General features: G+C 57.5%; 50 protein-coding genes and 1 pseudogene (1 of these 51 running past the window's edge). 20 read left to right on the top strand and 31 right to left on the bottom strand.

Going from position 1 to position 57,671, the window contains the following annotated elements:
• From QMK55_RS01475 to QMK55_RS01465, 3 genes are all read left to right on the top strand, one after another.
• Positions 1–285: the end of a LysR substrate-binding domain-containing protein gene (locus tag QMK55_RS01475; protein ID WP_320328506.1), read on the top strand. 600 nt of this gene lie to the left of the window's left edge; only the last 285 of its 885 coding nucleotides appear in the window; its start codon lies off the left edge, out of view; the stop codon is at positions 283–285.
• A gap of 99 nt (positions 286–384) precedes the next feature.
• Complete coding sequence (gene aguA, locus QMK55_RS01470; protein ID WP_320328505.1) at positions 385–1,506, top strand: agmatine deiminase; 1,122 nt, start codon at positions 385–387, stop codon at positions 1,504–1,506.
• 2 nt (positions 1,507–1,508) lie between these two features.
• Positions 1,509–2,606 (top strand): extracellular solute-binding protein, encoded by a 1,098-nt coding sequence (locus QMK55_RS01465; protein WP_320328504.1) that lies wholly within the window; start codon positions 1,509–1,511, stop codon positions 2,604–2,606.
• Between the two features lie 358 nt (positions 2,607–2,964).
• On the opposite strand, the gene QMK55_RS01460 is transcribed toward QMK55_RS01465, so the two are convergent.
• The 3 genes from QMK55_RS01460 to QMK55_RS01450 are packed head-to-tail and all read right to left on the bottom strand — an operon-like array spanning position 2,965 to position 5,507.
• Entirely contained in the window at positions 2,965–3,594 is a 630-nt protein-coding gene (locus tag QMK55_RS01460) for a DNA-3-methyladenine glycosylase (protein ID WP_320328503.1), read from the bottom strand.
• Positions 3,595–3,596: 2 nt separating this feature from the next.
• Positions 3,597–4,394, bottom strand: coding sequence for an isocitrate lyase/phosphoenolpyruvate mutase family protein (locus tag QMK55_RS01455; protein ID WP_320328502.1), 798 nt, complete (start codon positions 4,392–4,394; stop codon positions 3,597–3,599).
• 30 nt (positions 4,395–4,424) lie between these two features.
• A complete protein-coding gene (locus tag QMK55_RS01450; RefSeq protein ID WP_102359050.1) occupies positions 4,425–5,507 on the bottom strand; it encodes a bifunctional transcriptional activator/DNA repair enzyme AdaA in 1,083 nt (360 codons plus the stop codon).
• A gap of 108 nt (positions 5,508–5,615) precedes the next feature.
• On the opposite strand from QMK55_RS01450, the gene QMK55_RS01445 reads away from it, so the two are divergent.
• On the top strand, positions 5,616–6,029 hold the full coding sequence (locus QMK55_RS01445; protein ID WP_102359051.1) for a VOC family protein: 414 nt from the start codon (positions 5,616–5,618) through the stop codon (positions 6,027–6,029).
• On the opposite strand, the gene QMK55_RS01440 is transcribed toward QMK55_RS01445, so the two are convergent.
• Positions 6,026–6,646 (bottom strand): LysE family translocator, encoded by a 621-nt coding sequence (locus QMK55_RS01440; RefSeq protein WP_320328501.1) that lies wholly within the window; start codon positions 6,644–6,646, stop codon positions 6,026–6,028. The genes QMK55_RS01445 and QMK55_RS01440 overlap by 4 nt on opposite strands.
• 276 nt (positions 6,647–6,922) lie before the next feature.
• Between QMK55_RS01440 and QMK55_RS01435 the strand changes: the two genes are divergently transcribed.
• From QMK55_RS01435 to QMK55_RS01425, 3 genes are all read left to right on the top strand, one after another.
• Positions 6,923–7,537, top strand: a complete 615-nt coding sequence (locus tag QMK55_RS01435) for a biliverdin-producing heme oxygenase (RefSeq protein WP_102359053.1) — start codon at positions 6,923–6,925, stop codon at positions 7,535–7,537.
• Positions 7,534–9,780 carry an ATP-binding protein gene (locus QMK55_RS01430; protein ID WP_320328500.1) on the top strand — a complete coding sequence of 749 codons (2,247 nt, stop codon included), beginning with the start codon at positions 7,534–7,536 and terminating at the stop codon, positions 9,778–9,780. Before QMK55_RS01435 ends, QMK55_RS01430 begins: the two co-directional genes overlap by 4 nt.
• 130 nt (positions 9,781–9,910) lie before the next feature.
• Positions 9,911–10,498, top strand: a complete 588-nt coding sequence (locus QMK55_RS01425) for a LysE family translocator (RefSeq protein ID WP_102359055.1) — start codon at positions 9,911–9,913, stop codon at positions 10,496–10,498.
• Here the strand turns inward: QMK55_RS01425 and QMK55_RS01420 are convergent.
• The 5 genes from QMK55_RS01420 to QMK55_RS01400 all read right to left on the bottom strand — a co-directional run bounded on the left by QMK55_RS01420 (position 10,449) and on the right by QMK55_RS01400 (position 14,026).
• Positions 10,449–11,255: a DJ-1/PfpI family protein gene (locus QMK55_RS01420; RefSeq protein WP_102359056.1), complete on the bottom strand. Its 807-nt coding sequence runs from the start codon at positions 11,253–11,255 to the stop codon at positions 10,449–10,451. The genes QMK55_RS01425 and QMK55_RS01420 overlap by 50 nt on opposite strands.
• Positions 11,256–11,316: 61 nt before the next feature.
• Positions 11,317–12,150: a helix-turn-helix transcriptional regulator gene (locus QMK55_RS01415; RefSeq protein ID WP_102359057.1), complete on the bottom strand. Its 834-nt coding sequence runs from the start codon at positions 12,148–12,150 to the stop codon at positions 11,317–11,319.
• A gap of 35 nt (positions 12,151–12,185) precedes the next feature.
• Positions 12,186–12,689 (bottom strand): VOC family protein, encoded by a 504-nt coding sequence (locus tag QMK55_RS01410; RefSeq protein WP_102359058.1) that lies wholly within the window; start codon positions 12,687–12,689, stop codon positions 12,186–12,188.
• A gap of 216 nt (positions 12,690–12,905) precedes the next feature.
• Positions 12,906–13,574, bottom strand: coding sequence for a class I SAM-dependent methyltransferase (locus QMK55_RS01405; protein ID WP_320328499.1), 669 nt, complete (start codon positions 13,572–13,574; stop codon positions 12,906–12,908).
• Positions 13,575–13,660: 86 nt separating this feature from the next.
• Positions 13,661–14,026, bottom strand: coding sequence for a DUF6124 family protein (locus QMK55_RS01400; protein WP_102359060.1), 366 nt, complete (start codon positions 14,024–14,026; stop codon positions 13,661–13,663).
• Between the two features lie 404 nt (positions 14,027–14,430).
• Between QMK55_RS01400 and QMK55_RS01395 the strand changes: the two genes are divergently transcribed.
• Positions 14,431–14,823 (top strand): GFA family protein, encoded by a 393-nt coding sequence (locus QMK55_RS01395; RefSeq protein ID WP_320328498.1) that lies wholly within the window; start codon positions 14,431–14,433, stop codon positions 14,821–14,823.
• Positions 14,824–15,839: 1,016 nt separating this feature from the next.
• Here the strand turns inward: QMK55_RS01395 and QMK55_RS01390 are convergent.
• Positions 15,840–16,670: an alpha/beta hydrolase gene (locus tag QMK55_RS01390; protein WP_320328497.1), complete on the bottom strand. Its 831-nt coding sequence runs from the start codon at positions 16,668–16,670 to the stop codon at positions 15,840–15,842.
• A 249-nt stretch (positions 16,671–16,919) separates the two neighbouring features.
• Between QMK55_RS01390 and QMK55_RS01385 the strand changes: the two genes are divergently transcribed.
• The 4 genes from QMK55_RS01385 (at position 16,920) to QMK55_RS01370 (ending at position 21,180) form a co-directional block, all read left to right on the top strand.
• Positions 16,920–17,375: a (2Fe-2S)-binding protein gene (locus QMK55_RS01385; protein WP_025111491.1), complete on the top strand. Its 456-nt coding sequence runs from the start codon at positions 16,920–16,922 to the stop codon at positions 17,373–17,375.
• 20 nt (positions 17,376–17,395) lie between these two features.
• Complete coding sequence (locus QMK55_RS01380; RefSeq protein ID WP_320328496.1) at positions 17,396–19,558, top strand: xanthine dehydrogenase family protein molybdopterin-binding subunit; 2,163 nt, start codon at positions 17,396–17,398, stop codon at positions 19,556–19,558.
• Position 19,559: 1 nt separating this feature from the next.
• Positions 19,560–20,138, top strand: coding sequence for a hypothetical protein (locus tag QMK55_RS01375; protein ID WP_102357099.1), 579 nt, complete (start codon positions 19,560–19,562; stop codon positions 20,136–20,138).
• 76 nt (positions 20,139–20,214) lie between these two features.
• The gene (locus tag QMK55_RS01370) at positions 20,215–21,180 is read left to right on the top strand and encodes a sensor domain-containing diguanylate cyclase (RefSeq protein WP_102357100.1); all 966 of its coding nucleotides are present in this window, start codon (positions 20,215–20,217) and stop codon (positions 21,178–21,180) included.
• 1,269 nt (positions 21,181–22,449) lie between these two features.
• Here the strand turns inward: QMK55_RS01370 and QMK55_RS01365 are convergent.
• On the bottom strand, positions 22,450–22,875 hold the full coding sequence (locus QMK55_RS01365) for a VOC family protein (RefSeq protein ID WP_320328495.1): 426 nt from the start codon (positions 22,873–22,875) through the stop codon (positions 22,450–22,452).
• 110 nt (positions 22,876–22,985) lie between these two features.
• On the opposite strand from QMK55_RS01365, the gene QMK55_RS01360 reads away from it, so the two are divergent.
• Positions 22,986–23,840 (top strand): LysR family transcriptional regulator, encoded by an 855-nt coding sequence (locus QMK55_RS01360; protein ID WP_320328494.1) that lies wholly within the window; start codon positions 22,986–22,988, stop codon positions 23,838–23,840.
• Between the two features lie 179 nt (positions 23,841–24,019).
• Here the strand turns inward: QMK55_RS01360 and fabI are convergent, their stop codons facing one another.
• The 8 genes from fabI to gloB all read right to left on the bottom strand — a co-directional run bounded on the left by fabI (position 24,020) and on the right by gloB (position 34,970).
• A complete protein-coding gene (gene fabI / locus QMK55_RS01355; RefSeq protein ID WP_007906751.1) occupies positions 24,020–24,814 on the bottom strand; it encodes an enoyl-ACP reductase FabI in 795 nt (264 codons plus the stop codon).
• Positions 24,815–24,833: 19 nt separating this feature from the next.
• Positions 24,834–26,444, bottom strand: a complete 1,611-nt coding sequence (locus QMK55_RS01350; protein ID WP_320328493.1) for an ABC transporter ATP-binding protein — start codon at positions 26,442–26,444, stop codon at positions 24,834–24,836.
• A 1-nt stretch (position 26,445) separates the two neighbouring features.
• On the bottom strand, positions 26,446–27,465 hold the full coding sequence (locus QMK55_RS01345; protein WP_064587187.1) for an ABC transporter permease: 1,020 nt from the start codon (positions 27,463–27,465) through the stop codon (positions 26,446–26,448).
• Between the two features lies 1 nt (position 27,466).
• Positions 27,467–28,540, bottom strand: coding sequence for a microcin C ABC transporter permease YejB (locus QMK55_RS01340; protein ID WP_047599820.1), 1,074 nt, complete (start codon positions 28,538–28,540; stop codon positions 27,467–27,469).
• A gap of 4 nt (positions 28,541–28,544) precedes the next feature.
• Positions 28,545–30,386: an extracellular solute-binding protein gene (locus QMK55_RS01335; protein ID WP_320328492.1), complete on the bottom strand. Its 1,842-nt coding sequence runs from the start codon at positions 30,384–30,386 to the stop codon at positions 28,545–28,547.
• Complete coding sequence (locus QMK55_RS01330) at positions 30,383–32,215, bottom strand: extracellular solute-binding protein (RefSeq protein WP_102357108.1); 1,833 nt, start codon at positions 32,213–32,215, stop codon at positions 30,383–30,385. Before QMK55_RS01330 ends, QMK55_RS01335 begins: the two co-directional genes overlap by 4 nt.
• A 424-nt stretch (positions 32,216–32,639) precedes the next feature.
• Positions 32,640–34,103 carry a LysM peptidoglycan-binding domain-containing protein gene (locus QMK55_RS01325; RefSeq protein ID WP_320328491.1) on the bottom strand — a complete coding sequence of 488 codons (1,464 nt, stop codon included), beginning with the start codon at positions 34,101–34,103 and terminating at the stop codon, positions 32,640–32,642.
• A 99-nt stretch (positions 34,104–34,202) separates the two neighbouring features.
• Complete coding sequence (gene gloB / locus QMK55_RS01320; protein WP_320328490.1) at positions 34,203–34,970, bottom strand: hydroxyacylglutathione hydrolase; 768 nt, start codon at positions 34,968–34,970, stop codon at positions 34,203–34,205.
• Between the two features lie 66 nt (positions 34,971–35,036).
• Between gloB and QMK55_RS01315 the strand changes: the two genes are divergently transcribed.
• The gene (locus QMK55_RS01315) at positions 35,037–35,795 is read left to right on the top strand and encodes a methyltransferase domain-containing protein (protein ID WP_003224159.1); all 759 of its coding nucleotides are present in this window, start codon (positions 35,037–35,039) and stop codon (positions 35,793–35,795) included.
• 91 nt (positions 35,796–35,886) lie between these two features.
• A complete protein-coding gene (gene rnhA, locus QMK55_RS01310) occupies positions 35,887–36,357 on the top strand; it encodes a ribonuclease HI (protein WP_007910572.1) in 471 nt (156 codons plus the stop codon).
• A 548-nt stretch (positions 36,358–36,905) separates the two neighbouring features.
• On the opposite strand, the gene QMK55_RS01305 is transcribed toward rnhA, so the two are convergent.
• The 3 genes from QMK55_RS01305 to QMK55_RS01295 all read right to left on the bottom strand — a co-directional run bounded on the left by QMK55_RS01305 (position 36,906) and on the right by QMK55_RS01295 (position 41,404).
• Positions 36,906–37,553: a hypothetical protein gene (locus QMK55_RS01305; RefSeq protein WP_320328489.1), complete on the bottom strand. Its 648-nt coding sequence runs from the start codon at positions 37,551–37,553 to the stop codon at positions 36,906–36,908.
• Positions 37,554–37,816: 263 nt separating this feature from the next.
• Complete coding sequence (locus QMK55_RS01300; RefSeq protein WP_320328488.1) at positions 37,817–38,596, bottom strand: hypothetical protein; 780 nt, start codon at positions 38,594–38,596, stop codon at positions 37,817–37,819.
• Between the two features lie 153 nt (positions 38,597–38,749).
• Positions 38,750–41,404 carry an AAA family ATPase gene (locus QMK55_RS01295; RefSeq protein ID WP_320328487.1) on the bottom strand — a complete coding sequence of 885 codons (2,655 nt, stop codon included), beginning with the start codon at positions 41,402–41,404 and terminating at the stop codon, positions 38,750–38,752.
• A 447-nt stretch (positions 41,405–41,851) separates the two neighbouring features.
• On the opposite strand from QMK55_RS01295, the gene QMK55_RS01290 reads away from it, so the two are divergent.
• The gene (locus QMK55_RS01290; protein ID WP_320328486.1) at positions 41,852–42,499 is read left to right on the top strand and encodes a hypothetical protein; all 648 of its coding nucleotides are present in this window, start codon (positions 41,852–41,854) and stop codon (positions 42,497–42,499) included.
• Between the two features lie 192 nt (positions 42,500–42,691).
• Here QMK55_RS01290 and QMK55_RS01285 read toward each other — a convergent pair whose 3' ends face one another.
• On the bottom strand, positions 42,692–42,913 hold the full coding sequence (locus tag QMK55_RS01285; protein ID WP_320328485.1) for a hypothetical protein: 222 nt from the start codon (positions 42,911–42,913) through the stop codon (positions 42,692–42,694).
• A gap of 101 nt (positions 42,914–43,014) precedes the next feature.
• A complete protein-coding gene (locus QMK55_RS01280; protein ID WP_065614921.1) occupies positions 43,015–43,470 on the bottom strand; it encodes a helix-turn-helix domain-containing protein in 456 nt (151 codons plus the stop codon).
• Positions 43,471–43,884: 414 nt separating this feature from the next.
• Between QMK55_RS01280 and QMK55_RS01275 the strand changes: the two genes are divergently transcribed.
• Together QMK55_RS01275 and QMK55_RS01270 are read left to right on the top strand one after the other, a co-directional pair.
• A complete protein-coding gene (locus QMK55_RS01275) occupies positions 43,885–44,196 on the top strand; it encodes a hypothetical protein (RefSeq protein ID WP_413787264.1) in 312 nt (103 codons plus the stop codon).
• Between the two features lie 111 nt (positions 44,197–44,307).
• Positions 44,308–44,754 (top strand): DUF6957 family protein, encoded by a 447-nt coding sequence (locus tag QMK55_RS01270; protein WP_320328484.1) that lies wholly within the window; start codon positions 44,308–44,310, stop codon positions 44,752–44,754.
• Positions 44,755–45,840: 1,086 nt separating this feature from the next.
• Here the strand turns inward: QMK55_RS01270 and QMK55_RS01265 are convergent.
• A complete protein-coding gene (locus QMK55_RS01265) occupies positions 45,841–46,257 on the bottom strand; it encodes a hypothetical protein (RefSeq protein WP_320328483.1) in 417 nt (138 codons plus the stop codon).
• Between the two features lie 267 nt (positions 46,258–46,524).
• Positions 46,525–47,436: pseudogene (locus tag QMK55_RS01260) on the bottom strand (transposase).
• 280 nt (positions 47,437–47,716) lie between these two features.
• Between QMK55_RS01260 and QMK55_RS01255 the strand changes: the two are divergent.
• Positions 47,717–49,186, top strand: a complete 1,470-nt coding sequence (locus tag QMK55_RS01255) for a hypothetical protein (protein WP_320328482.1) — start codon at positions 47,717–47,719, stop codon at positions 49,184–49,186.
• A gap of 194 nt (positions 49,187–49,380) precedes the next feature.
• On the opposite strand, the gene QMK55_RS01250 is transcribed toward QMK55_RS01255, so the two are convergent.
• The 4 genes from QMK55_RS01250 to QMK55_RS01235 all read right to left on the bottom strand — a co-directional run bounded on the left by QMK55_RS01250 (position 49,381) and on the right by QMK55_RS01235 (position 54,381).
• The gene (locus tag QMK55_RS01250; RefSeq protein WP_320328481.1) at positions 49,381–49,623 is read right to left on the bottom strand and encodes a hypothetical protein; all 243 of its coding nucleotides are present in this window, start codon (positions 49,621–49,623) and stop codon (positions 49,381–49,383) included.
• Positions 49,624–49,900: 277 nt separating this feature from the next.
• A complete protein-coding gene (locus tag QMK55_RS01245) occupies positions 49,901–52,717 on the bottom strand; it encodes a metallophosphoesterase family protein (protein ID WP_320328480.1) in 2,817 nt (938 codons plus the stop codon).
• 543 nt (positions 52,718–53,260) lie between these two features.
• Complete coding sequence (locus QMK55_RS01240; protein ID WP_320328479.1) at positions 53,261–53,482, bottom strand: MbcA/ParS/Xre antitoxin family protein; 222 nt, start codon at positions 53,480–53,482, stop codon at positions 53,261–53,263.
• A 380-nt stretch (positions 53,483–53,862) separates the two neighbouring features.
• Complete coding sequence (locus QMK55_RS01235; RefSeq protein WP_320328478.1) at positions 53,863–54,381, bottom strand: hypothetical protein; 519 nt, start codon at positions 54,379–54,381, stop codon at positions 53,863–53,865.
• Between the two features lie 120 nt (positions 54,382–54,501).
• On the opposite strand from QMK55_RS01235, the gene QMK55_RS01230 reads away from it, so the two are divergent.
• Positions 54,502–54,810 carry a helix-turn-helix domain-containing protein gene (locus QMK55_RS01230; RefSeq protein ID WP_083366156.1) on the top strand — a complete coding sequence of 103 codons (309 nt, stop codon included), beginning with the start codon at positions 54,502–54,504 and terminating at the stop codon, positions 54,808–54,810.
• Between the two features lie 294 nt (positions 54,811–55,104).
• On the opposite strand, the gene gspD is transcribed toward QMK55_RS01230, so the two are convergent.
• On the bottom strand, positions 55,105–57,267 hold the full coding sequence (gene gspD / locus QMK55_RS01225) for a type II secretion system secretin GspD (RefSeq protein ID WP_320330234.1): 2,163 nt from the start codon (positions 57,265–57,267) through the stop codon (positions 55,105–55,107).
• Between the last annotated feature and the right edge of the window lie 404 nt (positions 57,268–57,671).

Raw genomic sequence — 57,671 nt, 5'->3', positions numbered from 1 at the left:
TGGACCGCATGGCTCACCAGCCACGCCGGCGATCTGCGCCCGCAGCGCCAGTTGTATTTCGCCCACGCCGGGCTGGCGCTGGAGGCGGCGGCGCAAGGGCAGGGTGTGGCGATGGGCGACAACCTGACCGCGCAGGAGGACTTGCAGAGCGGGCGACTGGTGCGACCGTTCACCTCCAGCATGACCGCGCTCGGCCAGTACGCGCTGGTTTGCGAACGGCTGCGCCTGGAGCGTCCGGCGGTGGCGCAGATGCTCGAATGGTTCAACGATCAGCTGACCGATTGATGAATTGAATTCAACGGTTCCGCAATAATCATCGTTGGCGGGCTAGCCGTCCGCGACCGTAGCCTGTGGTCATTCCCAACCCCAAGACGAGGTTTGACCATGGCACGTTTGCTCGACTCCACCCCCAAACACGACGGTTTCCGTCTGCCCGGCGAATTCGAACGCAAGTCCGGCTGCTGGCTCGGCTGGCCGGAGCGCACCGACGTGTGGCGCAACGGCGCGAAACCGGCACAGAAAGTCTGGGTGCAGATCGTCACCGCCATTTCCCACAGCGAACCGGTCACCGTCTGCGCCTCCGCCGCGCAATTCGCCACCGCCCGCCGCCAGTTGCCGCCGCAAGTGCGCGTGGTCGAGATGACCTGCAACGACACCTGGTTCCGCGACAGCGGCCCGTGCTTCGTGGTCAACGATGAACGCGGCGAAGTGCGCGGCGTCGATTTCGAGTTCAACGCTTACGGTGGTCTCGACGGTGGCTTGTATTACCCGTGGGACAAGGACGATCAGATCGCCAGCAAGATCCTCGAAATCGAACGTTTCGACCGTTACCGCGCACCGCTGATTGCCGAACTGGGCGGCATCCAGAGCGACGGCCAGGGCAGCATTCTCACCACCGAACAATGCCTGCTCAACCGCAATCGCAATCAGCATCTGGGCAAGGACGAAGTCACCCGACGCCTGACCGATTACCTCGGCGCCGAGCAGGTGATCTGGCTGCCACGGGGCTGCAAGTTCGATGAAACCGACGGCCACGTCGATGACCTCGCGTGCTTCGTGCGCCCCGGCGAAGTGGTGCTGCAATGGACCGACAACCGCGACGACCCGCAGTGGGAAATCTATCAGGAGGCCTACGACATTCTGCGCAGCACCCGTGACAGTCGCGGCCGCGAGTTGATCGTGCACAAGCTGCCGCAACCGGACGTGCTGGAGTGGACCGCCGAAGAAGCCGAAGGCCTCGATCAGCAGGACAGCACCCACACCCGTCAGGCCGGCACCAAAATCTGCGCGTCGTACATCAACTACTACGCCGGCAACAGCTCGATCGTGGTGCCGCTGTTCGGTGATCGCAACGATCAGGTGGCACTGGCGACCCTCGCCGAGCTGTTCCCGCAGCACAAGATCGTCGGCATTGATAACTCCCGGGAAATCCTCCTTGGTGGCGGCAACGTCGCGTGTATCACCATGCCGCAGTACGCCGGCACGCCATACAAGAAGGGGGTGTGATGATGGGCCTGCACAAACTGACTCAAGCGTTATTGCTGGTGCTTGCACCCCTGTGTGTGCAGGCCGCCGACACTGCCAAACCGGTGGTCAACCTGTACATCTGGGGCGAGTACCTGGCCCCGGATACGCTGAAGAATTTCGAAGCGAAAACCGGCATTCACGTGGTTTCCGATCACTTCGATTCGCTGGAAACCGTGGAGACCAAACTGCTCACCGGGCGCAGTGGTTATGACCTGGTGCTGACCGCCGGCCAGCATCTGTCGCGGGCCATTGAAAGCGGTGCGATCCAGCCACTGGACAAGGCACGGGTGCCGCACTTTGCCGGGGTTGGCGAGGAGTTTCGTCAGCACATGGCGGTGTTCGATCCGGGCAACCGTTACGCCGGGATCTATGCCTGGGGCACCACCGGTGTCGGCTATCAGGAGGAGGCGATCAAGCAGCGTCTGCCGAATGCGCCGACCGACAGCTGGGCGATGCTGTTCGATCCGGCGGTGGTGTCGAAATTCGCTGATTGCGGGGTGAGTCTGCTCAACGATCCGAACGAAGTATTCGCGGCGGTCATGAAATACATGGGCCTGGACATCAACCGGCAGAACCTCGACGACCTGAAACTCGCCGAGCAGCAACTGGCGAAGATCCGCCCGTACATTCGCTACTTCGACAATGACCTGAACATCAGCGACCTGGCCAATGGCAACACCTGTGTGGCGATGTCGTGGAACGGCAACGTGGCGATTGCGGCAGGGCAGGCGCAGGCGGCGAACAAGCCGTTCAAGCTCAGTTATCGCATCCCGAAAGAGGGCACGCTGATCTGGTTTGATGCCATGGTCATTCCCAAGGATGCACCGCATCCGCAGGCCGGGCTGGCGTTGATGGATTACCTGATGACCCCGGAGGTGATCGCGCCGATCACCGACACCATCCACTACGCCAACGCGATCACGGCGGCTGACGGCTTGGTGGATGCGTCGATCCGCAATGATCCGGGGACGTACCCGTCAGAGGCGGTGCGGGCTTCGCTGTACAGCAAGAATGACAATGGCAAGGCGTTCAATCGGGCTTTGATTCGGGCGTTCAGCAAGTTGAAGTCAGGTCTGTGAAAAGCCAACCCTCACCCCAGCCCTCTCCCGGAGGGAGAGGGGGCCGACCGAGTTGTCTTGGGTTATGCGTCGACCTGCAAAACCGGGTCGGCCATGGATTGACCAAAGTCTTGGCGACTATGGATTCACCGGCGCTATTTCAAGTCGGCGGCAATCTCCAATCTTCCCCAATCAGTTCCCTCTCCCTCCGGAGGGAGAGGGGGCCGACCGAGTTGTCTTGGGTTATGCGTCGACCTGCAAAACCGGGTCGGCCATGGATTGACCAAAGTCTTGGCGACTATGGATTCACTGGCGCTATTTCAAGTCGGCGGCAATCTCCAATCTTCCCCAATCAGTTCCCTCTCCCTCCGGGAGAGGGCTAGGGTGAGGGCAACGGTTTTGCCACACGCCACAAATACCACGCCGCCACCGTCCGATAAGGACTCCACGCCAAGCCGATGTCGATCATCTGCTTGCGCGTTGGCTGCACGTCCAGCTCCTTCAATCGCCGATAACCCTCGCGCACGCCGAAGTCGTCCGCCGGCAGGATATCCATGCGCTCCAGGCTGTAAATCAGCAGCATTTCCACAGTCCAGCGGCCAACTCCGCGCAGGCTGACCAGACGTTCGATCAACGCCTCGTCGTCCATCGCCAGCGCCGTGGGGTAATCCGGCACCACGCCGTCCAGGGTCGCCTGGGCGATGCCCTGAATCGTCGCAATCTTGCCCGCAGAAAACCCGCAGCCGCGCAATTGTTCGAAGCTCGTCGCGAGAATCTGTTCAGGCCGGGGAAAGGTCTGCCCCGGAAACAACGCGATCAGGCGCCCGACAATCGCGTCCCCGGCCTTGGCGTGCAATTGCTGATAGGCAATCGCCCGCACCAGTGATTCGTAAGGATCACGCGCCGGGTGCGGTTGATGCAGGCAGGGGCCGATGGCGCTGATGTGTCGCTGCCAGTCTTCGTCGAGTGCGGCCAGATGTTCGCTGGCCGCTTGATAAGACTCGGCCATGCTTATTTCAGCAGACCGTTGATTTCGCTGTAGCTGAGCGCTTTGAGGTCAGGGGTGTCGAGCTTGCCGCTGGCGAGGAAGCTTTTCACCAGCGCGCCCATCGCACCATAGAGGAATTCGGCGATGCCGGACCCGGCGCTCAGGCGGCGCACGCCCAGGGCTTGCAGCTCGGTCGGCGAGGGCAGGCAGGCGAACCCGAGGACGTTGACCGGCAGCGATGTGCCTTTGCAGATCGCCTCGATTTCATAGGCCGCCGTGACGCCGGCCGCGAACAAACCATCGGCCCCGGCGGCCTGGTACAGCGCTGAGCGGCGCAGGGTTTCGGCGACGCGGTCCTCCGCCGGCACCAGGCTCTTGAGGTAAACGTCGGTGCGGGCGTTGATGAACAGCTTCACATCACGCTTGTGGGCGACCTGCCGTGCCACTTCGATCTTGCGCGCCAACAGCTCCGGGGCGCCGCTGCCGTCCTCGATATTGATCCCGACCGCACCGGCGGCCAGCACCGCGTCGATGACCTCGGCCACACGCCCGAGGTCATCGGAGTAACCGGCTTCGATGTCCACGCTCAGCGGCACCTTGATCACTCGCGCGATGGATTCCACGGTGGCAATCAGGCGTTCGAGGGGCAGGGTGTTGCCATCCGGATAACCGTGCGCCCAGGCCACCGCCGCGCTGCTGGTGGCAACGGCTTTGCCGCCGGCCTGTTCGACCAGTCGCGCACCCGTGGCATCGGCGACGTTGGTCAGGATCAGCAGGCCATCCTGGTGTAACTGGTGAAACTGTGTGTCGAGCGTGCTCATCGAAATCCCTTCTCGTAGGTTGTGCCGTCGTCAGAAAGCCAGTGGTTGCGTGAGTTGCACGGCGGCGTTTTCCAGCCTCAGCAGAAACGCCTTGCGCGGCTGCCCACCACCATAGCCGGTCAGCGAACCATCCGCACCGATCACCCGATGGCATGGCACCACGATCGCCAGCCGATTGTGCCCGTTGGCCAGGCCCACCGCACGACTGGCGCCGGGTTTGCCCAAACGTGCGGCGATGGTGCCGTAGGTGCTGGTGTGGCCATAGGGAATGTTCAGCAGTTCGCGCCAGACTTGTCGGGCGAACTCGCTGCCGGGCAGGTGCAGCGGCACACTGAACACGTTGCGCGCGCCGGCAAAATATTCGTTCAGTTGCTGCTCGATCTGCTGTAGATGCGTGTTGTGCCCCGGCGCGACCACGTAGCCGTGGCGGGTTTGCAACTCTTCGACCTCGCGGGTCAGCGCCGGGCGATCGAGAAACTCCAGCAACACCAGCCCACGGCGTTCGGCCATGGCGATCATCGGCCCCAACGGCGTGGTCAGGCGGGTGAACAGCAGCGGTTCACTGTTGGCCGCGCGGCCCGGGGTGATGTGGAACGACTTCTGGAACGCATCGCGAAAGCCACTGAGCGACTCGTAGCCGGAATCAAACGCCGCATGGTCAATCGAAGTGCCTTGGCGGATCCCGCCCAGTGCCATGCCGAGCCGACGGGTGCGCAGCCAGGCGTGGAAAGTCATGCCGAAATGCTGTTTGAACCAGCGTCGCAGCTTCAGCGGCTCAATGCCTTCGGCCAGCAACTGGGCGTCGCTCCAGCGCAGCTCCGGGTCGGCGTCGACGGCGCTGAGCAGGCGCTGAACCCAATCGGGGGCGATGGCCGCAGCGTCCAGCGGCTTGCAGCGCAGGCAAGCGCGATAACCGGCTGACAGGCACTCATCGGCATGGGCGAAGAATTCGACGTTTTCCGGTTTCGGTTTGCGCGCCGTGCAACTGGGGCGGCAGAAGATTCCGGTGGTTTTCACGGCCGTGAAGAACACCCCCTCGTAGGCGGTGTCGCGTTCGAGCATGGCGCGAACCATCTCGGCGTGGGGCGGCAGCAGTGTGGTTTGTATGTTCATGGTCAGAGCTTAAATCCAGGATTTCGATGGCTCCACCGAAAAATCGACAGTGAATTTTTTCGATTCTGCACCACAATCAGCGGGTCGCTGATTTGAGGAAGCAAACCCATGCAACCGTTCATCATCCAACGCATCGACCATATCGTGCTGCGCGTTGCGGATCTGCAACGCAGTATCGATTTTTACGGCCAGGTCTTCGGTGCCGAAGTGGTCCGGCACAACGAGAAAATGGGACTGGTGCACCTGCGCGCCGGCAGTTCGATGATCGACCTTGTCGACTTGCAGGGGGAACTCGGGCGCAAGGGCGGCGGGGCGGCCGGTGCCGAGCGGCGCAACGTCGATCACTTCTGCCTGCGCATCGAGCCGTTCGATGAGCCAGCGCTGACCGAACACTTGCAGGCGCACGGCCTGACCGTCGAAAAAGCCGCCAGACGCTTCGGCGCCGAGGGCTACGGCCTGTCGCTGTACTGCTTCGACCCGGACGGCAATCAGGTCGAACTCAAAGGCCCGTCCGAGGCTTAAGCCCGTTTCGCTATCAACAGCACCGAAGCCGCCGCCGACAGCAGCCCCGCGCAGCAACGGTTGAAGATGCGTTTACCGCGCGGCTCGGCGAACCAGCGGCGCATGTGCAGGCCCATCCAGGCGTAGGCGCCGATGGCGATCCATTCCAGCAGCAGGAACAGCGCGCCGAGCACGGCGAATTGCGCCGGCACCGGGCGGCTCGGGTCGACGAACTGCGGCAGGAATGCGGTGAACAGCAGGATAGCTTTCGGGTTGCCCGCCGCCACCAGAAACTCCTGGCGCGCCAGGCGGAAAAAGCCAACCGAGGCGCCCGTTACCTGCTGCTCGGCGTCGGGATTGGCCCGCCACAGTTGCCACGCCAGGTACAGCAGGTACGCCGCGCCGATGATCTTGATCGCGTGGAACAGCCATTCCGAGGTTTGCAGTACCACCGACAGCCCCGCGCCGGCGAGGGCGATCATCCCGGCGAACGCCAGAATTCGCCCGATACCGGCCGCACAGGCACGGCGATAGCCATAACGGGTGGCGTTGCTCACCGACAGCAGGTTGTTCGGCCCGGGGGCCATGTTCAGGGCGAAACAGGCCGGGAGAAACAACGTGAGCGTAGCGAGGTCCATGGCGGCACTCCAGAAACGTGGATGCGCATTTTTATCACAGCCCCCGGGCGGCGCGACCCGTACAGTCACGCGGTGCTCTCGCGGTACAGCATCGACAGCCCTCTTTTGATTGCGTCGAACTTTTCCGATTTGCCGGAACTCTGAAAAGTCACAAGGCGATGGTTTATTCAGAAAAAAACCTGTGCGCCCAGTCAGAAAATGCGTTCGCCGTGTACTATTCGTCGACGTTGCAAACACCCCGCCGGCCCCGAAGCGGCCCCACCTAGAGCGATCTACATGCAAGCAAAGGCCCGTGAAATCTATGTGCCAACGGTGCTGCAAGATCTGCGAGCCGGCACTGCCGAACTGCACATCGCACTGGAAAAACGCCTTCCCTTTTTCTCCGAACAACTCGATACCAACGCCTTCCGGCGGCTGATGCAAGCCTATTACGGGTTTTACCGGCCACTGGAGTCCGCACTGCTCGCCAGCGCCTGCGTTCCCGCCGATTTCGATATTGCCCCGCGCCTCAAGACGCCAATCCTGCAGCGTGATCTGCACGCGCTGGGCGAATCGCCCGAGGGGCTGGAGCACTTGCCGATCTGTCGCCAATTGCCGGTCATCGATACAAGCGCTGCATGCCTGGGCGTGTTGTACGTGCTCGAAGGCGCGACGCTGGGCGGGCAGATCCTGCGCCGCGAAATCGCCACGCGCTTGAGCCTGTACGCGGAAAACGGCGCGGCATTCCTCGATGTCTACGGCGCCACGACTGGCCGTCGCTGGCGCGACTTCATCGAATACCTGGGCGCGCGCCCAATGGACGTCGACGAGCGCGCAGCCGTTGTTGCGGCGGCCCAAACCACATTCAGCTGTTTCGAGCGTTGGCTCGAACGCCGGGAGGTACTGGCATGACCCCGCAAGACCAGGACGCGTTTGAAGAACTGCTGGCCAACTGCGCCGACGAACCGATCCGCTTTCCCGGGGCGATCCAGCCCCATGGCCTGTTGCTGACGCTCAGCGAGCCTGCGCTGGAGATCATGCAGATCAGCGCCAACGTCGAGACCCTGCTGGCCCGTCCGGCGCAAGAGCTGATCGGCCAGCCGCTGCACAGTCTGCTTGGCGAACCGCACGCCGATGCGGTGCGCGAGGCCTTGCTGCAGCCGTCGTTTTCCGACGCGGGGCCGCTGCATTTTCACCTCAACGACACCGCGTTCGAAGGCCTGTTGCATCGCCATCAGGGCGTATTGATTCTGGAGCTGGAAATCCACGTCGAGCACTTCCAGCCGCGCAACGTCGCCGGCAATCAGACCCATCTGGGGCGCATGCTCCAGCGTCTGCAAGCGGCCACCACGCTGCAGGCGCTGTACGACATCAGCGTCAAGGAAATCCAGGCGATGACCGGTTACGACCGGGTGTTGATCTACCGATTCGAAGAGGAGGGCCACGGCCAGGTGATTGCCGAGGCGTCCGATCCGTCGATGGAAGTGTTCAACGGTTTGTTTTTCCCGGCCTCGGACATCCCCGAACAGGCGCGTGAGCTGTACCGCACCAACTGGTTACGGATCATCCCCAACGCCGATTATCAGCCGGTGCCGCTGGTGCCCAAGCTGCGCCCCGATACCCAGACCGCGCTGGACCTGAGCTTCGCGACGCTGCGCAGCGTCTCGCCGATTCACTGCCAGTACATGAAGAACATGGGCGTGCTGTCGTCGATGAGCATTTCCTTGCTCAAGGGCGACAAGCTGTGGGGCCTGATCAGTTGCGGCAACCGCCAGCCGCTGCACGTGCCGCATGAACTGCGTAGCGCTTGCCAGACCATCGGCCAGGTGCTGTCGCTGCAGATCAGCGCCATGGAATCGCTGGAAATCAGCCGTCAGCGCGAAGAAAAAGTCGAAGCGCTGGCGCTGCTCAATCAGGCAATGATCGATTCGCCGCAAAACGTCTTCGATGGCTTGGCGCAGCAGCCGCAAGTGCTGATGGCGCTGACCGGGGCCGGGGGCATCGCGATCATCGAAGACAAACAATTGCACCGTTACGGCAATTGCCCAGAGCCGGACGAAATCCGCGCCCTGCACAAGTGGTTGCAGGACGGCGGCGAGCCGGTGTTCGCCAGCCATCATCTGGCGAGCGTCTACCCGCCAGCCGCGCAGTTTCAGCCAGTGGCCAGCGGCTTGCTCGCCATGAGTCTGCCCAAACCGGTGGACAACGGCGTGCTGTGGTTCCGCCCCGAGGTGAAAGAAAACATCAACTGGAGCGGCGATCCGAAGAAGCCCCTGGCCCTGGAAAACTGCGAGGCAGGCCTGCGTCTGCGCCCGCGCACCTCGTTCGAAATCTGGAAAGTCGAGATGGCCGGGATCTCCACCAAGTGGACTCACGGCGATCTGTTCGCCGCCAACGATCTGCGCCGCTCGGCACTGGAAAATGACCTGGCCCGTCAGGTGCGTCGCGAGCAAGAAGCGGTGCGCGCGCGTGATGAGCTGGTGGCGGTGGTCTCGCATGACCTGCGCAACCCGATGACCGTGATCTCGATGCTTTGCGGCATGCTGCACAAGGCCTTCAGCTCCGATGGGCCGCACACCTCGCGGCGCATCTCCACGGCGATCGACACCATGCAGCAGGCGGCCGGACGGATGAACACGCTGCTGGAAGACTTGCTCGACACCTCTAAAATCGACGCCGGGCGCTACAGCATCGCGCCGCAGACTCTGGATGTCGGGCAGATGTTCGAGGAGACCCAGGCGCTGCTCGGGCCACTGGCGCTGGACAAGGACATCAGTATCTCGTTCGAAGCTGATCCCGAGCTGAAAATCCATGCCGACCCGGAGCGTCTGTTTCAGGTGCTGTCGAACCTGATCGGCAACGCCATCAAGTTCACCCCGCGCATGGGCTCGGTGGGCGTGCGGGCGAAGTCTGATGGCAAAGATATCGTGTTTACCGTGCGCGATACCGGCGAAGGCATTCCCCAGGAAAACCTGGCGCGTGTGTTCGATCGTTACTGGACGGTGAAGGAGGGCAATCCCACCGGGACCGGACTGGGCTTGTACATCACACAGGGGATTGTTGAAGCCCATGGCGGGCGGATCGAGGCCAGCAGCGAGCCGGGGCAGGGCACCGAGTTTCGGTTTACCGTGCCGGTGAGGGTCGGGAGCGACTGACAGGCGCGGATCATGACCATGACAGCCCGCCAGGTGAACGCCGGCCGGGGTGGGCAATTTTGTTCAATACACGGGAGCGAGGTACTGGCTACCGTTGGCACCTTGTTCCCCGAGTTGAAGCAGGTGCGTGATGAGTCTGATTGTGTCGATGGCGGCGTTTGCGTTGGTGGCCTCAATAACTCCGGGCCCGGTGAATATCGTGGCGTTGAGCTCCGGGGCGCAGTTTGGCTTCCGGGCCAGCCAGCGGCATGTGGCGGGGGCCACACTGGGTTTTGTGCTGTTGTTGGTGCTGATGGGGCTTGGGCTGCATGAAGTCCTGAAACTGTGGCCGTCCCTGACCCGGGTGGTGCAGTTGGCCGGCGTGGCGTTTCTGTTGTTCATGGCCTGGAAACTGGCGAGTGATAACGGCCAGTTGAATGCCGGGGAGGCGAGGCGTGCGCCGTCGATGCTGTACGGCGCCGTGATGCAATGGCTCAACCCGAAAGCCTGGCTGGCCTGCGTGGCGGGGATGGGCGCGTTTGTGGCCGATGGCGAGGCGCGGCTGGTCTGGCAGTTTGCCGCGGTGTATCTGGTGATCTGCTATCTGTCGGTGGGTTGCTGGGTGTATGCCGGGACGTTTTTACGTGGCTACCTGGGCAATCCGGCGGGAATGCGTCTGTTCAATCGGCTCATGGCATTGCTGCTGGCGGTGAGTGCAGGGTATCTGCTGCTGCCTTGAACCTTGGGTATCTACCTTGCAGCATGGTCACCCATTCTGCGGCGAAGCGGTGACAATCACCGGGCCATCGAGCCGTGAGCAGTTGTCCGTCGCGCACCACAAAACCGGTTTGCGGCGCCTGCGCACTGTCGCGTTTGGCAATGCGCGGGCCGCGGACAAAATCGGACGTGTTCGACAGCGCGGCGGTTACTTCCGCTTCCACGGTCTGCTTGTAGGTGCGGTAGTAGCGACCCAGCCAGGCCGCCGTCATCAGCCATGCCGGCAATTCCATGGTGGCCGCCAGCAATGCAGTGACCTTGCGCCCGAACAACACCGAGCGTCCGGTGTCGGGGTCGAGGGTGCGCGCCAGCAGCAGCACGCCATGACACACCGCCGCCACGGGTTTTTGTGCGTTGAAAAAGTGCAGAGCGATGTCTCGGGCCTGCGCGGACTCCAGCAGGCTGCGCATGCCTTTGGCATGACCACCGGGGATCAATAACCCGTCGAACTGAGCAGGATCGACATCGGCATACGCCAGCGGCTGAAGGAACGCCGGGCTATCGATCATCTGCGCGTAACTGTGCAGATCGGCTCTGCGCGTCATCAGCATCGGGTTCAGTGGTCCGAACCCGGTGCTCACCAGCCGTGGGTCGGCGTAGGCAGCCAGGCCTTGCGGCGTAGCGAACCGTGCCTCGATGCCCGCATCGCGCAGTGCCTGCCACGGCACGCTGCTTTCGGTCGGGTCGTAATCGGCGCACGGCAAAAGAATCAGGATCATCCAGGGCAAACTCCCGGGCCAGGGGGGGGTGGTTGATCTGCAGCGTAGTCGGGTTTTGCTGTCAGCCGCGATATTGACCCGGAGTGGCAGCCAGGTGCTGTTTGAATGCTCGCTGAAAATGCGCCTGATCGGCGAATCCCGCTTCAAGCGCCACATCGGCAATCAACTGGCCGCTGCGCAAGCGCTCGCGGGCGAACTGGATGCGCTGATTGACCACAAAGGCGTGCGGGGTCATGCCGTAATGCTGCTTGAAGGCGCGGATCAGGTACGACGGCGACAACTGCGCCGCCGTGCAGATGTCGTCCAGGCTCAGCAGGGCGGTGCAGTGCTCGCGGATGAACTCGGCGGCGCGTTCGAGTTTGAAGTTCGGCTCGCGCAACGCTTGTTCCGCCGGGTTCAGGCGCCCTTGCAGATCGCTGAAAAACTCGACTGCCGCGCTGTGTTTGCGCAGCGCGTCCTGCTGCTCATCGACCAGCGTGTCGTAAAGTCCTTGCAGGTCGCGGAACAGTCGCGGGTCATTCAAGTGGGTGGTGGAAAATCGGTGAAACTCCAGTTCGGCACTGAACCCGAGCTGATGCTGCAAATCCGTCAGCCACGGCGTCTCCACATACAGCATCAGGTACGACCACGGTTGGTCATCGATCGGGTTGCAGGCATGCACGTCGCCGGGATTCATCAGCACCACGGTGCCGGCCGCGACCTCGAACTGCGCGTGCTCATGCACATAAATGCTGCGCCCGGCGGTGATCGCACCGATGGAAAAATGCGCATGGGAATGTCGTGAGTAGCAAACCTCACGACCATCGGCGATGGCCCGCGCTTCAATAAACGGCAGGGCGTCGTCGCGCCAGAAGCGCGGGGCCTTTTCAGGGTTTTTGGCGGCAGCGTGTTTCATCGTTATTGTTCCCGGCAGGCCAGACCTGGAGTGTATTAGCTCTGGCCGGCAAAGGCCCGCTCCAGTTCGGCGATGTCGAGTTTTTTCATCTTGAACATGGCCTGCATCGCCCGCTGCGACTTGCTGGTGTCGGCGTCCAGCATCATGTGCATGAACGCCACCGGCACGATCTGCCACGACACCCCGAACTTGTCCTTGAGCCAGCCGCATTGCTGGGCCTCGACCGGGCCGCCGGCTGACAGATTGCCCCAGAAATGGTCGACTTCTTCCTGATTCTGGCAGTTGACCTGAAACGAAATTGCCTCACTGAACTTGAACATCGGCCCGCCATTGAGCCCGGTGAAGCTCTGGCCGTCGAGTTCGAAACTGACCGTCATCACCGCGCCTTCCGGTTTACCGTGAAATTCCTGACCGACCTTGCTGTAGTGGGTCAGGCCGGTGATTTTCGAGTGATCGAAGATTGAGCAGTAGAACTTCGCCGCCGCTTCGGCTTGATCGTCGAACCACAGGCACGGCGTGATTTTTTGAAAGCGTTGCATGGCAGTCATCCTCGGCAGGTTAGACACGCAGGATTAACAGCGTAGTCAGTCCTTGGTCGAATGGCGGTGCCGTAGATCGACAAAATGGAGCATGCAAAGCCAAACATTGTGGGTGCGAGCTTGCTCGCGAAAGCGTCGGCACAAGCTGAAACGAGCCTGTCAGACACTCCGTCTTCGCGAGCAGGCTCGCTCCCACAAGGGGCTCGAGCTGCCGAGTTAGCGCTGTTCGGCGAGCATCAGCAACGACTGCGGCACTGCGCTTTGCGGATGCTGCGGTTCCTGCAGGCCGGCCAGCCGGAACCCCGCCATGTCCAGGGCATTCAGCCAACTCGACAGCGTGCGGAAGTACCACGGCATCGGCTGCCACTGGCCCTTGAACCCGGCGAAGGACTCTTCGCGCCAGCCGTCCTGATAATACCCCGCTGCAACCGCCCACGGGTGCAGGGTCTGGATCAGCAGCGCACCGCCCGGGGTGAGCAGGGCATGCATGGCGGTCAGCAGCGGGATGATGTCCTGATGCAACAGCGAGAAATTCGCGCAGATCAAATCGTATTCGCGGCCGATATCGACCTTGGCCTCGACCAGCGCCTCGTAACTGGCGACGTGCACCCTGGTCGAGCCCGCCGCGCGTGCCGCCTCGACCAGCGTCGCATCGCCATCCACGCCCGCCGCCTCGATGCCGCGATCGGCCAGCGCCCGTAACAACCAGCCTTCGCCGCAACCCAGGTCGAGCACACGTTCCGGCTGGCGGCCCATGATGGCCAGCAGGATCGCCTGATCGGTGACTTGCTGACGGCTTTCAATGGCACCGCTGCGGATCACCTCGATCCAGGCGTCAGCGTTGCTGTGCCAGCTCTGCAGAAGGGAGGATTCGGGGGAGGGCATGTCGGCGTCCGAAACGATGGGTTGATAGGTGCAGTATGGACTGCGTGAAGCAGTGAGGGGCAACCCCTCACTGAACCGTCTGGCAACTACTGCGGGACGCGCAGCTTATCCAGCAAGCGATTGACCAACAGCTCGTTCAACATGATCAACTGTTGCAACGCCAGCAGCGGCTTGCGCTCCGGGCCGCCCACCGAGTTGGCGATATTGCCGGCCATGGCATGGGCCGACGACAGCGATTCACAGGCTTCGACCAGCAGGGTTTCGTCATCCAGCGTGGGGTCGACGAGGTAGATGGGGCGGGCCTTGGGTGAAAACATTGAAGCCTTCGAGGTTTCGGGGTTGAGGTAGAAATCGAGGGCGCGATCGGTGGCCTCTTTGACCTTCTGCGGGTCAAGGCTGGGGTCGTGGGGGATTGGATCGGTGTCTGGCGGGTTTGGTGTGACTTTGAACATGGATGAAGCTCCTGCTTAGCATAAGTAAGGAGCCATCACTCTCGCTACCAAACGAGGGTGGCGGCCATACGCGGGTTGGTAGACCGGTCTAAGCAGGAAACCCGGCGCTCCCGAAGGAGCCCCACGCATGGCCGCCATATAAAAACGAGTCCCTGAAAAAGGGAACTGCCTATGGCGTCGCCATCATACTTAGAAGCGGGCTACCAAACCCGATCACTGTTATTCAGTGACCGGCAAACGATATAGCCCACCCCATAGCCGTGTAAGCCGGCGGATTCTGGTGTACGCGTAGGCAACGACGCAAGGCGTTGTAGCCTTTATGACGTAACGATTCGTGTAATTTAAACGGGTGTGCGGCGTTGCGTTTAGACACTGAAGACATGAGCGATCAGAGGAGCTACGACATGGATCAAATCACCGGCGGCTGCCTGTGCGGCGATGTGCGTTTCGAAGTATCTGGCCAGCCCTATCGCGTCGGCATCTGCCACTGCCTGGACTGCCGCAAACGTCACGGCGCGCTGTTCCACACCTCGGCGATATTCCCGGAACATGCGCTGAAGGTCACCGGCAAAACCGGCGACTATAACGGCCGGTTTTTCTGTTTGCGCTGCGGTTCTCCGGTCTTCACACGGTCGGGAGACGAGGTCGAAATCAACGTGGGGTCGCTTGATGAGCCGAACCGCTTCAAGCCCACTTATGAACTCTGGACTGTCCGTCGTGAGGCGTGGTTGCCGGCGCTGCCGCTGGCTCACCACTACGAACGTGACCGTGAGAGCACGGGCCGAATAGAAGAGTAATGCGGCCCACAGCCTGCCTTTGTGACAGTGAGCTGGCTCCCACAGGGTTTTGTGTGGGGTAGATATTCATGTGTACGCCGCAGACAAATGTAGGAGTGAGCCTGCTCGCGAAAGCGGTGATTCAGTTGGCCCGATATTGCCTGACAGATTGCCTTCGCGAGCAAGCCCGCTCCCACAGGGTTTTGTGTGGGATGGATATTCGTATGTACGCCGCAGATAAGTGTGGGAGCGGGCTTGCTCGCGAAAGCGGTGGGCCAGTTGGCCCAGTATCAACTGACAGATTGCCTTCGCGAGCAAGCCCGCTCCCACAGGGTTTTGTGTGGGATGGATATTTGTATGTACGCCGCAGACAAATGTAGGAGTGAGCCTGCTCGCGAAAGCGGTGGTTCAGTCAGCCCGATATTGCCTGACAGATTGCCTTCGCGAGCAAGCCCGCTCCCACAGGGTTTTGTGTGGGATGGATATTCGTATGTACGCCGCAGGCAAATGTGGGAGCGGGCTTGCTCGCGAAAGCGGTGGGCCAGTTGGCCCAGTATCAACTGACAGATTGCCTTCGTGAGCAAGCCCGCTCCCACAGGGTTTTGTGTGGGATGGATATTCGTATGTACGCCGCAGACAAATGTAGGAGTGAGCCTGCTCGCGATAGCGGTGGTTCAGTCAGCCCCGATATTGCCTGACAGATTGCCTTCGCGAGCAAGCCCGCTCCCACAGGGTTTTGTGTGGGATGGATATTTGTATGTACGCCGCAGACAACTGTAGGAGTGAGCCTGCTCGCGAAAGCGGTGGTTCAGTCAGCCCGATATTGCCTGACAGATTGCCTTCGCGAGCAAGCCCGCTCCCACAGGGTTTTGTGTGGGATGGATATTTGTATGTACGCCGCAGACAAATGTAGGAGTGAGCCTGCTCGCGATAGCGGTGGTTCAGTCAGCCCGATATTGCCTGACAGATTGCCTTCGTCGGAACGCCGCCCGGAGCAAGCTCGCTCCCACAGGGGGAGGCAGCTGACCTCAGTGATCTCAGCCGCGAATAAAGGCCAGCAGGTCCGCATTGATCGTCGCCGCCTCCGTCGTCGGCATCCCGTGGGGAAACCCCGGATACGATTTCAACGTGCCATTTGGCAGCAGTTTCGCCGACAAAGGCCCCGAGTTCGCGTACGGCACTATCTGATCGTCCTCGCCATGCATCACCAGTACCGGCACAGTGACTTGCTTCAGGTCTTCGGTGAAATCGGTCTGCGAGAACGCGACGATGCCGTCGTAATGCGCCTTGGCCCCACCGATCATGCCCTGGCGCCACCAGTTGCCAATAATCCCTTCCGAAGGTTTGGCGCCCGGCCGGTTGTAGCCATAAAAAGGGCCGGTCGGAATGTCCCGATAAAACTGCGCCCGATTAGCCGCCAGTTGCGTCTGAAAATCATCGAACACCGATTTCGGCAGACCACCGGGATTGCTATCGGTCTTGACCATCAGCGGCGGCACGGCGCTGATCAGCACGCCTTTGGCGACGTTGTCCTGACCGTGGCGGGCGATGTAATGGATAACCTCACCGCCGCCCGTGGAGTGGCCGACATGCACAACGTTCTTCACACCCAAATGTTTAACCACCGCCAGCACATCGTCTGCGTAGTGATCCATGTCATGCCCGGCCCAGACCTGGCTCGATCGGCCGTGACCCCGGCGATCATGGGCGATCACCCGAAAGCCTTGCCCGAGAAAGAACAGCATCTGCGCGTCCCAATCATCCGAGCTGAGCGGCCAGCCGTGGTGGAAGTGGATCACCGGGGCGTCCTTCGGGCCCCAGTCCTTGTAGAAGATTTCGACGCCGTCTTTGGTGGTGATAAATCCCATGTTCGCGACTCCAGACCAATGTGATGGGTTAGCGCTCGTCGCAGACCGGTCGTGATGGCTTGGGTGAGCGCCGTTATCAGCCGTAGGATTAAAGTCGACATTTTTTCGTTGAGGCATGACCGGTGGTCGCAACGTCTGGCTTGCGGCGCAAATTAGGCTTTGCTGAAAGGGATAAGCCGAGGCGCGCGCAGGCTTTGCCGGCCGTAGCGACGCCCCTTCAGAACACCGTGAGTCTGAGGAAATCCCCCGATGCTGACCTTGAATATCAATGGCAAGGATCAGGAGCTCGATGTGCCGGCCGACATGCCGCTGCTCTGGGTCCTGCGTGATGTGGCGCACCTGACCGGTACCAAATTCGGCTGCGGCATGGCCCAGTGCGGTGCCTGCACGGTGCACGTTGACGGCGCGCCACTGCGCGCCTGCATCACGCCCGCCACCGCCGTGGCCAACGGCCAGAAAATTCTCACCATCGAAGGGCTGTCCACCGACGGTTCGCATCCTGTGCAACAGGCCTGGGCCGAACTGGATGTGGTGCAGTGCGGTTACTGCCAGTCCGGGCAGATCATGTCGGCCGCCGCGCTGCTGGCGAAAATCCCCAAACCCACCGACAGCGATATTGATCAGGCGCTCTCCGGCAACATCTGCCGCTGCGGCACTTATCCAAGAATCCGCGCAGCGGTCAAACGTGCGGCCGAAATCGGTTGAACCCGGTGGGGAGATAGACGATGAACAGTCCTGTATCGCGTCGTGGTTTTCTCAAGGGCAGCGCCGTGCTGGGTGGCGGTCTGGTGGTGGCGTTTGTCGTGCCCGGTGCCCATCGGTTTGCCCTGGCGGCGGAGAATGAAGGCAAGGTCTTCGCGCCGAATGCGTTTTTGCGCATCGCCGCCGACAACAGCGTGACGGTGTTGCTCGGGCATTCGGAAATGGGCCAGGGTATCTGGACCGGCCTGACCATGCTGATTGCCGAAGAGCTGGACGCCGACTGGTCGAAAATCCGCGTCGAGCACTCGCCGGCCTCGGCGGCCAATTACGGTATGCCGGCGTTTGGCGGGATGCAGATTACCGGCGGCTCGACTTCGACCTGGATGGAGTTTGACCGTTATCGGCTTGCGGGAGCCACGGCGCGGCAGATGCTGGTGGAGGCCGCGGCCAAGCGCTTCAACGTCGCTGCGTCGACGATTCGCACCGAGTCGGGCGTGGTGATCGCCGGCGATAAACGGGCGACCTACGGCGAACTGGCGGACGCTGCCGGGCAGTTGCCGGTGCCGGATCCGAAGTCGATCACCTTCAAGGAGGCCAAGGACTGGAAAGTCATCGGCAAACCGACCAAGCGTCTCGACACCCCGGAGAAAATCACCGGCCGCGCCAAGTTCGGCATGGACGTGCAGTTCGAGGGCTTGATGACCGCGATGGTCGCGCGGGCGCCGGTGTTCGGCGCCACGGTCAAATCCTTCGAAGGTGCCGAGGCGCTGGCGGTGCCCGGAGTGCACAAAGTGGTGCAGGTGCCGACCGGTGTGGCGGTGATCGCCGAGCATTATTGGGCGGCGAAGCTGGGCCGCGATGCCTTGAACGTCGATTGGGACATGGGGCCACACACGGACCTCAGCAGTCAGGGCCTGCTCGACAGTTTCCGCAAACTGGCGGCGACACCGGGCACATCGGCCGCTCAGGCCGGGGACCCGAAGGGTAATTTCGACAAGGCGGCGAAGAAAATCGACGTCGAGTACAGCGTGCCGTATCTGGCCCACGCGCCCATGGAACCGCTCAACTGCACGGTGAAGATCAGCGCCGAGAAGTGCGAGATCTGGACTGGCACGCAATTCCAGACCCTCGACCAGATGATCGCCGGCAAGATCACCGGGCTCAAACCCGAGCAGGTGGAGATTCACACCGAGTTTCTCGGCGGCGGCTTCGGGCGTCGGGCCAATCCGACGTCGGACTTCGTCGCCGAAGCGGTGCAAGTGGCGAAAGCCGCCGGGATGCCGGTGAAAACCGTGTGGTCACGTGAGGATGACATTCGTGGCGGTTATTACCGTTCGATGTTCCTGCATCAGGCGCGCATCGGCCTGGACGGGCAGGGCATGCCGCTGAGCTGGCAGCATGTGCTGGTCGGCCAATCGATCATGACCGGCACGCTGCTGGAAGCGACCATGGTCAAGAATGGCATCGACCCGACCTCTGTCGAGGGCGTGGCCGACAGCCCGTATCTCAAGGGCCTGGCCCATCAGCAGGTCGAGCTGCATTCACCGCAGACCGGGATCAATGTGCTGTGGCTGCGTTCGGTGGGCCATAGCCACACCGGGTTTGTCATGGAATCGCTGATCGATGAAATGGCCACGGCGGCGGGCAAGGACCCGGTGGAATACCGACGCACGTTGCTCAAGGACCATCCACGGCATCTGGGCGTGCTGAATCTGGCGGTGGAGAAGGCCAACTGGACAGCGCCGCTGCCGGGTGGGCATGCCTTGGGCGTGGCGGTGCACGAGTCATTTGGCAGTTATGTGGCGCAGGTCGCCGAGGTCTCGCAGGACAATCTGGCGATCCGCGTGCACCGCGTGGTGTGTGCGGTGGATTGCGGGATTGCGGTTAACCCGCAGAGCATCGCGGCGCAGATGGAATCGTGCATCACCTTTGGCCTGGGCATGGCGCTGCACAGCAAACTGACGGTGAAGGACGGCATGGTCGTGCAGTCCAACTATCACGATTATCAGGTACTGCGGCTCAACGAGATGCCGCTGGTCGAGGTGCATATTGTGCCCAGCAGAGACAAACCCGGGGGCATCGGCGAGGCCGGCGTCCCGCCAACCGCGCCGGCGGTGGCCAATGCGGTGTATGCCCTGACCGGACAACGCCTGCGCGAACTGCCGCTGCAACTGTCGGGGGTGTGAGATGAAACGACATCTGCTGTTGGGCACGGTGATCCTGCTGGGCCTGGGCGGTTACGCCTCGGACCTGTTCGCCGACGATCAGGAAGCGCTCAAGGCGTTCGGCACGGTGCAGAAGGTGTTCCAGAGCCCGCGCTGCCAGAACTGTCATATTCCCGGTGATTCGCCGCTGCAGTTCGACGCCGGCACCCCGCACGCAATGAATGTGGTGCGCGGCATGGACGGCAAGGGCGCCGCCGGTTTGCCCTGCGCCACCTGCCACGCCGAGAGCAACCCGCCGGGCAGTTACGGCCCGCATGCGCCACCGGGGGCGCCGCACTGGAGCCTGCCGCCGGCGGCACACAAAATGGCCTGGATCGGCCTGCCGCCCGACAAGTTGTGCGCGATGATCAAGGATCGCTCCAGCAACGGTGACCGTGATTTCGCGGCGCTGATCAAGCACGTCAGCGACGACAAGCTGGTGCTGTGGGGCTGGAATCCCGGAGCAGGGCGCACGCCGGTGCCGGTGCCGCACGACATTTTTGTCGCCCAGTTCAAGCTCTGGGCCGACGCCGGTGGCCCGTGCCCGGTGGCAGGCGGCTGACCAAAGGTAACAGCGCCGAGGAGTCAAACCGCGCATGGTCTACTCTAAAGTGTTAGACCTCTCGATGGAGTAACCCATGCTGGCCCCGGAGAAACCCGTCAACGAACAGGCCCGTGTCGCGACCTTGCGCGGGCTCAATGTGCTCGATAGCGCCCCCGAAGAGCGTTTCGACCGGCTGACGCGCCTGGCGCGGCGAGTGTTCGATGTGCCGATTGCCCTGGTCAGTCTGGTGGACACCAATCGGCAGTGGTTCAAGTCGTGCGTGGGACTGGACGCCAGTGAGACCGGGCGCGATGTGTCGTTTTGCGGGCATACGATTCTCGGTGATCAGATTCTGCACGTCAGCGATGCAGCGCTGGATGAACGCTTCCACGACAATCCACTGGTGATCGGGGCGCCGGGCATCCGCTTCTATGCCGGTTGCCCGCTGCGGGTGAGCGATGGCAGCAAACTGGGCACGCTGTGCCTGATCGACACCAAACCCCGGCAACTCGACGACGAAGAGCGCGAACTGCTGCGCGATCTGGCGCGCATGGCCGAGCAAGAGTTGATGGCGGTACAGATGGCGAGCATGGACGAGTTGACGCTGCTGTCCAACCGTCGTGGTTTCAAGGCCCTCGCCCAGCACGGTCTGGACGCCTGCGCGCGGCTGGATAAACCGGCGACATTGCTGTTTTTCGACCTGAATGACTTCAAGCAAATCAACGATCTTTACGGGCATGCCGAGGGCGACAGTGCGCTGAAGACCTTTGCCGACGTGCTGCGCATTGCCTTTCGCGAGAGCGACGTGGTCGGGCGGCTCGGTGGTGACGAGTTCGTGGTGTTGCTCACCGGCTCCAGTCACATCGAAACCACGGCGATCATGACGCGGCTCAAGGACATCCTCGACGAGCGCAATGCGATGTTGCAGCGCGGCTACGACATTCGCTTCAGCGTCGGCCAGATCGAATACGACCCGCAGCGCCATGACAGCGTCGATCGCCTGCTGGCGGATGCCGACGGTGCGATGTATGCACACAAGCAGGCGTTGAAACGGCACTGATTCAGGCCCTTCATCCCCCACAAATCCCCTGTGGGAGCGAGCCTGCTCGCGAAGGCGTCCACTCAGGCGATACCGATGTCGAATGTGCCGGCCTCTTCGTGAGCAAGCCCACTCCCACCCTTGATCTCGGCCAGCCCCGAATCTTTCATCCCCCACAAATCCAGTGTGGGAGCGGGCTTGCTCGCGAAGGCGTCAAGTCAGTCGACATCGATGCTGGATCTGCCAACCTCTTCGTGAGCAAGCCCACTCCCACCCTTGATCTCGGCCAGCCCCGAATCTTTCATCCCCCACAAATCCCGTGTGGGAGCGAGCCTGCTCGCGAAGGCGTCCACTCAGGCGATACCGATGTCGAATGTGCCAACCCCTTCGTGAGCAAGCCCACTCCCACCCTTGATCTCGGCCAGCCCCGAATCTTTCATCCCCCACAAATCCAGTGTGGGAGCGGGCTTGCTCGCGAAGGCGTCAAGTCAGTCGACATCGATGCTGGATCTGCCAACCTCTTCGTGAGCAAGCCCACTCCCACCCTTGATCTCGGCCAGCCCCGAATCTTTCATCCCCCACAAATCCCGTGTGGGAGCGGGCTTGCTCGCGAAGGCGTCAAGTCAGTCGACATCGATGCTGGATCTGCCAACCTCTTCGTGAGCAAGCCCACTCCCACCCTTGATCTCGGCCAGCCCCGAATCTTTCATCCCCCACAAATCCCGTGTGGGAGCGGGCTTGCTCGCGAAGGCGTCAAGTCAGTCGACATCGATGCTGGATCTGCCAACCTCTTCGTGAGCAAGCCCACTCCCACCCTTGATCTCGGCCAGCCCCGAATCTTTCATCCACCACCAATCCCGTGTGGGAGCGAGCCTGCTCGCGAAGGCGTCCGTTCAGGCGATACCGATGTCGAATGTGCCGGCCTCTTCGTGAGCAAGCCCACTCCCACCCTTGATCTCGGCCAGCCCCGAATCTTTCATCCACCACCAATCCCGTGTGGGAGCGAGCCTGCTCGCGAAGGCGTCCACTCAGGCGATACCGATGTCGAATGTGCCGGCCTCTTCGTGAGCAAGCCCACTCCCACCCTTGATCTCGGCCAGCCCCGAATCTTTCATCCACCACCAATCCCGTGTGGGAGCGAGCCTGCTCGCGAAGGCGTCCACTCAGGCGATACCGATGTCGAATGTGCCAACCTCTTCGTGAGCAAGCCCACTCCCACAGTTTTATCGGGTGTTCACGAAATCCGGGTATTGCTCAGAACCTTGTGGAAGCTGGCCTGCCTGCGATGCTCTACTTGGCAAACAACTGCCCGATGTCCTTGAACGCCTTGAATTCCAGCGCATTGCCGCACGGGTCAAACAGAAACATTGTTGCCTGTTCGCCCACCAATCCCTGAAAACGAATCCCTGGCTCAATCACGAACCGTGTGCCCAGCGACGTCAGGCGTTCGGCCAGTGCCTGCCATTGCGCCATCCCCAGCACCACGCCGAAATGCGGCACCGGCACGTCATGCCCGTCCACGGCGTTGGTGTGCGCAGCTTCCTGGGAGGCATTTTTCGGCGCCAGATGAATCACCAGTTGGTGGCCGAAGAAATTGAAGTCGACCCAATGCTCGCTGGAGCGACCTTCCTCGAGCCCGAAGACTTCGCGGTAAAAGTGGCGTGCGGCGGCCAGGTCATAGACGGGAATGGCCAGATGAAAAGGGCTTAACGACATGGCGCAATGCTCGATCAGGGAAAGTCGATTGAGTTTAGTGCTGTGAAAGGTGATTGAAAGACGATAGTTTTTGCGCCGAGCTCAAATTATTTCGATCAATCGAGGTGCAAATGCTGCGTGAACTCAAGACCTTCCTCGCGGTGGCGCGCCACGGTACGTTCGCCGCCGCCGGTTTGCACATCGGGCTGACCCAGTCGGCGGTCAGCGCGCAGATCCGCAACCTCGAACAGGCGCTGGGCATTCGTCTGTTCGACCGTACTGGCCGGCAGGCCACGCTCAACGCGGCCGGATTGCGTGCCTTGCCGATGGCCCGGGAAATGCTCGCGATCTTCAGCCGCATGGCGATCAGCGAGGAGGTCAGCGAGTTTCGCGGTGAGCTGAAAATCGGCGCGGTGGCCACCGCGCAAACCGGGTTGTTGCCACAGGCGCTGTTGCGCTTGCGTCAGCAGGCGCCGGGGCTGGAGCCGAAACTGGTGCCGGGGGTGTCACTGAATCTGCTGAGCCAGGTCGATGCCGGCGAGGTGGATCTGGCGATCATGATCAAGCCACCGTTCGAGCTGCCCAAGGAGTTGTCGGCGCAGGTGATAAGGCGCGAGCCGTTCGTGCTGATCGTGCCGATGCAGGTCGAGGGTGACGATCCACTGCAATTGCTCGCCGAACAACCGCAGGTGCGCTATGACCGCAACTCGTTCGGCGGACGGCTGGTGACGCGGTTTCTGCGTGAACAGCGGATCGAAGTCAGCGTGGCGCTGGAGCTCGATGAGCTGGAAGCGATCGTGAAAATGGTCGAATCGGGCCTGGGTGTTTCGTTGTTGCCCAAAGCCGGATTATGGCTGGAGCATCCGCTCAAGGTTCGGGTAATCGAACTGGGCGAACTGACGTTCTACCGCGAGATGGTTTTGCTGCAACGCTACAGCCAGCGCAGTCAGCCGATTCAAAAACTGTTCGCCGATTGCCTGGAGTAGCCAGCAACCCCCTGTAGGAGTGAGCCTGCTCGCGATGGCGGTGGTCCAGAGACATCAATGTTTCTGACCCGATGCCATCGCGAGCAGGCTCACTCCTACAAAGGATTTGGGTTGTTCAAGAAATTGCAGCAATAAAAAACCCGCCTGAAGAGGCGGGTTTTCTATTGGCTAAGCGAAGATTACTCTTCGATGTTGCCCATGGCGGTGGTGTTGAAGCCGCCGTCCACGTACATGATTTCACCGCTGATGCCCGACGCCAGGTCGGAGCACAGGAAGGCGCCGGCGTTGCCGACTTCGTCGATGGTGACGTTGCGACGCAGCGGGGTTTGCGCTTCGTTGGCGGCCAGCATTTTGCGGAAGTTCTTGATGCCCGACGCTGCCAGGGTACGGATCGGGCCAGCCGATACGCAGTTGACGCGGGTGCCGTCCGGGCCCAGGGAGCCGGCCAGGTAACGCACGCCAGCTTCCAGCGAAGCCTTGGCCATGCCCATGACGTTGTAGTTCGGCATGGTGCGCTCGGCGCCCAGGTACGACAGGGTCAGCAGGCTGCCGTTGCGGCCTTTCATCATTTCGCGGCCAGCCTTGGCCAGGGCCACGAAGCTGTAGGCGCTGATGTCGTGAGCGATGCGGAAACCTTCACGGGTGGTGGCTTCGGTGAAGTCGCCGTCCAGTTGGTCGCCCGGGGCGAAACCAACGGAGTGCACGATGCAGTCCAGGCCGTCCCACTTCTTGCTCAGTGCTTCGAAGACCTTGGCGATTTCTTCATCGCTGGCCACGTCGCACGGGAAGCACAGCTCAGGGCTCGAACCCCAGCCCTGCGCGAATTCTTCAACACGACCTTTGAGTTTGTCGTTCTGATAAGTGAAGGCAAGCTCAGCGCCCTCGCGATGCATGGCGGCAGCGATGCCGGATGCGATGGACAGCTTGCTGGCGACACCGACGATCAGTACGCGCTTACCGGCGAGAAAACCCATGTGTTGCTCCTCTTTCAGGTTATTGCGCAGTGGCTGGTGCCAAAAAAGCGGCTTCCAGCAACTGCTGTGTATACGGATGTTTAGGGGCGGCAAAGATTTCTTGCGCGTCTCCCTGTTCGACCACTTGGCCATGCTTGACCACCATCAACTGGTGGCTCAGCGCTTTGACGACAGCCAGGTCATGGCTGATGAACAAATACGTCAGGTTGTACTTGGCTTGCAGTGAACGCAACAGCTCCACCACTTGCCGCTGCACCGTCCGGTCGAGCGCCGACGTCGGCTCGTCCAGCAGGATCAGCGCCGGTTTGAGCACCAAGGCTCGGGCAATGGCGATTCGTTGCCGTTGCCCACCGGAAAATTCGTGGGGGTAGCGGTGCCGGGTTTCCGGATCCAGACCTACCTCCTTCAATGCCGCAATAATCGCCGCTTCCTGCTCGGCAGCGGTGCCCATCTTGTGAATCCGCAGGCCTTCACCAACGATGTCACTGACGCACATGCGCGGGCTCAGGCTGCCAAACGGGTCCTGAAACACCACCTGCATCTCCCGCCGCAACGGGCGAACCTCATTCTGCGTCAGGCAGTCTAGCTGCTTGCCTTCAAAGCGGATCGCGCCTTTGCTGCCGATCAGCCGCAAAATCGCCAGACCCAGCGTGGATTTGCCGGATCCGCTTTCCCCCACGATCCCCAGGGTCTGACCCTGAGGCAGGCTGAAATTGATGCCGTCCACTGCCTTGACGTGATCCACCGTGCGCTTGAGCAGGCCTTTCCTGATCGGGAACCAGACTTTCAGGTTCTCGACTTCGAGCAGCGGCGCGCCGATTTTATTGGTCGCCGGGCCTCCGCTGGGCTCCGCGCCGAGCAATTCCCGAGTGTACGGATGCTGCGGCGAACGGAACAGCTCTTCGCACGATGCCTGTTCGACGATGCAACCGCGCTGCATGACACATACACGATGCGCAATTCTTCGCACCAGGTTCAAATCGTGACTGATCAGTAACAGCGACATGCCCAATCGAGCCTGAAGTTCCTTGAGTAAATCGAGGATTTTCAGCTGAACGGTCACGTCCAGCGCAGTGGTCGGTTCGTCGGCAATCAGCAGTTCCGGCTCGTTGGCCAGGGCCATGGCGATCATCACCCGCTGGCGCTGGCCGCCGGACAATTCGTGGGGCAGGGCCTTGAGGCGCTTGTGCGGCTCGGGGATGCCGACCATCTCCAGCAGCTCCAGGGTGCGCCTGGTCGCGACTTTGCCGCTCAGGCCCTTGTGGATGCCGAGGATCTCGTTGATCTGCTTCTCGATCGAGTGCAGCGGATTCAGCGAGGTCATTGGCTCCTGAAAGATCATCGCGATACGGTTGCCGCGAATGTGGCGGATGGTTTTTTCACTCAGGCCCAGCAGGTTTTGCCCGGCGTAGGTGATGCTGCCGGCCGGATGCCGGGCCATCGGATAGGGCAGCAAACGCAGGATCGAGTGCGCGGTCACCGATTTGCCCGAGCCGGATTCGCCGACCAGCGCCAGGGTTTCGCCGCGTTTGATGTCGAAACTCACGCCTTCGACCACTCGGTGCACGCGCTCGCCGAAACCGAATTCGACGGCCAGGTCGCGCACTTCGATCAGATTGTCCTGATTCATTTCACTTCCTCGGGTCGAAGGCATCGCGAGCGGACTCGCCGATAAACACCAGCAGACTCAACATCAACGCCAGCACGGCAAACGCGCTCATGCCCAGCCACGGCGCTTGCAGGTTGGATTTGCCCTGGGCCACCAGTTCACCCAGCGACGGACTGCCGGCCGGCAAGCCGAAGCCTAGGAAGTCCAACGCGGTGAGGGTGCCGATGGCGCCGGTGAGGATGAACGGCATGAAGGTCATGGTCGAGACCATGGCGTTGGGCAGGATGTGGCGGAACATGATCGCGCCGTTCTGCATGCCCAGCGCTCTGGCTGCACGCACGTATTCAAGGTTACGGCCACGCAGGAACTCGGCGCGCACCACGTCGACCAGGCTCATCCACGAAAACAGCAGCATGATCCCCAACAGCCACCAGAAATTCGGCTGGACGAAACTGGCCAGAATGATCAGCAGATACAGCACCGGCAGCCCCGACCAGATTTCCAGAAAACGCTGCCCGGCCAGATCGACCCAGCCGCCATAGAAACCCTGCAGCGCGCCGGCGATCACGCCGATGATCGAACTCAGCACGGTCAACGTCAGCGCGAACAGTACCGAAATCCGGAAGCCGTAAATCACCCGCGCGAGCACGTCACGGCCCTGATCGTCAGTACCGAGCAGGTTGTCCGCCGACGGTGGCGCCGGGGCCGGGACTTTCAGGTCGTAGTTGATGCTCTGGTAGCTGTAGGGGATCGGCGCCCACAGCACCCACGCGTCCTTGGCTTTGAGCAGTTCGCGGATGTACGGGCTCTTGTAGTTGGCTTCCAGCGGGAATTCTCCGCCGAAGGTGGTTTCCGGGTAACGCTTGATCGCCGGGAAGTACCAGTTGTTGTCGTAATGCACCACCAGCGGCTTGTCGTTGGCGATCAGCTCGGCGCCCAGGCTCAGCCCGAACAGGATCAGGAACAGCCACAGCGACCACCAGCCACGCTTGTTGGCCTTGAACAGTTCGAACCGGCGGCGGTTGAGAGGAGACAGGTTCATCTCAATGCTCCCGGCTGGCGAAGTCGATGCGCGGATCGACCAGGGTGTAGGTGAGGTCGCCGATCAGTTTCACCACCAGCCCCAGCAGGGTGAAGATGAACAGGGTGCCGAACACCACCGGGTAATCGCGGTTGATCGCTGCTTCGAAACTCATCAGGCCCAGACCGTCGAGGGAGAAGATCACTTCCACCAGCAACGAGCCGGTGAAGAAGATGCCGATGAACGCCGACGGGAAGCCGGCAATCACCAGCAGCATGGCGTTGCGGAATACGTGGCCGTAGAGCACGCGATTGCGCGTCAGGCCCTTGGCCTTGGCGGTGACCACGTATTGCTTGTTGATCTCGTCGAGGAAGCTGTTTTTGGTCAGCAGGGTCATGGTTGCGAAGTTGCCGATCACCAGCGCCGTCACCGGCAGCGCCAGGTGCCAGAAGTAGTCGAGGACCTTGCCGCCCAGGCTCAACTGATCGAAGTTGTTCGACGTCAGGCCGCGTAGCGGGAACCAATCCAGATAACTGCCGCCGGCAAACACCACGATCAGCAGGATCGCAAACAGGAACGCCGGAATCGCGTAGCCGACGATGATCGCCGAACTGGTCCATACGTCGAAATGGCTGCCGTGTCGCGTGGCCTTGGCGATCCCCAGCGGGATCGACACCAGGTACATGATCAGCGTGCTCCACAGCCCGAGCGAGATCGACACCGGCATCTTTTCCTTGATCAGGTCGATGACCTTGGCGTCGCGGAAGAAGCTGTCGCCGAAGTCCAGCTTCGCGTAGTTCTTGACCATGATCCACAGACGTTCCGGGGCCGACTTGTCGAACCCGTACATGTGCTCGATTTCCTTGATCAGCGCCGGATCCAGGCCTTGCGCACCGCGATAGGCAGAGCCGGCCACCGACACCTCGGCGCCGCCGCCGGCGATACGGCTGGTGGCACCTTCGAAGCCTTCGAGCTTGGCGATCATCTGTTCCACCGGCCCGCCGGGCGCGGCCTGAATGATCACGAAGTTGATCAGCAAGATGCCGAACAGGGTCGGGATGATCAGCAGCAGTCGCCGAAAAATATACGCCAGCATCTGATTACTCCGTGCCCGCAGGGTCGGCTTGCAGTTTGGTTTCGACTTCCATGGCGGGTTTCGCGTCGGGCTTGACCCACCAGGTGTTAATCCCGATGTCGTATTTGGGCGAGACTTTCGGGTGACCGATGTGGTTCCAGTAGGCCACGCGCCAGGTCTTGATGTGCCAGTTGGGCACCACGTAGTAACCCCATTGCAGCACCCGATCCAGCGCCCGGGCGTGGGCCACCAGGCTGTTGCGCGAGTCGGCGTTGATCAGGTTTTCCACCAGGTGATCGACGATCGGATCCTTCAGGCCCATGGTGTTGCGGCTGCTCGGTTTGTCGGCGGCGGCGCTCATCCAGAATTCACGCTGCTCGTTACCCGGCGAGTTGGACTGCGGGAAGCTGCCGACGACCATGTCGAAGTCCCGCGAGCGCACGCGGTTGATGTACTGCGAAACGTCGACGCGGCGGATCACCAGATCGATGCCGAGGTCGGCCAGGTTGCGTTTGAACGGCAACAGCACGCGTTCGAATTCGGTCTGCGCCAGCAGGAATTCGATGACCACCGGTTTGCCGGTGGCGTCGACCATTTTGTCGTCGACGATCTTCCAGCCGGCCTCTTGCAGCAGTTGATAGGCCTCGCGCTGCTGGGCACGGATCATGCCGCTGGCGTCGGTCTTCGGGTTCTCGAACGCTTCGCTGAACACCTGAGCCGGGAGCTTGCTGCGGAACGGTTCGAGGATCGCCCGTTGTTCGGCGTCCGGCAGGCCCGTCGCGGCCATTTCCGAGTTCTCGAAATAGCTGCGGGTGCGGAAGTAGGCTCCGTTGAACAGTTGTTTGTTGGTCCATTCGAAATCGAACAGCAGGCCGAGCGCCTGACGCACGCGCACATCCTGGAACACCGGGCGGCGCAGGTTGAAGACGAAACCCTGCATGCCGGTCGGGTTGCTGTTGGCGATCTGTTCCTTGATCAGCCGACCTTCGGTGACCGCCGGAATGTTGTAGGCGTTGGCCCAGTTCTTCGCGGTCATTTCCAGCCAGTAATCGAACTGGCCGGCCTTCAGCGCTTCGACGGCGACGGTGTTGTCGCGATAGTAGTCGGTGGTCATCACGTCGAAGTTGTAGAACCCGCGATTGACCGGCAGGTCCTTGCCCCAGTAATCCCTGACTCGCTCATAACGCACCGAGCGTCCGGCCTTCACTTCGGCGACCTTGTACGGGCCGCTGCCCAGCGGAATTTCCAGGTTGCCCTTGGTGAAATCGCGAGTGGCCCACCAGTGTTTCGGCAGCACCGGCAACTGGCCGAGGATCAGCGGTAACTCACGATTGTTGTTGTGCTTGAACTTGAACAGGACCTTGAGCGGATCCTCGGCGATCACCTCGTCGACGTCGCTGTAGTAACCGCGAAACAGCGGCGAGCCGTCCTTGGTCAGGGTCTGGAAGCTGAACACCACGTCTTCGGCGCGCACCGGGTGGCCGTCATGAAAGCGCGCTTCCGGGCGCAGGTAGAAACGCACCCAGCTGTTGTCCGGGGCTTTTTCGATTTTGCTGGCGATCAGGCCGTATTCGGTGAACGGCTCGTCGAGGCTGTGCTTGGTCAGGGTGTCGTAGATCTGCCCGACGTCATCGGCCGGCACGCCTTTGCTGATGAACGGGTTGAGGCTGTCGAAGCCGCCGAACCCGGCCTGGCGGAAGATCCCGCCCTTGGGCGCGTCGGGGTTCACGTAGTCGAACTGTTTGAAATCGGCCGGGTATTTCGGCGGCTCGTTGTACAGCGTCACGGCGTGTTGTGGGGCGGCAATCGCCAGCCCGGCGAACAGCAGACCGCTGGCCTGCACGAGCAGGGCGCGGATGGGCGTCATTTATTGTTCTCCGAAGATTTCAGCCACCACGCGCTCAGGCCCAGGGTGTAGGGCGGCGTGGTGACGAAAGCCAACCGGTTGCGGTAGGCCAGTCGGTGATAATTGAGGTACCAGTTGGGAATGCTGTAGTGCTGCCACAGCAGCACGCGGTCGAGCGCCTTGCCGGCGGCGACCTGTTCATCGCGGGTTTGCGCGGCGAGCAGTTGTTCGAGCAGGTGATCGACCACCGGGTTGGCGATGCCGGCGTAATTCTTGCTGCCCTTGACCCCGACCTGACTGGAGTGGAAGTACTGCCACTGCTCCAGGCCCGGGCTGAGGGTCTGGTTGAGCGTCATCAGGATCATGTCGAAATCGAACTGATCCAGGCGCTGTTTGTACTGGGCGCGATCCACCGTGCGCAGGCGCGCATCGACGCCGATGCTGTTGAGGTTCTCGATGTATGGCTGCAGGATCCGCTCGAGGTTTGGGTTGACCAGCAGCAGTTCAAAGCTCAGCGGCTGCCCTGCGGCGTTTTGCAGACGCTGGCCGTTGAGCTTCCAGCCGGCTTCGGCGAGCAATGCCAGCGCCTTGCGCATGGTTTCCCGGGGGATGCCGCGACCGTCGGTTTGCGGCAGCGTGAACGGCTCGGTGAACAGCTTCGCGGGTAACTGATCTTTATACGGCTTGAGCATCAGCCATTCATGCCCGATCGGCAGCCCGCTGGCACTGAATTCGCTGTTCGGGTAATAACTGGTGGTGCGTTTGTAGGCATCGCTGAACAGCGCGCGGTTGGTCCACTCGAAGTCGAACATCAGGCCCAGCGCTTCGCGCACCTTGACGTCGCTGAAGGACGCGCGCCGGGTGTTCATGAACAGGCCCTGGCTCTGAGTCGGGATCTGGTGCGGGATCTGCGCCTTGATCACCTCGCCACGGCGTATCGCGGGGAAGTTGTAACCGTTGGCCCAGTTTTTCGCCTGATGCTCGATGTAAATGTCGAATTCACCGGCCTTGAACGCTTCGAAGGCGACGTCGCTGTCGCGGTAGAACTCGACCTCCATGCGATCGAAGTTGTACTTGCCGCGATTGACCGCCAGGTCCTTGCCCCAGTAGTCCTTGACCCGCTCGAAGATCAACTGCCGCCCCGGTGTCACCGAGGTGATGCGGTACGGGCCGCTGCCCAGCGGGGGTTCGAAGGTGGTGGCCTTGAAGTCGCGACCTTTCCAGTAATGCTGTGACAGCACCGGCAGCTCGCCCAGACGCAGGATCAGCAGCGGATTGCCCGAGCGCTTCATCACGAAGCGAATGCGCTGCGGGTTGAGGATGTCGACGCGTGAGACTTCCTGCAGGGCAGTGCGGTACAGCGGATGGCCTTCCTTGAGCAGCAACCGATAGGAGAACGCCACGTCGTAGGCGGTGATCGGCGTGCCATCGTGAAAGCGCGCCTCGGGGCGCAGATTGAATACCACCCAGCTGCGATCTTCGCTGTACTCCACCGATTGTGCGATCAGACCATAGCTGGACGCCGGTTCGTCGCCGGACGGCGAATACTGGCCGGTGCCGACCATCAGCGGTTCGTTCAGTTCGTTGATGCCGTACTGCAGGAAATTCGGTGTAGTGACCGGGCTGGTGCCTTTGAAGGTGTACGGATTGACCGTATCGAAGGTGCCGAACGCCATCACCCGCAACGTACCGCCCTTGGGCGCTTGCGGGTTGACCCAGTCGAAGTGGGTAAATCTGGCCGGGTACTTGAGCGTGCCGAACTGCGCATAACCGTGACTTTCGGTAATCGTCGCGCTTGCGGGTGAGCTCAAGGCCAGGCTGATCAGGAACAGGAGGAGGGGACGCTTCAAGTCAGATCCGATCCAGGCGGCTTGGGCTTTGTGGGCCGTACAGTAACAGCTTGTCTGGGCAGGAAAAAGATGCGGGTTAATGCGGGGTTAATCGTTTGCGCGAAGAGCCCCTCACCCTAACCCTCTCCCGGAGGGAGAGGGGACTGATCGTGGTGTTTGGACGAATTACACCGACGTGCTGCACCGAGTCGAACTCAAGTTCTCAAAAGCCCCTCTCCCGGGGGGATAGGGGACTGACTGTGGTGTCTGGGCGAATTACATCGACGTGCGATACCGAGTCGAACTCGGATTTTGAACAGCACGGAGATCGGCTCCCTTTCCCCTCGCCCCCGTGGGGGAGAGGGCTGGGGTGAGGGGGATCGATCTAAAGCACGCCACAAAGTCCGGACCAAAAAAAACCCCTGAAATCTCAGGGGCTCTTCAGTCAGTGCGGCTGATAAACCGTGAGCATCTGCCCAGGCTTCAATGCTTTACCCGCACCCGGATTCCAGCGCTTGAGATGCTGCATCTCAACGTTGAATCGTTTGGCCACCACGTACAGCGTGTCGCCGCGCTTGACCTTGTACTGAGTCTGCTGCGCGCTGTCGTCCTTGCCTTTGGTCTTGCTGTTGGCCGCAACCACCGTGTTGACCCGGCCAGACTTGCGAGCCGGCGCGCGCTTGGTGGTGTCCTGCATGACCAAAGTCTGGCCGACCTTGAGGTTCTTGCCGGTCAGCTTGTTCCAGCGTTGCAGATCCTTGACGTCGACCTTGTTGGCCTTGGCGATGGAGCCGAGGTTGTCGCCGCGTTTGACCCGGTAGGCGCGCTTGAGCTTCGCCACTTCGCTCGGGTCGGCGCCGTCGAACACCGGTTTCAGCGAACGCGGGCTGATCAGCTCTTCGGGGCGCATGGTCTGCAGGCTGGCGGTCAGCAGTTGCGCCTTGGACGTCGGCACCAGCAGATGCTGCGGGCCGTCGACGGTGGTGCGCTGCTTGAACGCCGGGTTGAGCTGGAACAGCTCGTCTTCGTCGATGTTGGCCACCGCTGCGACCTTGGACAGGTCCATGCGCTGGTTGATTTCGACGACCTGGAAATACGGTTCGTTGGCGATCGGGTTGAGGTTCACCCCGTAGGCTTCCGGCGCCAGTACCACTTGCGACAGGGCCAGCAGCTTTGGCACGTACGCCTGGGTTTCCGCCGGCAACGACAGGTTCCAGTAGTCGGTCGGCAGGCCGAGCTTCTCGTTACGCTCGATGGCGCGGCTGACCGTGCCTTCACCGGCGTTGTACGCGGCCAGAGCCAGCAGCCAGTCACCGTTGAACATGTCGTGCAGACGGGTCAGGTAATCCATCGCCGCGGTAGTCGAGGCGGTGATGTCGCGACGGCCATCATAAAAACGGGTCTGGCGCAGGTTGTAGTAGCGGCCGGTGGACGGGATGAACTGCCACAGGCCCGATGCGTCGGCCCGGGAATAGGCCATCGGGTTGTAGGCGCTCTCGATCACTGGCAGCAGGGCCAGTTCCAGCGGCATGTTGCGCTCTTCAAGACGCTCGACGATGTAATGAATGTAGAGGCTGCCGCGTTCGCCGGCGCTCTCGAGAAAGGACGGGTTGCTGGCAAACCACAGGCGCTGTTGCTCGATGCGCGGGTTCACGCCCAGGCCGTCCTGCAGCTGGAAACCGCCGCGCATGCGCTCCCAGATGTCCTGAGGCACCTGCGGGCTCGGCTTTTCGCTCAGCCAGATCGGCTTCTGCTTGGCTCGCGCAGCAATGTTCGGCGTATGGCTCGCCTCGGACTGCGGAGCATGGCTGGAGCAGCCCGCCAACGTGGCGGACACAGCCACCGCGATGGCTTGGGCCAGGCGGGTCAACGTGTCTGAATTGACGGACTTACGTATGGATGACGACATTGGCTGGAAGTAAGTTCCGGGCAAAAATGTCGGGCGATTCTAGAAAGCGCACCCCTTGCGGTCAACCATTCAGAATTTTTGTATCAAGGGGTGGGTCACTTAGAACGTATCTTTCCATGCCCGCAGAGCCGCAAAAACCTCACTCGGCGCCCGGTTTTGAGCGCCTGCCCGTTCGTCCACTTTTTGTGTAACTAATGTTTCAGTGGTACGCAAAAACGGATTTGTGAGCTTTTCCAGGGCCAGGGTCGAGGGCAGGGTCATCACGCCTTTCTCGCGCTTTTCGCTGACGTCTTTCAGACGGGCGGCGATGTCGAGGTTGGTCGGCTCGACAGCCGCGGCAAACTTCAGGTTGCTCAGGGTGTATTCATGGGTGCAATACACCAGCGTATCCTCGGGCAGGGCGGCGAGGCGGCTGAGCGAGTGGTGCATCTGCTCCGGCGTGCCTTCGAACAGGCGCCCGCAACCGGCGGCGAACAGTGTGTCACCACAAAACAGCAGACCATGGTGGTAGTAGGCGATATGGCCCAGGGTGTGGCCTGGCACCGCATAGACATCGAATTCCCAGCCGAGGACGCTGACCGTGTCGTTATCCTTGAGCGCCACGTCGCGCCCCGGAATGTTCTCGCTGGCCGAGCCATAGACGGTGGCGCCGGTCGCGGCTTTCAGGCGTTCGACGCCGCCGACGTGATCGTGGTGATGGTGGGTGATCAGAATGTCGCTCAATACCCAGTCCGGGTGAGCGGCGAGCCAGGCCTGCACCGGCGCGGCATCGCCCGGGTCGACCACCGCGCAGCGATGGCTGCGGTGATCCTGTAACAACCAGATGTAGTTGTCGGTGAACGCGGGCAGGGCACTGATCTGTATCATCGGAGGAATTCGCCAAGCGGAAAACATTGGCGCATCTTAGAGCTTCTAGCGGCGTTGGAGAATGACATGACCGATAAAGCGTTCGCTCAGGCCGATCCCGACTGGCTGGCGTTGATCGGCGCGGCCCGTGAATGGCTGGCCGGCCCGCTCGGGCAATTTCTGCTGGATGAAGAACGGCGCATGCTCGAAGACGAGTTGGGCCGCTTCTTCGGCGGCTATCTGGTGCATTACGGCCCGTCGGCCCAGACCCCGCCGTCGGCGCCGCAGGTGCAGCGCAACGTACGCCTCGGTGCGCCGTTGCCGGGGGTGGAGATCGTCTGCGAGGAACAGGCTTGGCCATTGAGCGAGCACGCCGCCGACGTGGTGGTGTTGCAGCATGGCCTGGATTTCTGCCTGTCGCCCCACGGTTTGCTGCGCGAAGCGGCAAGCAGCGTGCGCCCCGGCGGGCATTTGCTGATTATCGGCATCAACCCCTGGAGCACCTGGGGTTTGCGTCATGTATTCGCCCACGATGCCTTGCGCCAGGCGCGCTGCATCTCGCCGTCGCGAGTGGCTGACTGGCTCAACCTGCTGGGCTTTGCGCTGGAGAAACGCCGCTTCGGGTGCTATCGTCCGCCGCTCGCGTCGCCCAAGTGGCAGGCCCGACTGGCCGGCTGGGAACGCAAGGCCGGCGACTGGCAACTGTCGGGCGGTGGCTTCTATTTATTGGTCGCGCGCAAGATTGTGGTCGGCCTGCGTCCGGTGCGCCAGGAACGCCGCGAGCCGATGGGCAAGCTGATTCCGCTGCCGATGGCCAAGGTCAACCGCCGTCGTATCGAACCGTAAACCTTCTTTTTATAGTGGCCGGACCTGCTCCGGCCGCGGCCATCGTCGATCCGCGATTGACGGGGCCAGGCATTTTTCTGGATAGAGTGGCATGAGCGAAAGCGTTGAAAGCGTCGACACCGTAGAGCTGTTCACCGACGGCGCCTGCAAGGGCAACCCCGGCCCGGGCGGCTGGGGCGCCTTGCTGGTATGCAAGGGAGTCGAAAAGGAACTGTGGGGCGGCGAAGCCAATACCACCAATAACCGCATGGAACTGCTCGGCGCCATCCGTGGCCTCGAAGCCTTGAAGCGTCCGTGCGAAGTGCTGCTGGTGACCGACTCGCAATACGTGATGAAGGGCATCAACGAGTGGATGGCCAACTGGAAAAAACGCGGCTGGAAAACCGCAGCCAAGGAGCCAGTGAAAAACGCAGACCTGTGGAAAGAGCTGGACGAGCAGGTCAATCGGCACAAGGTCACCTGGAAGTGGGTGCGCGGGCACATCGGTCATCACGGCAACGAGCGGGCTGACCAGTTGGCTAACCGGGGTGTTGACGAAGTTCGCGGGTACAAGCAGAGCTGATTTTCTCCGTTGCACCTTGGTGCCCCCAATCGCGAGCAGGCTCACTCCTACAATTGGAATGCATTCCCCTGTAGGAGTGAGCCTGCTCGCGATGAACGATGACGCGCTAAGTCAGAAACACGCGTGTTAACATCGCCGCTTTTGCACGATTGACCCCGTTGAGAACTGAACACTGATGGCCACCAGATCCGTTGTACTCCTCTCGATTGTCAACGCCTCTGTAAAAAATATTTTTTTGCCCCCAAACCCCCGCATCCTCTGACCCCCAGAGCCCCAGCTCCTCCTGAAAAAACCTCTGAATTCGTGAAAAGTGTAAAAAAGGGCCCTGTTTGGGCCCTTCTGTTTACACTCTTGGTTTGGTTACCGAATCCCGCCATCTTGAGCCTTGAGCCCTCAGTGATGACGCGTGAACCGAGAACAGGGGAGCAATTGCATTTTCAAAACGTGATCGAATCAGAAAGGCCATAGCCATTCAGGTGCGGCCCTCTGTGCTTCTGGTGCATCCAGTTAAAAATAGAGTGCTTATGATAACTACGATGGAGTCTGAGTTAGGCGGGTGGATCTACAAAGTAATCGTTTAGAAAGTCGGTTTCATCTGTAATGTTCTGAATATGGATAGAGCCGATTTCTACTGAAGGTCGACGATTTACAAGCTGAACGTTAAGAGGTGGTCGGAAGTTGTATATCAAAGAGTTTTCGATAGCCGATAGCAATGCAACGCCTTCGTCGTACGGAGTAATCCACTCGATAGGGATCTCTCGTTTTTGATCAGAAATGAGAACTACGCAACATCGATACAGCCTCTTGGTCTTGCCTTCAAAGCAGGGGGCATGCAGTTTCGTGATCGCAGTATGACCGGCTACAAAGCGTGAGGACTTAGATGTTGTTTTTCCGACATAAACCAGTTCCTCGTCTCTTTCATCACCTATAGTGATCAAATAAATTGGAAGGCAGGCTAGGGGCGCTAGAAGCGCATGGTCGTTTTTCTGGAAATATTTATCATTTTGTTCCCATGAAAAGCGCAAGCTTTGTGCGGGAAGGTCGATGGTTTCGTGTAACGCGTGTACTGATTGGATAACTAAAAAAGCACCAAGCTCTAGGTTTGGCTGGTGCCAGTTCTGATTCGATTTAGCTATTTTGAATCCGAGCCAATTTATATGACTCGCTAAGGGGCGATACTCAAACTTATCTGTCACTGCATCTATCCCTATCCTGTTAGGACTAGTTAACTAGGCAGGTTATCTGTGGTTCACAGCTGTTCCACTTTGGGGCGCTACGTTGGACTAAGGTCGAAAATCGCTCCTTGATGGACGGTTGCTGAGATGGTTCATCGCCACCGTCATCGACCTTCCCGGTGCCCCCACAACTCTTGCAATCTTTAGCTTCGACGGTCTGATCGCCGCAGAAGGAGTGGGATTATGCATATTTTCAGCTACAGACAACCGATAAAAGTGCCCGCCTAAACAAAATCTCCCGAGAGCGTCCACACAGTGCTCTGGTGCTCTTCAAAATTGCCACCGATCTCCAGTGACGCCTTACTGAGCTGAGCTTTCAGGCCGGCATTGATGCCGAAGTCTTCAGTGTATGTCAGGGTCAACGAGAATTTTTTGAGGCCGTGCTCTGTCCGGTTATTGGCAATCGCCTGCCACATTGGTTCAAAGGGATACCAGACCAGGTCGTCCGGAATGGTCGGCAACGCATGCCCTTCAAGGGTCGAGGTAAAGAGTAATCGCGAATTGTCACTTCGTGTATGCCCGGCGTCAATGGACGCTGTCTCACCTGTAGCCGCAAATGCACCTGCCAGATTTGCAGCGAACTCTTGCCCCCATCCTTTGACGTGTTCCGCCTGGATGTTCGATGCGCCGAGCGCAGCCAGCAAGCGAATGGCCTCTGCAAATTTGTGTTCAAAGGCAAATCTATGAAATCCCGCTAGCGGGAAATACGTTGTTTGCTTCGCAGGGTGCTTTGCATAGACCAATCGCTCTTGCGGGTGGCCAGGAGGAAATTGCAGATCGCAGGCGCGCTGCGCACTGATTACTGAAACATTATCGATTTCTGCAATCGTATTGAGGACTTTTTCCAACGTTTTGGAGGTTGCGATGGAGAACCAGTCAAGTGGGTTCTTTTCACTTAAAATCGTTTCCCTAACGGTACGTAAATGCCCCGAGATTTTGTGCTCGACCTTGCCGTCCTTTGAGACAATGATCAGCTGATTGTTCAGCGAATTCTGACCGTTCACAGGTTTTCCTTGTTGATTTCAACTCTTTACACCCAGCCGCCATCAAGCTCGGATGGGGGAGATATTCTATTCTGTCGGCGTGCTTTCTTCGATCTTTACGCAAGGATATCCAGAAGTCGGGCACCTCGCCGGTATCGCAGGCTCACTGCCCCTTTAATTTCTGCCTTTACTGGGCGCCGTAATAGGCAACGGAGCAGAAAAGGTACCCGATTTCCTGGCGCGGCTCGTCGCAGTGCTGCGAGTTTCGATTTGAAGACGCCATGCTTCCAAAGCCTGGATATCCGTGAGCAATTCGTCCGGATCAGGTACCGCTATGTCACCTGCCATTGCCTTGTCATGGGCATAATTGGAGCACTTGCTCATGCCAGCAGTTACTTGCAGGTAGTCATTGTCATCAACGATGACTCCAGATAAACGCTGGGTTTCTACACCCTTGCGGAATCGTAAGACGACACACCTTAAAAGCACCTCCTCGACTGCACGCTCCCATGCCATTCGAAGTAGGAAGTATGCCTCGACGGTTTGTCTGCGGTGCTCGTCCTCTTCTCCCGATCTGAAAAGCTTTGTTATGTGCTGTTGCCGCACCATCAATGATCCGATGCGACCAGTCGTATTTTTGCCTTCAAATGGCAGCTCCGGCGTTGCGACACCATAACCTTCAGCACTTTGTGCGATGCTTTGGGTCATTGCGGTGACCCCAGTCGAATCTGCTTGCTCCGCTAAAACACAAAGGAAGTAGATGTCGTGGGTGAAAACGACTACCTGTCTGCGCGCCGCTTCTTTGACTAACCTAGCCGCGACACGCTCGCGACGCCGGTGATCCAGGGAGGAAACCGGGTCATCCAAAATGATGCCTCCTGTGCTTTCATCGAGCCCTACCTCGGCCAAAAACGACGCTAATGCAATGGCTCGCTGTTCACCTTCACTGAGAAGGTCTTTCGGATTTCGACTCTGCGGCAGATCCAACTTGAGCTTGTGCAGCATTTTTCCACGCCCTGATCGACTATGGAGGGCAACCTGGAGACCTCCCACACCTAGCGCTTTGAACTCGGCATTAAGAGCGTCCTGGAGTGACGTGGAGATTACGGTCTCACCAATCTGAGTGGCTTTGGTTGAGATGGCATTTGTCCGAAGCGAGGTGATGCATTTGGCCAAAAGGGCCACGTGGGTCATTCGGGAAATGGCGTTTATGACTGCGTCTTTTACCTTGCTCAGCAGCACGCGTGCTTCCAGTTCTGCATACGTCTGCTGAAGTTGAATTCTTGCCACCTCATCGGACGCCTGCTCAAGGTTGAGAGCTTGTTGATTGAGTTGGTTTACCAGTGCCTGTAATCCAGATGAGGGATTTGACGGGGGAGGCGTGATACCTGTCCAGTTGTTGGACTTCACAGCGTCAACCAATTGGTCACGACGCTCCCCTAATGCACGCTCATACTCCCGACAGTCCGCCGCGATCTTTGGAGCCAGTACGTGGATTTCCGCATGGGTGGCCTCATCGAGTCCAATCGTCACATCCAGTGTTGTAAGCGGTGTGTATTTCTCAACCATCGCTTTACGGCGGGAGCGCGACGTTTTTTCAGCCTCTTGTTGGATGAACTCCTCAAAGCGAGCCAGTCGCGCGGCGCCATCATTGAGCGTTTGCTGGCAGAGTGGGCATGGGCTGTTCGGGTCGAGCGATATGAAGTCCTGACCTGGGTGGGATTCGAGAGCGAATTTACGGGCTGCGTCGAAAAGCTCCCGCCAGGCATCACCACCAGTGCCTGGTAGTAGGTTTTGCTGTTCTTTGAATTTATTCGCGGCGAGTTCCGCCGCCGATTTTGCTAGTAGATAGTCCTTAACCGATTGCTTGAGGCCTTGTTCAACGTCCTGGTCAACCTGTGGCGATTTGTTCAAGGCGGTGCCGGCAACTACAGATATACGTTGTGCCAGTCGCCTCAACTGGTTGGCCTTTTCTTTGGGATTATTTTCCTGGAGGCTCTTGCCAATGGTCGTGTGCTGGGTGAGCTCGTCTTCTGAAAGGGTGCCGAGCGTTTGAACAGTATCTGGATTGGTCTTGGCGGAGAGAGCGGCAATCATCCTTCCAACTTCAGTCTTGCCTTGCATCGGGGAGAAGGCAGTGAGGTCAACGGAGTACTCTTTCTGCTCCTGCTCAATCGCCGTTTTTAACTGTTGCTGGAGCACGGCGAGTCGTTCAAAAACATCCAGACCGTGAGGGACATAAGAGTAGTCGGCTTCGTTTACCAGGTATGCATTTGCACAGCGGGAGTCAAAAATTGAAAGGCTGGAGAGTTCCGGCGGCGCAGGCTGGTTATCCGTCCACAGCACATCGATACCGACACCATTCACGCTAATGCTAAAGCTGGCCCGGGCATTGGCATCCACTGGTAGGGGATGATTGGCATTCGGGTAGATTGTTTCTGACTGATCCCGCGCTCGACATGCTCGTTTCAAAACTCGGGAGTACCCTGATTTGCCAGAGCCATTCCCTCCGTAAATTACAGTCAGCCCCTGCGGCGCGAATGCCAGGCTGTGTTCTGGCGCAATCGCGTTGACGTTCACAAGATTTTTGACTGCAAGCAGTTCGATGTGAGTTGTTGGTTTTATTGCAGCGGGAATCTGATCCTCATTCAGTGGGGAGGCGATACGTCCCTGCGGGTCGGTGATTCCATGAGCTGCCTTGAGCAGGGCGAGCACATCCTCAAAGTCCTGTGGGGTCAAAGAGTCCTGCCTCAGCAAGCGTCTCACACAGTCCCCTTGCCAAGCGGGCAAACTTTTCGACCACATCAACACTTCCTGCAGAACTGACATGAAACCTCCATTTCCATGCGATACCGTCCAGCTCTAAGCTTTTGGTTTCGCTCTGGTTTCTATGTAGGTGACCAGCAAAAGCATGGTGAGTAGTTCGCGCTGTGATCGAACCTAATCCACATAAGTTGTGAGTCTAGCTTGTTCAGTGATGATGACTTCTCGGATACTCCATTCTCTTAAATTAATTTCCAAAAATTCTCACAATGCCCTAGCGAGGCTGACTTGAGACGAAGCGATTATCTGCAAGGTGACGTTGCGCGATTTTGCAAATGGCTATCCCAGCGATTGAGGGGGTGCCCTATTCATTTTTCGATCACGGGATATCACAGGCAATATCCAGCGTTGTATGACGCATTGAACGCATACAGGTGGCCACCGAGGGAGGTGTCTGGCCGACCGAATCCTGATGGCAGTTATCCCTACATGCACCCAACGGTGCCTACCTTAGTGGCAAACAGTACGTTGGCCGCCAATTCGGAAGTACTTGAGATTATCCAGAAGGCATTACGAACTGCGTACGCTGAGGCACCCGCGTCGAGCAGCGCGCTTGCTGGGGCAGTGGCAGCCACGCTCCACTGGGGCGGCGTTTATACGAGAACTAGACATGGTGGTAACAAGCACTGGCTGGCTCAAAATTACGTGAATTTGTTCTCCGTCCTTCAAAATGTAGTGAAGGATCATGCCCTAGGAGAAGATGTCAGCGGGGTTGCCGCGTTGCGCTTTAACTCCGGGATGACGAAGATATACTCGCTCCTCATAGATGATTTCATCATCTATGACAGCAGGGTCGCTGCGGCGTTAGCTTGGTTGGCCCTGAAATGGTGGACGGTTATTGAAGGTAAGCCGCAAAACCAGATACATGAGCACCTTCGCTTTCTATGTCTCCCAGGTAACGGAAAATCACGGAAACTTCGTAATCCTGCGCCTTCAGTGTTTACGACCCACGCGACCAATCCCTATGAACACTACAAATGGAACGTGCGAGCTAACTGGTTGCTACATCATGCTCAGGTGCTGGCAGGTAAAAAAAGCCGCTTCAGTTCATTGCGTGAGGTTGAGGCGGCGCTGTTTCAGATGGGGGAGAGAGTGGTTTAAATTAGCGAGAGATCGAAGAGCTACGATTCAAAAAGAGTTGTGTGGTTACCATTAGATCCTTGGTCGCTACGCTAAAAACTCAGGTTGGTGATCGATTAGATGAAACTGGGGTTCGTAGTAAATGGGGCCGTTTGGGGAGAAATACGGTGCAGCGCTCTTGCTCCGCGCTTCCATCCTTGAGCAAAAAAATGCTCATTCGGAAGTGCCTGCACTTCTCCCCAGCCTCGCGATCCCCTGTTTGATATGCCCAGCGTTCTCACCAATCCTTTCAAGTGCGCCACGTGCATTGTCACAAGCTTCAGATGACCCGCGCTGCTCCTCCAGCAGCACAAGCTCCATCAGCGCTGCTTCAATCGCCAGTTGGTTTTCGTACAGCCTGGCCAAAATGTCTGGAAGGGAATATTGCTCGGCCATGATTCGACTCCGTTCGGATAGAGAGCAAAAGCATAGCAGTGGTTCGAAGATGGTCTGGATTGCCTGGCGGGCGAGGGCATAGACAAGAAAGAGCAAAAAGCTCAGTCCGAGCGATTCCAATGGCGCTGAACGGTGGTTTTTGCCATCCCCAGCTTAATAGCTACTTCAGCCCGCGAAAGACCTTGCTCCTTGAGCACCCGGACGGCCTCTCGTGCTTGGGCTGCTGCCGTAATCCGTGGGTGAACGGGTTGTTCAATTTCCACTGGGATTGAAACCCTCAACAGCTTTAGCGATTTTAGATCCCTTTCAGCATTCTTCAGGATATCGCCGGCGCTCAAATCGTCCTGCACCCCACATACGATTGCCATTAGCGCAACAGGACTGATCTCCAGCGCGTCGGCGAGCTCAATGATGGCCTCCAGGCTTGGTGAGGTCTTCTCATTCTCGATGCGGCTGACATGCGATTGATCGACCTTTTGGCTCAGCGCTTGCTGCGTGAGATCACGTTTAGCTCGCAAGAGCTTCAGGGTCGCGGCAAATGCGGTGCGGACAGACATTTTTCCGTTCCGTAAAAACAGAGCTGTATGCCGCGATTGCCATGATCCACTCAAATGTATATATTCATTCGAGTGGATCTAACGGCTCGTTAATGCAGCGACACGCGTTGGAGGCTCGGCGACGTGACTGCCGTTGGTCATTCAATTTAGCTGTAAATCGAGATCAAGATCGGGAGGCAGATCGAATCTGTGCAGCGAACGCTCATCAACTGAGCCTCTGCACCAATGCTTCGCCTAGCCGTGCTGTGTAGAACAAACATAATGCATGTACGGCGCCCATCCGAACGTACGGCGGGGGCGGACGTGCGAGAACCACGAACCTCTATTTTTAGTAAAGAAGGGCGGTCTGAATGGTCGATGGTCTCGGCGAGATTTTGCGTGATAGGAGCGTTGCTCCCCTGGTGACAGTCCGGCGTGATGATTGATCAACAAAGTCTTTCATGTGTCCCGGCAGCCGTCGCTATGGCGATGGAAAAGGACTTCGGAGTGCCCGTTACGGCGTACTTATTCGCCGCCATCGACAGTCCACCTGTTCTGATGGGAACGGTTTACGGCGATACCACTGGGCGATTTCGCGAGGGAACCAGCATGCGGACGTCGAGGATCATAGGCGTGCTGTTCATCGATGGTTATTCGCTATTCAGAACCATCGCCGGCAGCCTCTATGTGGTGGTCAGTTGGATACCTGGAGGAAGCAATATTTATATGAATCGCGTTTATCACTGAGTATTTTTGGCTAGATGCTTATTTCAACAACTCGCTGCGGCAATCAGGTTGGCGAGGGGGAACGGCACTGTGAAAGAGCTCCTCTTCGTGTGCAGGGGGAGAGCGGTAGGTTTGAGTGGTAATGAAAAAATGAGCGTTACAGATGTTGAGTTGTTGGGGGATTTGTTTTTTGGGCCGGCCACCGTCTTGGGTGGTTCAGGGTTAGACGACCGGGCGCTGAAGCAGGCCGCAATGGAATCGTTCCCTGAAAAGCGCAGTTGCGTGGTGCGCGAGTGGATGCTCCTCGATCTGATGCTTGAGGAAGAGTGTCAGCGGGAGATGAAGGGGCAAGGCATGGTACCTACCATCCTGTACACCCAAAATATGGTATTCGACAGCGCCCAAAAACTTCCTGAACGGGGCCAGTTCAGAACGCATTTTGCGACCTCTGTAGAAGGTTGCTTCTTCGAAACGACCGATACGGTTTTCGTACTCGCTGGCAGAGGCAGTCGTAAGTATGCAAGTCTTTGTGCAATCAGCGCACTGGACTTGGCCATTAAGATGCAACCGATACGCTAAGCCAAGCAAGCGCATCAGTTTGAACGCAACGAGACAATTCGACACTTTCAGGCAAGCAGACAGCACGTCCAAACAGGGTACAACGTAAGCGGGACATTGACCGTGATGACCATGACACCGTCGGGTCGGAGGACGGGCATTTCCGACGACTCGGACTTCACTCTGCTGGTGTCCTTCCGATGCCGCGCGGATACGAACTGAGCGACGCTGCGCTAAAATCGCGCGATGTGAACAAGTGATCAGGTCTATTCGATGGATGAAGCAACAATCTCTCGCCTACAGTGGCTGGACGAGTCGGCCAGCGAGCACGGTTGGAATAATCGCGAGGAAATTAACGCGAGCGTGAGGTGCATCTGCAGCGCCTGCGGCCAATGGTCAGAACCCGCCCAAATCACAAAGTGGTACAACGAAAGGCACGCCTGTTGCCCTTACTGTGGGCTGACCGGCGTTGTTGTTGGCTCCAAGTCGGGATTGCCGCTTGAGGAATACGAGAGCTGTCGAATTCCTGAGTAGCGCACCACCAAACAATTCGCTCGTTGAGCAAATCCAGAACCCGCCATTGAGCGGGTTTTGTCATTTATGAAACAGAGGACGAGCCCATGGTTGGCATCCAAATGCCGAGGGATTTATTCGAGCCAATCCCGGAGAACGGCTCGAAGCACTTCCTGAATGAGTGCCTGCACCATTTTTTCAGCAAGAAACTGGGCTGCGGATTTGAAGCGGCTCTTTTGTCGCATGGGCATTTCCTTCTCCAATGATTGAAATTTCAACAGGGCTATCGAAGCAACAACTGTCAGAGCTGTTGCCGTCATAGCGTGTTGAACTGATGCAATGGTGAAGGCAAAAAAAGCCTGCTTTAGAGGCTGGTTTGCATGGTTTTCACGTCGAGCGTGGGTGCTTCAGAATCAAGTCGCTTACATGTTCTTTGCTGAGGTTGCTGACTCATTCAGGTGACTCACCAAGGCCTCGCGTAGCGTTTCCAGAGCATCCTGCAGGCGCCGCCTCTCTCTCGGGTCATCTCCTGCCGGCACAAAGCCCTCGCAATGCCTGATCAACGCCTCACAGTCGTTAGCATTCAAATCAAACTCAATCATTTCGAATCCGCTCTCGGTGCGCTTTGAGATGTTCCATCTCCCGTACCCATCGTCGTAAAAAGCGTCGCCAGTCACTTGCGTAGCTTCCTTGTGGTAAGCGGGTTGAAAGCACGCTGGCGGCTTCAAATCTTGCGTGCCAAGGTTGGGGGATGTGCTGATCCAGGACGATCACAAAAGAATGGCCGTCAGAGCCTTCGATTCGCGTCTCTGGAACGGCCTCACGAAGCTCATCGATCGACAAAACGCCGGAGTGACCAATAGGGTTTTCCAGATCCTGCCGGTCGATTTCAGCCAGTGTGGCCAGAGGGGCTTTGGCTTCTGCTGCACCAGGTTGTAGAGCTTCTAGCTCCCACAGCGCTTCTCTACGGTTTCGCTCGCGCAGCCAAAGGGCTTTTGGATCACTGCCCATTCATCATTCCTTACTGTATTGACTGCCTGTTGGCACCATTAACATTTCAGCGAATGCTATCAGCGACTGCTGGGGAAGGGGGCTATGGATGGTGAAAAGGGTGTGCAAATAGAAATGCGGTAAAAGGTAAGGGATAGTGAAATGAGAACAGTAGGTGAGGACTGCTTGCAATGTAATGTGCGCCGCTTATGGCTGTCCGGTCACGTGCGGCTTCCGGTCAAAAGCTGACATCCACGCATGTCCTTTTCCTGCCCAAAACTGTAGTGGTCAACTAATCCCGGACACGACGTTAAGTTTTTTCTCGGCCTGAGCCGGGGCCAGCCTATCGTTGAACTGGCGCGGTCGAATCCAGTTGTACCGATGCATCAGATAGTAACTGATGTCTCGGTGCGTTTCTTGAGCCGTCATGTAGCCCACGGTCGGTATCCATTCAGTTTTCAAACTGCGAAATACGCGCTCCATCGGTGCGTTATCCCAACAGTTTCCCCGACGGTTCATGCTCTGGTGCATGCGGTAACGCCAGAGCCGTTAGCGAAACTGGCGACTGCCGTATTGGGCGGATTCAACCGGTCGCTTGTTTGTAGGCATGTGATCCGGGTTGTTTACTGACTAACGCCAGTTCCCGCATCAGGTCACGCACCTTGAACCGTCCGATTTGCTCGCCATCTTCCTTTTCCTTCATCATCGACACGATGCTGCGGCTGCCGGCGGCGTTTCGACTCTGTGTAAACAGCTCATTAACTCGACTGCGTAATCGAAGCCGCTCAACGTCCGGAGTTCGGCGTCTGAGGCGATGGGCGTAGTAACACGAACGAGTGATATCAAAGACCACACAAAGCCAATCAACCGGCTCTTGGGCGCTCAGTTGATCAATCAGCGCGTGGCTCGTGCTCTTCCGACATCAAGAGCGCGGTAGCTTTTTTTAAAATGGATTTTTCCCGCTCAAGACGAGCGATCCGGGCTTCCAACTCCTGGATCTTCTGCTGCTCAGGCGTCAGCGCTTTTGTCTGGGGGAGTAACGCCGTTGCGCTCCGCTGGAGTTGGCTTACCCAGCGACGCAACGCGGACTCGACCACCTAGTGATCGGCAAGCCTCGATATGGCTGTAGCCTTGATCGAGCACGAGAGCTGCTGCCTCGCGTTTGAATTCAGCGGAAAAGGAACGACGTTGCCTGGTCATCTGACACCGCTATCTGGCGAGCATTCTCGCCTAACTGGGTGTCCGGTTTCATTAGACCACTACACAGCTTTAAGGAGGGGCTCGGGCTTACAGGAGTACATACCGTTTAGTTGGATATAGTAGTTATTACTAATTCAACTAAGACAAGCTATCTTTAAAGTCCGTGAAGTCGCCGACGGGAACCTGCTAAGACATTGCAAGCGGAAAAGGCAACAAACCTGTTTACGCAATCTATAGTTGCTGAAAAGCCTCAGTTATCGTCGGGACTCTTTGGAGAAAAATGATGAGACATACGCTGCTAGCGTCTATTTTTTTGGGATGTTGGATTGTCGCGCCACCACAGTTATTAGCAATTGATGTGGATATACCTGGCGTAGTGAAGGTATGTGACACATGTGGAGGCGGTTTATTGGGTGGCTCCAGGCCTAATACTCCTTGGAGCGCTGTAGAATTTCTGCAAGGAGTCGCTCAGGGATCAGGTGATCCTCTGTTGTCACGTGCGGCACAGAATCTTGATCAATTCAAAAAGGCTATTTCAGACGAAGCTCAGGCGGCGATTGACAATGCCGTTAAGGCGCAAAATAAGGCCACCTCGGATGTGGCACAGAACTTGATAAAGTCAGCAAATGATATTGTTGATGCGACTGCTGCCGTAGCGCGTTATGGCGAAAGAGAGGTGTCTGGGACAATCGACGTACTTTCACAGGCGCAGCAGCGCGTACGTGAAGGCAAGGTTGTGGATGCGATGTGGCACATTTCAACTGATAGCTGGCAGAACACGAACAAAAATGCTGCGCAACTTGCAGAAGAGAATGAGATAGTTTCAGTCGCAGGGCAGGCAGTTGCAAGTGCATATGGAGGGCCTGCGGGCGCTGCCGCCTATGCTGCCTGGCTGTCCTACAATAAGTCAGGAGGAAATGTCGACCTAGCGCTCAAAGCAGGAGTTTATGCCTACGTGACGGCATCGGGGGCGGCGGCCACGGGGAGTATGCCAACCGACAGTGTCACCGACGTTGCCAAAAAGGCCGCGTTAGCTGGTGCTGTGGGTGGGCTTGCCGTTGCCGCGTCTGGCGGAAGCAATGAGGATATTCTTAAGGCATTTGTGGACAGCGGTAGTGCGGTGGTAGTGCAATCGGGACAATCTTACGTCTCGAAAAATTATACTGATACAGAGCCCCCGCGATTTGACAGTTATTGTGTTACAGCCGTCAACATGTCGTGTGCAGATGCAAAAGAATGGTACGACACCTCTAAAAAGAGGCTCGATGATCTTAAAACACTGACTTCTACTTCGCCGACGGTTAAAGTTACAGGAGATGGCGATTGGGCGATCAGTTGGGATAAAGATGCCGTCGCTCATCCACAAGACGGTTCGCCTGCGGTGGCGCTAACATATGTCGGAAATGGCTCTCCGCTAAACAACGTCTTGCGCGGAATTGCCGCAATAGGAGACCCTTCAAAGTTTTCGGGACACTGGGTAGCCTATCGAGATGTTGGCGCATTAGATTCATTTTTCGATTTCACCGATCCAGGACAAAACCGCCCGACTCCTATCGTTGGTGATAACCTGCGTGCCAACCGTAATATTAATATGCGTTTTTCACCTGCGGACTGGACTGCAGCGAGTGGTCTGCTTTCATCGGGTACAGAAGTCAAGGTTTTGGAGGTCAGAGTTCTTAGTGCTGCCGGGACACAGCAAGAGTGGATCCGCCTACAACTGCCTACGCCGCTGTCTACTCAGGCCCGCTGAGTAGCCACAATAGGAGCTCTGCGGCAGCAAGCCGCAGAGCTCCGGCCTTATGCATGCGGCATTTACAGATACGTCAAACCAATAGTCGAATCACAGACTTTAACGTTTGTTTCTACCTGACGTGATTAGTCCCGAACGCCTCTTGGGTCTTGTCGACACTTCCGGATTAGCCATGACGCTTGGACTAGGATGATCTAATCACTTAACCAATGATCTAGCACCTGCCAAGGTTGGGGGATATGCTGATCCAGAACGATCACAAAAGGGTAGCTATCAGCACCTTCGAATCGTGTCTCTGGAACGGCTTCACGAAGTTCATCTACCGACACGGCGTAGGAATGACCAATAGAGTTTTCCAGATCCTGTCGGTCGATCTCAACGAGTGCGGCCAAAGGGACTTTTGCTTCCGCTGCGTCGGGTCGCAAGGCCCCCAGCATCCACAAAGCTTCCCTACGATTTCGCTCGCGCAAAACTCAACGTTAGGCTTGCGCCAGCTCAAGCCAAGAAAAAATTTAACGTCATGTCCGGGATTGGTTGACCAATATATTACAAATGACCTTGCCGACATCAGTGCCATCTTCATTGTTAGGTAACGGGAGCTAGGTTGTGTACCTGTGATACCACCACAAGTTAGCCTTCGGTATGGGCCAATAGTCTAGTGAAAGACACCCAGTTTATATGCTGGGTGCTTTCTTCGCATCTAATATCACTTATTTATCTTGCGGCGTTTTTTATGAGCATTTTAATTGATTCGAAGGTCAGGTGTTGTATTAGATATTTATTAGGAAGATCCAGCTGTGATTTATAGCTCCCAAGACGAGCCCTCAGCGCTAAAAGTAAATGATGAGCATCCATGCCTTTATAGAGAGTGGCACGTTTTTTATCAACTTTATTCAGAAATGATTTTAGTCCTGCGTGATGAAGATTAGGTCGAACAGATGCGAAAATGTTTATTATCGACCATGCTGCATCAGAAGCATTAACGAAAATTTCATCAGCGTAGTCCCTATGGAGAATAGACAGTATTTCTGTCAGGCCTCCGAGATACATGAACACTGTCGGAATGTCGGGTTGCGAGACTTCGGCTTCGTCAGAAATTGAAAATAGTGCTAATGCCGCACTTTCTACAGTGTTTCGAGCTTCCATCTCACACAGCGACCACTCAAAATAAAAGCCTCGCTCAGGCGGGGCTCCGTCATAGTTTCGGAACAGTTCAAGTGCGTCATGCGGGTTTTTCTCTTTTCGATAGAAACTTGCAAGTTTTGTGAGGAGCTTGTAGTTGCTTGTGTCTGTTTGGAGTAGAGCCTGTGACAATGATGTGGCTACAGTGTTTTTATTATTTTCGAAAAAGAAATCAGCCATCTTGAAGCGCCAAAACTCCAAATTTGCAACACGTTCAATCTTGGCTTTTGCCTCTGCCGCAAGTGCTAGGTCGATGAAAAGTGTGGCAGTATCAACTTCGAATTTTGTTTCTAAAACCTCAACTATCGCCTCGGCAATGTATTTGTGCCGGGTGTAGATAGTTGTCGCCGTTCCGGTCGCTGCTGCTTCTTGTCCGAGCTTATTGATTACAACGGTTTTTAACTTAGATATCGTCATGCCCATTGCCGCGGCCAAGACATCATAGGTGAGCTTTTCAAAGCCTTCAGCGTGCATTGCAGCAATATAGGCTAGGGCGTCTCTGAGAGTTTTTCCTAAACTAACTTCCGCTTCATCTAGCCTAGAAAGCATTTCTCCAGCATGGTCAAGCAACTTGCCATTGTGCCGACTAAGCAATAAGGCACCGAAGAAGGCACCAGAAGCACGCCTGGATTCCTGTTTGGCAAAGAAGCGCAGCTTGTCAACTCTGCTCGTGGTATCCAGGTTCGCCAAGCCGCCTTCACCAAGACCACGGTCACCAAATGCCTCCCAAGCATGAATGATTTTTTCAGCGTCGGCCTTACTCAAATCCTTCAGAACGATTTCTTTGTAGGTACAGGAGAAACCCCATGGAATGGTGTCAGCACTGTTGGAACGCCAGTCGGAGTCGCGGCAAGCCAGCAAAAAGTCGATTTTGCCAGCGTATCCAGCGAGGCTAGATTCGGCAAAACCTTGGATCTGCTTTGCAACTTGATCTGCTTCATCGATTACAATGAGCCAGTCATTATGCGTGTTCAGCACTGGGAGAAGAGCATCCACATCAAACGGACGCAAATTGTTCTTTCTGTACAGGATTCGCTTAGATGGATTCTGCTGAATTATCTCATAGCTCGCTTGCAGCAATGCCGTGGTTTTCCCTTCGCAGCCTGCCGCCAACAACGTACAAACACAAGGCAGGCCAGACGCTTTAGCGACTAGCTTATTGTAGGCACTTACAATCTCATCAACGATTTCCCTTCTCGGGATGGATGTCGATATTGAAACTTCCCAGGTAGGGCTTGCACCGTCAAAAAAGTAAACAGCTAAGTCCTCAGGGATCGGTTTGGCGTACTTCCGTAAAACCTCGAACTTGGTGATCTCCCAGCCACCAGGTGGCGTTATTTTTTTGGGGGATTGCATGACGGGAACAAATGGTTGCGGGAAATGAAAGTGCCACTCACTGTCGATTCTGTGCTCCTCGGGGAACCCATTCGAGTTAAGCTTCCAAGTTTGCTCATCGAAATCCCATGTGAATGGCTGGAGGGCAAGCGACTTGTTGGCTAGATCGGCTCGACCCCATAGGATACTATTTTTCCACTGACTGGCTTCACCTGCTTGAAATGAAGCGCCAGCCTGAATAGTCATAAAGGCTGAGCCATTTGCGTATTCTGGTTTGCCCCATACTTTATGCATATGGCCGTATAAATAAATAACATTGTGCCGTGCGAACAGAGTCTTTATCGGCTCCGCATGAGTAGGGGAGTACCAATCCAAAGGGTGATGTCCTAGCACGAACATAAGATCACAATCGGCATTTTGTTCCAGTGCATCTCTCACAAGCGGGACGCCTGGGGTAAGCTTCCCTTTATCTTGCCCATCACGGCAAAGCCAAGAGGTGTTTATTCCGAGGATGCCAACTTTTTTATCACCTACATTCAATTCTTTACTGTAAACGCCCTCTTCTTGTTCAAATGCTGATAGCTCGTTGGCAAAAGGCGAAGTAATAAAACCTCTAAGGCGTTCGATGATCCCGGCGCGATCTTTAAGAGACGGGGCTGTAGGCTCGAAATTCCCGTTTTCAAGTGATAGATGCTCATCGCGGCCAAAATTTCGTTCAACGTCTCGTTGAACGTCGTGATTACCTGGAACCAAGAATATTTTTTCAATGAAATCGTAGCCGAAATGCGCAAGCAGTGGATAAATCACGTGTTCATTAAACAGAACGTATTCGCTCGGTTGTCCTGAGTTCGCGATATCTCCAGTGATGAACACTAGATCGGGTGGGCCTTCTTTTGCACTCCGAGTGATGACGTGCTCAATGAGCTTCCGAGTCACCAGTGGTTGTTGGTAAGTGCTGTCCGGCTTTTTACCAAAGTGAAAATCGGACAAATGAAGCCATTTCAATTCGCTCACGCACATCTCCTTTGCGTTGCATCAAGCATAAAAATGGGCACTTATACTCAATGTGAAGGCGAATTGCTATGACTACTTTGGGCATTCTATTCAGGATCTGCTGGTGCTTGACTGGCTAATGAACAATCAAGCTGTCGACGTTAGCTGACGCCGTCGCTCGGGGTGGGGCATCTGAAACTACATCAGCGAAAACATGGACTCAATCAACGACGGTCACAGTGAAGGACTTTGCCTGCAGGCGATCTCATCAAACGAGATAGAGATCACCACGGCATCATGTGAGAGGGAGATTTGCCCTGACGTGTCTCTTGGTCGCAAAGGTTACCCAGACTGAAGTGGCCTGGTTCAGATGTCCGAATCTTCAAGGTGCGACAACAGGGTCACTCTCAACTCAAGCAGTGCTTGGCGCAACTGTGCGTCTTCCAAAACATCGCGTGAGTTCGGTTTTAACGATTCAACGTGCCTGAGCAAGGCTCCCGTGTCATTTGTATTGAGATTAAAAGTGATCATGCTGAACCTGAGGCTTGAAGGGAAGGTGACTTATTAGCAGGCGAACCCATGACTGAGTCTTTCAAGTTCAGCTTTCACGAGTTCGCAACCTGTTTCACTGTGAGCCGCTTGCAGCCGTGAGCATTCATTAGTCCCTACGATGGGCTGATTCAGCCAATAATCCGCTTTCTCTTTGTTGCCAAAAATCTGCTCGGCTTGGCGTTGGATCTGTTCGACAGCCAGTGACTCTTGACCTTGGTTTCGCTTTAAATTCATGAAGGGCCCCTCGATCAAAGCATTCGCTTCAGACTTTGAAAAATCCCAGCCATCAGACCAATAGTCTTCGTCATTTTTAAAAGGCGTTGGAAAGTGATGCGTCTTCAGTCAGCGCATTATAATGCGCCAACCTCCCTCTTTTTCTGGGTTTTAGCGCATTATAATGCGCTGATGTATAACCAAACTCCCCCAAGCGTTCGCTATGGGCCTGAAGACACCCGCCACCCGAAATCTGAAAATCTCCTGAATCAGCGAGAGCCTGTGCCATTGGTTACCTCGGCTTTCGCTTGGTTGCCAAATGCGTATCGGCCTTGGTCTGGACTCATCTCAATCTGATTCACTTTAATGGCTCCAGGGATATGTGCCGCTGTGCGCTCGTTTCAATTGGATGTCGGGGCTGATGCAGGGGCCTTTGCGCAATATTCGCGAAACGCCTTGATGCCGCGCGTGACGATCAACATTGGCTTAATCATGTAGCGATAGCTGACGAATAAATTGAGTGCGATCCAGCCCAATTGGTAGGACGAGCCGTGGAAGCCCCGATGGTTGGCGCTGTTCTCCCAGAAACCATAGGCAACGAAGATCGTAAAGATGGCGACCATCAGAGGCAGGATGCTGAGCCTTCCCAGGGAGACAGCAATGAACGGAACATTGACGACCGTGCGGACGGGCTCGTTGTCGAGCTGGATGGCCCAAATTCTGTTGACCTTGTCTTTGCCGTATTGGGAGGTCACTCGAACTCGATCACCCGCCTTTACATGCGCATCAAGCGTATCCGGGATTTCGAGCGTTTCGAGTTTCTTGCCGTTAATTTTCCAGTAGTGGTAGCTGACCATGTCCCCGCCGAAGCCACGCGATTTTTCGTCGAGTCGCCCGTCTGTGATCTGCATTTCCTTCATTTTGATCCCTGTCCTTACGTTTGGAGTGATGGCAAAAGGATATTTCTGCCGAATACTAAGGAATACTTAGTATCTGTTCAAGCCGAATCTAAGAATCTCTGAGCCTTTCGGCGATGAGAAATGACGACGTTCAGCAAGCGGTTGAGGGAGGCGCGCAAGGCAAGAGGGATATCCCAGGAGCGCTTGGGAATAGATGCCGGGATTGAGCCAGCGTCGGCGTCGGCAAGGATGAATCAGTACGAGAAGGGGGTTCATCAACCAGGTGAAAACGTCGTGAAGCAGATTGCTGCTGCGCTGAATTTGCCGGTGCCGTATTTCTACTGCGAAGACGTTGAGACTGCGCATCTGCTGCAGTGCTTTCATCTCTTGAAGGCTGAGGATCGCAAGGATGTGGTTGATCTGGTGGAGAAGCTTTCGTTTCAAAGCTGATGTTTGCGACCAGAAACACCCAAGCCCGCTGACGAAGCTTGTAAGGATTTGTCGTCGGCTAAGGAGCGCTCTGAAGGAGTTGAGCGAGAACCAGAGCTCTCAGCAATTGCGGCCTTGCTGCGAGTTCGAGGGTGTGAGGTCAATCTCAGCGCCTCGCTGAGATTGACCCCGAGGTCGTTTCTTCGCTCTTTACGCACGCCTGACTTTCCCAGTTTTCCCAATAAGCAGTGACGGAGCTTGGGAAGGAGTCAGCGATTTAGATGCTTCTAAGGGCATGTCTTTACGTAAAAATAATTAGAGACTCGTATTCGGGGGGGGATTGGGTACCATGAGTTGCATTTTTTGGCGGTACTCATCGGTTATCTCTCTGGCCTCGCTGCTGCCTGTGATCACTCTCGGAGTAATTAGAACAATCAACTCCGATCTTCCACGAGCGCGTTCTGTACTTCCGAACAACCAGTGAAGTCCAGGTATTTTTCCGAGAAACGGGACGCTATCGTCGGATTGCGCCTCATTTTGCTGGATCAAACCGCCAAGCATTATGGTTTGCCCACTTTGAACGGCTACTTGAGTCGAAACTGAGCGTGCAGAAATTGTCGGATTGCCGTTGATGTCTTTTGTTGTGCTCGCGTCGCTAACTTGCTGCTGAATTTCCAAGTATACCAATCCGCCTGGATTTATACGTGGCACAACGTCAAGTATAACGCCGGTTTGGACATACTGCACTGTGCTTGTCGTCAGGTTCGAGCTGCCGGTATTGATGGTGGTCTGATTGATCGGAATGTTGTTGCCAACTTGAATCTGGGCTTGTTGGTTATTCATGACAACCAAGGATGGGGCGGAAAGTACCTTTGAATTTCCATCTGTCTCTAATGCGTGCAGCGCTACCTGCAAATTTTTGCTGACAAACGAATAGAACAAAGAGTCATTTCCCAGCGCTGCACCGCCTCGGCCAATCGCTCCCTGACTACCGGAGACGTTTTCAATGCCTTTAGTTGTTGAGTTTCCGGCTAGTCGCCCCAAATACCACTGCACACCAAGATTTAATGAGCCGGTCAAACTCACCTCAAGAATCCGGGTTTCAATCTGAACTTGCATTGGGAGGTTGTCCAGGCGTTGAATGGCAGATTGAATCTCGGCCCACTGGCTGGGGCGTCCTCGGAAGAGCAACTGGTTGCTGCTTTTTTGGGCGGTGATTTTTACAGTGTTTGCCTTACCACTTTGCAATCTATGCCCTGAATTATCTGGCTGTGCCTCTGTGTAGTCATCTTCTGCATAAGGTTGATTGCTGCTCATGCCGTTTGTATTACTTCCACTGATCATCCCATTATTGGCAGGGGATCCTGAGCCTATATTTGGGGTGCTGCTCATCCCATTACTCGAAAGCGTGACGGTACGTAGGCCAGGTGCAACTTGAGCAGGCGGCTCGTCTGCTATTGCTTCATCGCTATATATTTGGCGTAAATACTTGGCTAGATCAGTAGCTTTCATATTTCTAACATCATAGACATACATTTGCGGCTCATCGCCGCCGCCTTGATCAATAGTGTCGATCCAGCGCCCAACGTCGTTCAGATATTCAGGTTGGGGAGAAATAGCGACAATGGCGTTAGTCCGCTCAATTGGCAAAAATTTAAGCATGCCTGATAACGGAGTTCCGCTTTGAGAGCCGAATAAGCGCTCCAACTCGGGCAGCAACTGGCTAACGTTGGCGCGTTTCAGTCCAAAGACTCCGATGGACATTCCTTTGAGCCAGTTGACGTCGAATGTGTTGATGGTTTGCTGGTAATTATTGAGTTCATCCGATGTGCCGGCCATCACTAAGACGTTGTGTGCGGAGTCGACCATGAGGAAAGCGCTATCGCGAGCGAAAGGCTTTAGCAATTTTTGCATCTCAATCGGTGACATGTAGTCCAAGACAAAAAAACGAGCAGTTAACCCCTCTCCTGGCTCAGGAATTGTTGAGCTAGGGGTCAATCGGCCTGCTACGGCGTCCTTAGCTGGTAGGACTAGATATCGATCACCCTGACGAATAATTGCGTTGTTCGTCCATGAGAGGAGAGTTTCAAGGATGGAAAATGCCTGTTGCTTATCCACTGGCTTGGATGTCGAGAAGGTAACGTCCCCGGTAACCCCTTGGCCAATACTGTAATTCTCTTTAAGCACGTCACCTAGGATAGTGTTCACGACTGCCTGAATGGGGATGCTCGCGAAATTGAATGTCGTCCCCGCTTGACCTGGATCGGATGCGGTCGATCGTCTTGAAGGTGTGGTTTTTGGTGCAGAAATATCCCTAAAACCACGGATGATTTGGTGGCTTGAGGTCTGGGTTACGGGGGCTGTCACAGAATCTTTGGTTGCGCTCGGGGAATAGGCAAGGGGCTGGCGATCCGCTCCTGTTCCAGCTAAGCCAGTTTCAATGATGCTTTTATTATTTGGCTCCACTGGTGGAGACATGCATCCAGAAAGGACAAAAAGACTCGTTATGCAGGGGTAGGCGAAGCGTTTAATCACGTTAAGCAATCCTTTGGCAATCGTGGTAACGGTCAATGTGTCTTGAAGGCCGCAATGCACCTAGCGAAGCGAAGCTGCAGGGATCTTTAGTACCGGGAGAATCATCTCTTGTTTCGTGGAGCTGTAGCCAAGAAAAACTCTTTCGTGCTCGATGCTTTCCACAGTCCAGCCATTTGGTAGGACGTCACCTTCATTCACCTCCAAGCCTTTTCCATCGGCCATCTTAAAAAATGCTCTGTGCAAGGGGGGGGAAATCACTACGCCTGTCAGGAGAAGGCCCGTTAAAGGTGGGGCGCTCGTTTCAGATTTCAGAGTCGGAAGCACTGGGTCAACTGATCGGTCTTGAT

The sequence above is a fragment of the Pseudomonas sp. P8_229 genome (assembly GCF_034008635.1).
Classification (GTDB): Bacteria; Pseudomonadota; Gammaproteobacteria; order Pseudomonadales; family Pseudomonadaceae; genus Aquipseudomonas.
Note: the sequence above shows the minus strand (reverse complement) of the source record. Positions and strands in the feature narration are given on the sequence as shown.

Coding starts and splice junctions, on each gene's coding strand:
- aguA (WP_320328505.1), top strand. CDS start 385: ATGGCACGTTTGCTCGACTCCACCCCCAAACACGACGGTTTCCGTCTG.
- QMK55_RS01465 (WP_320328504.1), top strand. CDS start 1,509: ATGGGCCTGCACAAACTGACTCAAGCGTTATTGCTGGTGCTTGCACCC.
- QMK55_RS01460 (WP_320328503.1), bottom strand. CDS start 3,594: ATGGCCGAGTCTTATCAAGCGGCCAGCGAACATCTGGCCGCACTCGAC.
- QMK55_RS01455 (WP_320328502.1), bottom strand. CDS start 4,394: ATGAGCACGCTCGACACACAGTTTCACCAGTTACACCAGGATGGCCTG.
- QMK55_RS01450 (WP_102359050.1), bottom strand. CDS start 5,507: ATGAACATACAAACCACACTGCTGCCGCCCCACGCCGAGATGGTTCGC.
- QMK55_RS01445 (WP_102359051.1), top strand. CDS start 5,616: ATGCAACCGTTCATCATCCAACGCATCGACCATATCGTGCTGCGCGTT.
- QMK55_RS01440 (WP_320328501.1), bottom strand. CDS start 6,646: ATGGACCTCGCTACGCTCACGTTGTTTCTCCCGGCCTGTTTCGCCCTG.
- QMK55_RS01435 (WP_102359053.1), top strand. CDS start 6,923: ATGCAAGCAAAGGCCCGTGAAATCTATGTGCCAACGGTGCTGCAAGAT.
- QMK55_RS01430 (WP_320328500.1), top strand. CDS start 7,534: ATGACCCCGCAAGACCAGGACGCGTTTGAAGAACTGCTGGCCAACTGC.
- QMK55_RS01425 (WP_102359055.1), top strand. CDS start 9,911: ATGAGTCTGATTGTGTCGATGGCGGCGTTTGCGTTGGTGGCCTCAATA.
- QMK55_RS01420 (WP_102359056.1), bottom strand. CDS start 11,255: ATGATCCTGATTCTTTTGCCGTGCGCCGATTACGACCCGACCGAAAGC.
- QMK55_RS01415 (WP_102359057.1), bottom strand. CDS start 12,150: ATGAAACACGCTGCCGCCAAAAACCCTGAAAAGGCCCCGCGCTTCTGG.
- QMK55_RS01410 (WP_102359058.1), bottom strand. CDS start 12,689: ATGCAACGCTTTCAAAAAATCACGCCGTGCCTGTGGTTCGACGATCAA.
- QMK55_RS01405 (WP_320328499.1), bottom strand. CDS start 13,574: ATGCCCTCCCCCGAATCCTCCCTTCTGCAGAGCTGGCACAGCAACGCT.
- QMK55_RS01400 (WP_102359060.1), bottom strand. CDS start 14,026: ATGTTCAAAGTCACACCAAACCCGCCAGACACCGATCCAATCCCCCAC.
- QMK55_RS01395 (WP_320328498.1), top strand. CDS start 14,431: ATGGATCAAATCACCGGCGGCTGCCTGTGCGGCGATGTGCGTTTCGAA.
- QMK55_RS01390 (WP_320328497.1), bottom strand. CDS start 16,670: ATGGGATTTATCACCACCAAAGACGGCGTCGAAATCTTCTACAAGGAC.
- QMK55_RS01385 (WP_025111491.1), top strand. CDS start 16,920: ATGCTGACCTTGAATATCAATGGCAAGGATCAGGAGCTCGATGTGCCG.
- QMK55_RS01380 (WP_320328496.1), top strand. CDS start 17,396: ATGAACAGTCCTGTATCGCGTCGTGGTTTTCTCAAGGGCAGCGCCGTG.
- QMK55_RS01375 (WP_102357099.1), top strand. CDS start 19,560: ATGAAACGACATCTGCTGTTGGGCACGGTGATCCTGCTGGGCCTGGGC.
- QMK55_RS01370 (WP_102357100.1), top strand. CDS start 20,215: ATGCTGGCCCCGGAGAAACCCGTCAACGAACAGGCCCGTGTCGCGACC.
- QMK55_RS01365 (WP_320328495.1), bottom strand. CDS start 22,875: ATGTCGTTAAGCCCTTTTCATCTGGCCATTCCCGTCTATGACCTGGCC.
- QMK55_RS01360 (WP_320328494.1), top strand. CDS start 22,986: ATGCTGCGTGAACTCAAGACCTTCCTCGCGGTGGCGCGCCACGGTACG.
- fabI (WP_007906751.1), bottom strand. CDS start 24,814: ATGGGTTTTCTCGCCGGTAAGCGCGTACTGATCGTCGGTGTCGCCAGC.
- QMK55_RS01350 (WP_320328493.1), bottom strand. CDS start 26,444: ATGAATCAGGACAATCTGATCGAAGTGCGCGACCTGGCCGTCGAATTC.
- QMK55_RS01345 (WP_064587187.1), bottom strand. CDS start 27,465: ATGAACCTGTCTCCTCTCAACCGCCGCCGGTTCGAACTGTTCAAGGCC.
- QMK55_RS01340 (WP_047599820.1), bottom strand. CDS start 28,540: ATGCTGGCGTATATTTTTCGGCGACTGCTGCTGATCATCCCGACCCTG.
- QMK55_RS01335 (WP_320328492.1), bottom strand. CDS start 30,386: ATGACGCCCATCCGCGCCCTGCTCGTGCAGGCCAGCGGTCTGCTGTTC.
- QMK55_RS01325 (WP_320328491.1), bottom strand. CDS start 34,103: ATGTCGTCATCCATACGTAAGTCCGTCAATTCAGACACGTTGACCCGC.
- gloB (WP_320328490.1), bottom strand. CDS start 34,970: ATGATACAGATCAGTGCCCTGCCCGCGTTCACCGACAACTACATCTGG.
- QMK55_RS01315 (WP_003224159.1), top strand. CDS start 35,037: ATGACCGATAAAGCGTTCGCTCAGGCCGATCCCGACTGGCTGGCGTTG.
- rnhA (WP_007910572.1), top strand. CDS start 35,887: ATGAGCGAAAGCGTTGAAAGCGTCGACACCGTAGAGCTGTTCACCGAC.
- QMK55_RS01295 (WP_320328487.1), bottom strand. CDS start 41,404: ATGTCAGTTCTGCAGGAAGTGTTGATGTGGTCGAAAAGTTTGCCCGCT.
- QMK55_RS01285 (WP_320328485.1), bottom strand. CDS start 42,913: ATGGCCGAGCAATATTCCCTTCCAGACATTTTGGCCAGGCTGTACGAA.
- QMK55_RS01280 (WP_065614921.1), bottom strand. CDS start 43,470: ATGTCTGTCCGCACCGCATTTGCCGCGACCCTGAAGCTCTTGCGAGCT.
- QMK55_RS01265 (WP_320328483.1), bottom strand. CDS start 46,257: ATGGGCAGTGATCCAAAAGCCCTTTGGCTGCGCGAGCGAAACCGTAGA.
- QMK55_RS01255 (WP_320328482.1), top strand. CDS start 47,717: ATGATGAGACATACGCTGCTAGCGTCTATTTTTTTGGGATGTTGGATT.
- QMK55_RS01250 (WP_320328481.1), bottom strand. CDS start 49,623: ATGCTGGGGGCCTTGCGACCCGACGCAGCGGAAGCAAAAGTCCCTTTG.
- QMK55_RS01240 (WP_320328479.1), bottom strand. CDS start 53,482: ATGAATTTAAAGCGAAACCAAGGTCAAGAGTCACTGGCTGTCGAACAG.
- QMK55_RS01235 (WP_320328478.1), bottom strand. CDS start 54,381: ATGAAGGAAATGCAGATCACAGACGGGCGACTCGACGAAAAATCGCGT.
- QMK55_RS01230 (WP_083366156.1), top strand. CDS start 54,502: ATGACGACGTTCAGCAAGCGGTTGAGGGAGGCGCGCAAGGCAAGAGGG.
- gspD (WP_320330234.1), bottom strand. CDS start 57,267: ATGTCTCCACCAGTGGAGCCAAATAATAAAAGCATCATTGAAACTGGC.